A 57671-nucleotide genomic window follows, 5' to 3' on the forward strand; every position below is an offset into this window, starting at 1 on the left:
GTTTCGGCCATCTGGTGGCCATGCATGGCGGCAAAATACTGGCGGAAGGCAGCGCAGCGGACCTGAAGGAAAAAGGACAGGCCGCAACGCTGGAAGCCGCCTTCGTCAACCTGCTGCCGGAATACAGGAGCCAGCCGCACCAGAGCCTCACCGTGCCGCCTTATGAAGGCAATGGCGAGGGTCCGGCCATCGTCGCGCAGGACCTGGTGCAGCGCTTCGGCAGTTTTACCGCCGTTGATCACGTCAGTTTCGAGATCCGGCGCGGCGAAATCTTCGGCTTTCTCGGGTCCAACGGCTGCGGCAAGTCCACCACCATGAAGATGCTGACCGGTCTGCTGCCGCCCAGCGAAGGCAAGGCCTGGCTCTTCGGCGAGGAGATCGATGCGCGCAACCTGAACACCCGCAAGCGCGTTGGCTACATGTCGCAGGCCTTCTCGCTTTATGGCGAGCTGACGGTGCGCCAGAACCTGACGCTGCATGCCCAGCTCTTCCATATGCCCGCAGCGGAAATCCCCGGCCGCGTCGATGAACTTCTGCAGACCTTCCGCCTGACGGATCATGCCGATGCCCTGCCCGGCGCCCTGCCCCTTGGCGTGCGCCAGCGCCTGTCTCTTGCCGTTGCCATTGTTCACCGGCCCGATGTGCTCATTCTCGATGAGCCGACCTCCGGCGTTGATCCGGTTGCCCGGGACGAGTTCTGGAGCCTCTTGATCGATCTGGCCCGCAAGGACCGGGTGACGATCTTCCTCAGCACCCATTTCATGAACGAAGGTGAGCGCTGCGACCGCATTTCCCTGATGCATGCGGGCAAGGTGCTGGCCTGCGGCGCGCCGGACGAGCTGGTGCGCAGCTACGGCGCCGCCACACTGGAAGAGGCCTTCATCAGCGCGCTTGAAGGCGCATCCGCTGCCGCGCAACCGGCAACAGAGGCGCAGGCTCCACTGGCTGCGGCTATCGAGCCACCCGCCAAGCCACAGAAGCGGCGGCAGGGCTTCCTGTCGAAGCGCCGCCTCATGGCCTATTCCCTGCGCGAGGCCAAGGAGCTGCGGCGCGATCCGGTGCGTCTTGCCGTGGCGCTGGCGGGCACCATGCTGCTGATGCTGGTCTTCGGTTACGGCATCACCACCGACGTGGACGATCTCACCTATGCGGTGCTGGACCATGACCGGACCCTTGAAAGCCGGCAATATGCCGAAAGCATGTCCGGCTCGCGCTACTTCAAGGAGCAGGCGCCGCTCACCAGCGAAGCGGATATCCTGACGCGGATGCGCAGCGGCGATATTTCACTCGCCGTCGAAATTCCGCCAGGCTTCGGCAAGGCGCTGCTGCGCGGCGAGACACCGCAGATTGCCGCCACCATCGACGGCTCCATGCCGTTCCGCGCCAATACGATCGCAGGCTATGTCACGGGGCTGCATCAGTCCTACATCGCCGAGCAATACCGCCAGCGCTTCGGCGAGACCCCGGTCTTTGCCGCTGCCAGCATTGAACCGCGCTTCCGCTACAATCAGGACTTCAAGAGCATCAATGCCATCGCCCCTTCCGTGATGGCGCTGCTGCTGGTGTTTATCCCGGCGATCCTGACCGCCGTTTCGGTGGTGCGGGAAAAGGAGCTGGGCTCGATCACCAATCTCTATGTGACGCCGGTGACGCCGCTTGAGTTCCTGATGGGCAAGCAGCTTCCCTATGTGGCCATCGCCATGGTCAATTTCGCACTGATGATGCTGATGGCGACGGTTGTCTTCGGCGTGCCGGTGAAAGGCAGCCTGCTGACGCTGACGGCGGGCGCCCTGCTCTATGTCTGTGCCACCACCGCCATCGGCCTGCTGTTCTCCACCTTCACCTCGACGCAGGTGGCGGCAATCTTCGGCACGGCCATCGGCACGGTTCTGCCCGCTGTGCAGTTCTCCGGCATGCTGCAGCCGGTCTCCTCGCTGACGGGCGCTGGTGCGGTGATCGGTTCGCTCTATCCGACCACCCATTTCATGACCATCAGCGTCGGCACCTTCACCAAGGGGCTGGGTTTTGCGGATCTCTCGGCGAATTTCTGGGCATTGGCCCCGGTCGCACCGCTGGTGCTTGCCGCCTGCGCCCTGCTTCTCCCGCGGCAGGAGCGCTGAGATGGACAGGCTGATCAGTATTTTCCGGCTGGGATTGAAGGAACTGCAGAGCCTGCGGCGCGATCCGGTGCTGCTGATCCTCATTCTCTGGGCCTTCAGCGCCGGGGTCTATATGGCGGCTGACGGCATGCGCTCGGACCTCAACAACGTGGCCCTTGCCGTGGTCGATGAGGACCGCTCGCCCCTGTCCCGGCAGCTCATCGATACCCTGCGGCTGCCCGAATTCCGCAAGCCGGAGCTGATCAGCTTCGCCGAGATCGACCGTGGCCTCGACACGCAGGCCTATTCCTTCGTGCTGGTCATTCCGGAGCGGTTCGAGGCGGATGTGGTGCGCGGCAACGCTCCGAAAATCCTGCTCAACATCGATGCCACAGCCATGATGCAGGCCGGAACGGGCGCCAATCACATCGCCCAGGCCTTCGCCCAGGAAATCTCACGCTATCAGCACGGCCGGGGCATTGCGGCGGCGGCAATGCCGGTTGATCTCATCATCCGCTATGCCTTCAACCCGAACCTCACCAGCTCCTGGTTCTCGGCCATCATGGAGATCATCAACAACATCACCATGCTGACCGTGGTTCTGACCGGGGCCGCGGTGATGCGCGAGCGCGAGCATGGCACGCTGGAGCATCTGCTCTCCATGCCGCTGACGCCCTTCGAGATCATGATGGCCAAGGTCTGGGCCAATGGCCTTGTCATTCTCGTGGTGGCCGGGCTGTCGCTGAAGATCGTCATCGAGCAGCTTCTGGGCGTGCCGGTCGCCGGTTCCGTCGCCCTGTTCCTGAGCGGCACCGCCCTTTATCTCTTCTTTGCCTCGGCTCTGGGAATCCTGCTGGGCACCATCGCCCGGTCGATGCCGCAGTTCGGGCTGCTGTTCATCCTCACCATCCTGCCGATGAACCTCTTGTCCGGCGGCGAAACCCCGATCGAGAGCCAGCCGCTGATGCTGCGCACGCTGATGAGTGCGGTGCCCTCCACCCAGTTCGTCAGCATGGCGCAGGCGGTGCTCTACCGGGGCGCGGATTTCTGGATCGTCTGGCCGAAATTCGTTGCCATGACCCTCGTCGGCCTCCTCCTCTTCACCCTCGCCGCCATCCGCTTCCGCAAATCGATTGCGGCCGCGCATTGAGGGACTGCAGGAACGCAGCCCTCGCTGTGCACGCCCTCTCCATCGTCATCCCGGACGAAAGCGAAGCGGAGATCCGGGACCGGTGAGCCGAGGCCCATCGGCTGTGGTTCAGGGGACAACCAGCTTTCATCCCGGCTCACCGGTCCCGGATCGCGCGGGGCGCGTCCGGGATGACGATGGAGAGGCAGGAAGACGCTTTTCACTAAGATTGAAGAACCGGATGCCTGACGCATCCGGGCCTTCTTTCGTGTTCTCTCGCCCAGCCCCTCAGCGGCTGGAGCGCATCACCTGGACGTCGAGATCGCGGATCTTCTTGCGCAGGGTGTTGCGGTTGACGCCGAGCAGTTCGGCCGCCTTGATCTGGTTGCCCCGCGTGGCGGCAAGGGCGGCGCTGATCAGCGGATATTCCACTTCCCGCAGGATGCGGTGATAGAGGCCCGGAGGCGGCAGGGCATCACCGAAATTGGCGAAATAGGTATTGAGATAGCGCTCGACCGCCTGACCAAGATTGATTTCGCCTGTGGGCTCCTCGATGGCGCTGGTGACGGCGGGCGTGCTCAGCTCCTGCTCTATCAGCCCCTCGCCTATCACGTCCTGCGGATAGAGCGCGGCGAGACGCCGGACGAGGTTTTCCAGCTCGCGCACATTGCCCGGCCAGCGGTAGCGGCGCAGCAGGTTCATCGCGGCCTGATCGATCTGCTTGGCCGGAAGGCCTTCCTTCTCGGCCAGCGCAAAGAAGTGGCGCACGAGATCCGGAATGTCCTCCACGCGCTCGCGCAGCGGCGGGAGGCGGATGGGCACCACGTTGAGGCGGAAGAACAGATCCTCGCGGAACAGGCCCTGATTGATCAGCTGACGCAGATCCTTGTTGGTGGCGGCGACGATGCGCACATCCGTCTTGATGGGCGTGCGCCCGCCGACGGTGGTGTATTCGCCCTGCTGCAGCACGCGCAAAAGCCGGGTCTGCGCTTCCATCGGCATGTCGCCGATTTCGTCCAGGAACAGCGTGCCGCCATCGGCCTGTTCGAACCGGCCGGATGAGCGGGCCTGCGCGCCGGTGAAGGCGCCCTTCTCGTGGCCGAAGAGTTCCGCCTCGATCAGGTCGCGCGGGATGGCGGCCATGTTGATGGCCACGAAAGGCCCATTGCGGCGCTTGCCGTAGTCATGCAGCGCGCGGGCGACCAGTTCCTTGCCGGTGCCGCTTTCGCCATTGATCATGACCGTCAGGTCGGTCTGCATCAGGCGCGCCAGCACCCGGTAGATTTCCTGCATGGCAGGCGAGCGGCCAACCAGCGGAATGGCCTCTCCCATGTCATCCATTTCCGCCGGGCGGCGGGACTTGGGCTCCTCGAGGGCGCGGGCGATGATGCCGGTCAGTTCCTTGAGGTCGAAGGGCTTGGGCAGATATTCGTAAGCGCCCTTTTCCGAGGCGCGGATCGCCGTCATGAAGGTGTTCTGCGCACTCATGACGATGACCGGCAGGTCCGGCCGCAGCTTCTTGATGCGCGGCAGAACGTCGAAGATGTTCTCGTCCGGCATCACCACATCGGTGACCACCAGATCGCCGTCGCCGGAACTGACCCAGCGCCACAAGGTCGCGGCGTTGGACGTCAGGCGGACGGTGTAGCCGGCCCGGGACAGGGCCTGATTGAGCACGGTGCGGATGGCGGCATCGTCGTCTGCAACAAGAATGGTGCCGGTCGGCATGGTCAGGCGGTCCTGTCGCTGGAGGTGGTTTCAGGTTCGGTGAAGGCTGGCATCAGGATGCGGAAAACGGTGCGCCGGGGCGCGCTGTCGCACTCTATGAAGCCGCCGTGGTCGCTGATCATCTTGGCGACCAGCGCCAGGCCAAGGCCCGAGCCGTTGGTCTTGGTGGTGATGAAAGGCTCGAAAATATGCGGCATCAGGTCTTCCGGCACGCCGGGGCCGTTGTCCTTGACGCAGAATTCCAGCGGCAGGCTGACCTTCTCCGAGGTGCCGGGCACTGACAGGCGCACACCGGGACGGAAAGCCGTGGTGATGCGGATCTCGCCATCGGGATCATCGCCGATGGCTTCGCAGGCATTCTTCACCAGATTGAGGAACACCTGAACCAGCTGGTCGCGGTTGGCATAGACCGGCGGCAGCGACGGGTCATATTCCTCGATGATGCGCTTGCCGCGCCCGAAGCCCGTGTCCGCCAGCCGCTTCACGTGGTCCAGCACCACGTGGATATTGACCGGCTCGCGCTCGATCGGCCGTTCATCCGAGAAGACTTCCATCCGGTCGACGAGTTTCACGATCCGGTCGGTCTCATCCATGATGAGACGCGTCAGCGCCCGGTCATCCTCGCTGGCGGATTGTTCCAGCAGCTGGGCAGCGCCCCGGATGCCGGAGAGCGGGTTCTTGATCTCATGCGCCAGCATGGCGGCAAGGCCGGTGACGGTGCGGGCCGCCCCGCGCGAGGTCAGCTGGCGGTCGATCTTCTCCGCCATACCCCTTTCCTGGAACATCAGCACCACCGCGCCGGGCCGCTCCACCACCGGGGCTGCGTGAATGTCCACCACCCGTTCGGCGCCGATGCGCGGCGAGCCGATGTCCACCTTGTACTCGTTGACCGGAGCCCCGCGCTCGCGCACCTGCTCGATCAGGGTCAGGAGCGGGCTGCCGAAGGGCACGAAGTAATCAATCGTGTGCCGCCGCAGGAAGGACACGGATGAGCGCAGGAAGATTTCGGCGGCCATGTTGGCGGCCTCGATCACTCCATCGGGAGCGACCAGAAGTACGGGGTGTGGCAAGGAGTCCAGAATGGTCGGGCCATCGGTGGCGAGGGCCTCGGTGCGTCCTTCCACGGATTTCGCAGACGGTCCTGTCATGCGGCGCTCCGTTGGGGTTGATCGGAAAACCAGGTGCGGACAAGCCGCGTGACGGTGGCGGGGCTGTCGCTGGTCAGGATTTCCTGACGCAGGGCGGCTGGCACATCGGCGGTCTGGTCCAGATACCAGCCCAGATGCTTGCGTGCGATGCGCCGGCCCAGCTCCAGCCCGTAAAGGGCAATCAGGGCGTCGTAATGCTCCAGCGCCAGATCGCCGAGGGCCTCTCCCTCGGGCGCGGGCTGCGGCTCCGTGCCGTTGAGATGCGCGCCGATTTGCCCCGGCAGCCAGGGGCGGCCATAGGCACCACGGCCAACCATCACGCCATCGGCGCCGGACTGCTCCAGCATCGTCTCCGCCGCCTCGATGGACACACAGTCGCCATTGGCAATGACGGGAATGCTGACAGCCTCGGACACAGCGCGGATCGCCTGCCAGTCGGCCTCACCCTTGTAGAACTGGTTGCGCGTGCGGCCATGCACGGTGACGAGCTGTACGCCCGCATCCTGTGCCCGGCGCGCCAGTTCCGGCGCGTTCATGCAGTCCCGGTCCCAGCCAAGGCGCATCTTCAGCGTCACCGGCACGGATACGGCCCCCACCGTCGCGTCTACCAGCGTCAGCGCATGGTCAAGATCACGCATCAGGGCCGAGCCGGAATAGCCGGTGGTCACGCGCTTGGCCGGGCAGCCCATATTGATGTCGATGATCGCAGCGCCCGCAGCTTCCGCAATGCGGGCTGCTTCCGCCATCCAGTGCGGCTCGCGGCCAGCCAGCTGCACCACATGCAGATCCAGCCCCTCGCCTTCCGCCCGGGTGCGGGTTTCGGCATCGCCTTCCACCAGCTGTTCGCAGGCCACCATCTCGGACACGACAAGTCCCGCACCGAAGCGCGCCGCCAGCTTGCGGAAGGGCAGATCCGACACACCGGACATGGGCGCAAGAAAGGCCCGGTTCGCCAGAACGTGCGGACCGATCGTCAGGGAACTCTCAAAACGTGCAGCTGCAGGTGTGCTCATATCGTGTGCATATCTCGATTTGCCTACACATTAGACATTTTTTGCATTGCGGCAAGGGACAAGTTGTAACAGCTTCTGAAAATGAGTTGAGAACAACCCCGGAAAACCCTTAAGAGACAGGCACGAAACGCGGCCTGCCTCAAAACTGTCCATATGCGGCGGCTGGCGGTCCTGATTGCCCCGGCGCATGAGGCGGCGCCACCAGCGGAAACCCTCGATGACGCGCAAGACATCTGCCCTGATCGTCGCTGCCGGACGCGGAACGCGTCTCGCCGATCCACAGGACAGGTGCCCCAAGCAATATCTGACCCTCGACGACCGGCCCATGCTGGCCTGGACCCTGGAGGCCATTCTGCAAAGCCCGCATGTGGCTGATGCGCTTGTCGTGATCCATGCCGATGATGGCGGCCTCTATGAAGCATCGCTGGCGGCAGTGCAACCGGCCATGCGCGAAAGAATTCTGCCGCCCGCCATCGGCGGCGCCACCCGTCAGGCGTCCGTGCATGCCGGGCTTGAGGCGCTCGCCTCACGGCCGGAAGAGCACCTTCCCGCCCATGTGCTGGTGCATGATGCCGCCCGTCCCTTTCTGATGGCCGTCACACTTGAACGCATGACGGCCGCCCTTCAGGCCGGAGAACAGGCCGTGCTGGCCGCCCTGCCCGTGCATGACACGCTGAAGCGCGCCGGGCCGGATGGCTATGCCACCGGAACCGTGGACCGCAGCGGACTATGGGCCGCCCAGACGCCGCAGGGCTTTGCCTTCGAGCCTCTGCTCGGAGCGCACCGCAAGGCCGCCGTTCTGGGTCAGGACCATTTCACCGACGACACATCCCTGGCCGAATGGGCCGGCCTGCGCGTGCAACTGGTGGAAGGGGCGGCCGAAACCTTCAAGGTGACAACCCGCGCGGACCTTGACCGGGCGCGCGCCATGGCCGTGCTTCTGCGCCGGCCTCAAAGCGAATAGGAGCCAGCATGAAGCCCTGGTCTGAACTGCCGGATATCCGCACCGGCAACGGCTATGACGTGCATGCCTTCGAGGACGGCGATGCGGTCATTCTCGGCGGCATTGCCATTCCCTTCCACAAGCGCCTCAAGGGCCACTCCGATGCGGACGTGGCGCTGCATGCGCTCACCGATGCCATTCTGGGTGCCATTGCCGACAAGGACATCGGCGGCCATTTCCCGCCCTCCGACCCGCAGTGGAAGGGCGCGTCCTCGGACCGGTTCCTGCAGCATGCCCTGTCGCTTGTGGCCGCCCGCGGCGGCCGGGTGGCGCATCTGGATGTGACCATCGTCTGCGAAGCGCCGAAGATCGGCCCGGTGCGCGACGATATGCGCCGCAGCATCGCTGCCATCTGCTCCCTGCCGGTCGAACGGGTTTCGGTGAAAGCCACGACCTCGGAAGAACTTGGCTTCACCGGCCGGCGCGAAGGCATCGCCGCTCTTGCCACGGCAACGGTCCGTCTGCCAGATTTGGGGGACTGAACCCTCCGGAGGCTTCGATGACCGATCTGACGCAATTGCGGCCGCAGGCCGAGGCGCTTGTCCTGAAGCTGAAGAGCAAGGGGCTGATGATGACGGCGGCCGAGTCCTGCACCGGCGGCCTTGTCTGTGCGCTGGTGACGGAGATTGCCGGATCTTCCGCCGTGCTGGACCGGGGTTTCGTCACCTATTCCAATGAAGCGAAGATGGACATGCTGGACGTGCCGGCAGAGGTGCTTGCCCGCGTGGGCGCCGTCAGCGAAGAAACGGCCCGGGCCATGGCGGAAGGGGCTCTGTCTCACTCGCGTGCAGATGTGGCCGTCGCCATAACGGGCATCGCCGGCCCCGGCGGGGGCTCAGCGGAAAAGCCGGTGGGCCTCGTCCATTTTGCAGCCGCAGGTAAAGGCAAGCAGACACGGCATCTGGCCTGCCAGTTCGGAGACCAGGGCCGGGACGGGGTCCGCGTGCTCGCTGCAGCGACAGCATTGGATATTCTGTCAAATTTGATAGACTGACAGAAGAGAATATCAAGACGGCTATACTATATCGTGGCACTTGTGCTGAGCCTGCGCATCTGCTGGCTTGGCGCTGACAACGGGGCAGGTTGTTATGCGCGTCTTGATTTTTCTAACGGGAATTCTCGCAACCGTTCTTCCGGCTCAAGCCGAGGAAGTGGTGAAAGCGGGAGATTTCTATCTCATCTCGCGGCAGGTCGATGGCACGTTTCACGGCAGCCATCAGGTGCTTGAAGAGCAGGCGGCTGGCTATGTCGCCGTCGCTTACTGCGGCCGCAGGGTTTGGGTCCGGCCCAAGTCGGTGGCCTGGAGCCTGATCGAAGTTGAGAACAAGCGCGTCGTCGGTCTTGAATACAGCAATGGACGCGGCTGGGTGGAGGTCTGCGCCAAGGCCGAGAAACATGTCTCCATGGCGGATATTGGCAGTGACGAGGACCCGCTGGTGGTCAGCAACGACACACCGGCCGCGATGACACCGCCGGGCAGCAAATTGTCTCGGATCAGCGAAGCTTTTGCCAACAAGTCCGGCGGCAAGCCCAAAGGCACGTACCATCAGCAGTAACACTTATTCCTCGGAAAACAGCGCGTCCGAGCACATCGATCCGCAAGGTTGACGCAGGATTGACTTGATATTGCCTCCTTTGCAGGCAAAACTTCTAGTCGCAAAAAGTGACAGGCAGGTCGGCGCAACCTGCAGGCGACCATAAGCCTGGCTCAACACAGGGAATTGTGCCGTGGCAACCCTCGCTGGTGTTCTTCTGGTGGTTTTTATTGCAGTCAGCGTCCTGCCGGTGACGGCCGTGGCCCAGACTGCAGCACAAACGGCCGGACAGCCGCAGGCCGCAGAATTTCATATCATCTCCAGAGACAATGGCCGCTTCCGCGGCAGCCACGTGGTGCTTCGCCGGGAACAGCAGGGTTTCATGGCCGTGGAGTATTGCGGCTCGCAATTCTGGGTCCGCCCCACCACCGTCGCCTGGACGCAGAAAGAGGCAAACGACGGCTTTGAACTCAATCTGGAGAGCAACGCCAACGGCCGCTGGCAGGCTGTCTGCCGCAACCCGCAACTGCATGTCACGGTTCAGGACCTGAACCTGCCGGCCCATGTGGAGCGGAGCCTGACCGGTGAGGCCCCTCCTCCACGGGAGTTCAGGTTCCAGGAAATACGCCGGGCCTTTACCGGGCGGTGACCGGAAGCCCGGCCTTGCGGCCATAGACCTCATCGGCCCGCGCCTCGAAGGCGGAGGCAAACTTGCGGAAGGCCATGTCGAACATGGCGCCCATCAGGGCTGCAAAAGTCCGGCTCTTGAAATCATAGGAAATGAAGAAACCGACGCTGCAGCCGCCATTTTCAAGCGGCTGGAAGGTCCAGCGGTTCTCCAGATGCTGGAACGGGCCGTCCAGATACTCCACGAGGATCTGGTTCTTCGGCCTGTCCAGCACCACGCGGCTGGTGAAGGTTTCCTTGAACAGCTTGTAGGCGACCGTCATGTCGGCCACCAGAACCTCGCGCGTTTCATCCAGCGGCTTGCGTCCGCGGATCACGAGGCTTTGGCACAGGGGCACAAACTGGGGATACTTCTCCACATCGGCAACAAGGTCGAACATGTCGCTGGCGCTGTGGGCCACGTCCCGGCTCGATTCAAATGACGGCATGTAAGTCTCTTCATGCGCCCGGCAGGAGCGGTGCAGCCGCCGGCGCGGTTCTTTGTGTCAATGGCCGAGCTTTGCAGCGCGTGCGGCCCTCAGGTCAGCAAAATCCTCGCCCGCATGATGGGAGGAGCGGGTCAGGGGGCTGGCCGACACCTTCAGGAAGCCCTTGGCATAGGCGATCTTTTCATAGGCCTTGAACTCTTCCGGCGTCACGAAGGACAGCACCGGATGATGCTTCTTCGAGGGCTGCAGATACTGGCCGATGGTGAGGAAATCCACGTCCGCCGTCCGCAGGTCATCCATCAGCTGAAGCACTTCGTTGCGCTCCTCGCCGAGGCCGACCATGATGCCGGACTTGGTGAACATGGTGGGATCCAGCTCCTTCACCCGCTGCAGCAGGCGGATGGAGTGGAAATAACGGGCGCCGGGGCGCACCTTCAGATACTTCGACGGCACCGTTTCCAGATTGTGATTGAACACATCCGGCTTGGCCTTCACGACGATTTCCAGCGCGCCTTCCTTGCGCAGGAAGTCCGGCGTCAGCACCTCGATGGTGGTCTTCGGCGCCTTGGCGCGGATCGCGGCAATCACATCGGCGAAATGGTTTGCGCCGCCGTCATCCAGATCATCCCGGTCCACCGAGGTGATGACGACATGCTCAAGCCCCATGGTGGCAACCGCCGTGGCGATGCCCTCCGGCTCGTTCTTGTCTACAGGCCCCGGCATGCCGGTGCGCACGTTGCAGAAGGCACAGGCGCGGGTGCAGGTATCACCGAGGATCATGAAGCTGGCGTGCTTCTTCGACCAGCATTCGCCGATGTTCGGGCAGCCGGCTTCCTCGCACACGGTGACGAGCTTGTTCTCGCGCACCACCTGATGGGTCTCGCGGTAGACCGGCGACGTCGGCGCCTTGACGCGAATCCACGCAGGTTTGCGGGCGACCGGATTGTCGGGCCTGTGGGCCTTTTCCGGATGCCGGGGCTTCGCATCGTCTGCGCTCTGCGCGGGAGCCGGACGGTTCAGGGTGTCGAGGATCGTTACCATGGCATCCAAATGTCGTGAGCAGCGCCGAAGGTCAAGTGCCTCTTTGCCGCGGTGTCATGCGTTTTCGGAAGATCGGCTCAGCGCAGCAAAGCGGGCGGCGGTTTGCTGCGAAAGCGGACGGGATTTGCGGGTGGCTTCATCCATCTGCACCACCACGGACACGGCCCGCGCCACACAGGCGCCATTCTGGAACAGGGCCTGCTCCAGCGTGATGGAGCTGCGGCCAACCGCCTTGACCCGCGTGCCGGTCACCACCGTGCCCGGCCATGTGACTTCGGCCAGAAAATCCAGCTCAAGCCGGGCAATGACGAAGGCTGCGCCCTCCTCCTCAAGGCCTTGCTGCGATGCGCCGGCGCCATAAAGCGCCTCGACGCGGCCGGTCTCAAGGAATGTGGAGAAGACGGCATTGTTGACATGGCCCTGACGGTCCGTGTCGCCATAGCGCAGCTTGTCCTCGCTGTGCAGCGGAAAGTCTTCCAGACTTGGCAGATCACCCCGCATGATGCCCCCTTCCCTTCGCCTTCATCCTGTGGCGCCAGTTTCCTGTGGCGCCCCTATCCCGTCGCGCCTGTCAGCGCCCTCTGATCTTGCGCCAGACGAACAGGAACAGAATGGCTCCGACCGTCGCCACAACCAGCTGGTCGATGAAGCCACCGGTCAGGTTGAGCCGCAGCATTTCGGCCAGCTTGCCGCCGACGAGCGCGCCGATCAGACCGACGATGAGTGAACCAAGGAACCCGCCCCGGCTGTCCAGCACCCGATGGGCGATGGCGCCCGCCAGAAGCCCGATGATGATCCAGAAAATCATGCGTTCTGCCTCCCCTGCTTCCGGCGCTGCCGCCGGAAGCGCTGAGTTGCTCCGGGATACCGTCCGCTCAGCCCCGTATTTCAGGCGAGTATGCGGGCGACGAAGACCACCACGACCGCGCCGATGGCCGCTACGGCAATCTCGTTGGCGATGGCATTGCCGAGGTTCAGAGAAAACCCGAAGTAATGCATCAGAAAGCCGCCAACGACGGCACCGGCAAGACCGGTCAGGATGTAGCGGATCAACCCGCCACCGCCAGTGATGAAGCTGGCGATCCACCCGGCGACAAGGCCAATCAGCGCCCAGATGATCACGGTCTGAAGTGTCATGATGCAGTCTCCCTATTGACGTGCTGCCTTATCAACACTGAAGACACCATCGCGGTTCCGCAAGAGGCCTGTCTGGCTGAAATGCCAAGAGGGCCGCACCTCTTGCGAAGGGCGGCCCCTAGGGGACTTGCGTCAGGCGTTCAAAGCCCGCCCGTAGGCGTCCAGAACGCTTTCCTTCATCATTTCCGACAGGGTCGGATGCGGGAAGATCGTGTGCATCAGATCCTCCTCGGTGGTCTCGAGGTTCATCGCCACCACAAAGCCCTGGATCAGCTCGGTCACTTCCGTGCCGACCATGTGGGCACCCAGCAGTTCGCCGGTCTTCTTGTCGAAGATGGTCTTGATGAGGCCGTTGTCCTCACCCAGAGCAATCGCCTTGCCGTTGGCGGCAAAGGAGAAGCGGCCGACGCGGATGTCGCGGCCCTGTTCCTTGGCCTTGGCTTCGGTCAGGCCGACAGAGGCGACCTGCGGGTTGCAATAGGTGCAGCCCGGGATCTTGCCCTTGTCCATGGCATGAACGCCCGGCAGTCCTGCGATCTTCTCGATGCAGATGACGCCTTCGTGCTCGGCCTTGTGGGCGAGCATCGGGGGGCCGGCCACGTCACCGATGGCATAGAGCCCCGGAACGTTGGTCTTGCCGTAGCCGTCGATGACGACGCAGCCGCGGTCGGTCTTCACGCCAAGCGCCTCAAGGCCGAGGTTCTCGATGTTGCCCTGCACGCCGACAGCGGAAATCAGGCGGTCAGCGGTGATCTGGGTCACCTTGCCGTCCTTGGTCTCCACATGGGCGGTGATGGAATTGGCGCCCTTGTCGACCTTGGCAACCTTGGCCTCGGTCAGGATCTTCATGCCGCGCTTTTCCAGCGCCTTGCGGGCGATGGCGGAGATTTCGGCATCTTCCACCGGCATAATCTGCGGCATGACTTCGACGACGGTCACATCCACACCCATGGAGCGGTAGAAGGACGCAAATTCGATGCCGATGGCGCCCGAGCCCATGACGACCAGCGACTTCGGCATGAAGTCCGGCTTCATCGCCTCGAAATAGGTCCAGATCAGCTTGCCATCCGGCTCGATGCCCGGCAGCGCGCGCGGGCGGGCACCGGTGGCGATGATGATGTGCTTGGCCGTGTAGGTGCCTTCGCCCTTCACACCCTTGGGCGCGGGGTGCTGCGGCTCGACGGCGGGCTTGGAAGACTTGCCGACGACGATCTCACCCGGCTTGGTGAGCTTGGCTTCACCCCAGATGACGTCGATCTTGTTCTTCTTCATCAGGAAGCCAACGCCGCCGTTGAGGCGGGCCGAAACGCCGCGCGAGCGGGCAACCACGTCCTTGATGTCAGCCGTCATCTTGCCTTCCAGCTTCAGCCCGTAGGACTTGGCATGGTTGGCGTGATCGAGAATTTCAGCGGAGCGCAGCAGCGCCTTGGTCGGAATGCAGCCCCAGTTGAGGCAGATGCCGCCCAGATGCTCGCGCTCGACAATGGCAGTCTTGAAGCCGAGCTGGGCCGCACGGATCGCGGTCACATAACCGCCGGGGCCCGACCCGATGATGAGGACGTCATAGCTATCGGCCATGGATGTTCCCTCGCCTTTGTTTCGCAAGAATGTCGCGTTCTGTTTTCAAGACAGAAAGGCCCCGGACCTGCCGGGGCCTCGCTGAGGGTCACTCAGACCAGCATGCTCATCGGGTTCTCGATGTAGCCCTTGAAGGCGCCGAGAAGTTCCGCGCCCAGAGCGCCGTCCACGCAGCGGTGGTCGGTGGAGAGCGTTACCGTCATGACGGTGGCCACAGCCAGCGCGCCATTCCTGACGACAGGACGCTGCTCGCCCGCACCGACCGCCAGAATGGTGGCATGCGGCGGGTTGACCACGGCCGAGAAGCTCTTCACGCCCATCATGCCCATGTTGGACACGGCGGTGGTGCCGCCCTGGTACTCTTCCGGCTTCAGCTTGCGGTCCTTGGCGCGCTGGCCCAGATCCTTCATCTCGTTGGAGATGGTGGACAGGGCCTTCTGCTCGGCGCTGCGGATGATCGGGGTGATCAGGCCGCCCGGGATCGACACGGCAACGCCGACATCGGCGTGCTTGTGCTTGACCATGGCATCGTCCGTCCAGGAGACGTTGGCATCCGGCACATCGCGCAGGGCCAGAGCCATGGCCTTGATGACCATGTCATTGACCGAGAGCTTATAGGCCGGCTTGCCGTCCTTGGACTTCGGAGCCGCGTCGTTGAGCTGGGCGCGCAGGGCCAGAAGCGCGTCGAGTTCGCAGTCGAGCGACACATAGAAGTGCGGGATCGTCTGCTTGGACTCGGTGAGACGCTTGGCGATGGTCTTGCGCATGCCGTCGTGCGGCACCAGCTCGTAGGAGCCTTCGGCGAAGAGCTTGAGCACCTGCTCCTTGGAAGGACCGGCGGGTGCTGCAGCGGCAGCGGCCTTCGGAGCCTCAGCGGGAACGGCGGCAGCAGCCGGAGCTGCCTTGCCGGTGCCGGACTTCAGAGCAGCCTCAATGTCGCGCTGGACGATACGGCCATGCGGGCCGGAGCCTGCGATGGCCTTGAGGTCCAGACCGTTCTGCGACGCCAGACGGCGGGCAAGCGGCGAGGCAAAGATGCGCTCGCCCGATGCACTGACCGGAGCCGGACCGGCAGCAGCCGGTGCAGCAGCGGCCTGAGCCGGAGCAGCTTCAGCCTTGGCCGGAGCGGCTTCCGCCTTGGCGGGTGCAGCGGCCGGAGCGGCTGCGGCTGCAGATGCGTCCTCGCCTTCACCGGCGAGCACGGCGATCAGGGTATTGACCTTGACGCCCTGCGTTCCGGCGGCGACCACGATCTTGGCGACCGTGCCCTCGTCCACGGCTTCCACTTCCATGGTCGCCTTGTCGGTTTCGATCTCGGCGATCACGTCGCCGGGAGAAACCTTGTCACCTTCCTTCACCAGCCACTTGGCCAGGTTGCCCTCTTCCATGGTGGGAGAGAGGGCCGGCATTGTGATGTTGATCGGCATTGCGGCCTCCCTCGCCTCAGTCCCTGTAGGTGACAGCCTTCACGGCGTCGATGACTTCCTTGACAGATGGCAGGGCCAGCTTTTCAAGGTTTGCGGCATAGGGCATCGGAACGTCCTTGCCGGTCACGCGCAGGATCGGAGCATCGAGGAAGTCGAAGGCCTTTTCCTGAACCTGATAGCCGATTTCCGAGGAAACCGAGCAGACCGGGAAGGCTTCTTCCACCGTGACGCAGCGGCCCGTCTTGCGGACGGAGGCGAGCACCGTGTCGATGTCGAGCGGACGGATGGTGCGCAGGTTCACGACTTCCGCCGAGATGCCCATGGCTGCCAGTTCGTCGACGGCCTTCATGACATAGGTCATGCCGATGCCCCAGGAGACGATGGTCACGTCCGTACCGGCGCGCTCGATCTTGGCCTTGCCGATCGGCAGGACGAAATCATCGACCTTCGGAACCTCGAAGGACTGGCCGTATAGGATCTCGTTTTCGAGGAAGATGACCGGGTTCGGGTCGCGGATGGCCGCCTTCAGCAGGCCCTTGGCATCGGCAGCCGACCAGGGCTGGATGACCTTGAGGCCCGGGATGTGGGCATACCAGGAGGCATAGTCCTGGCTGTGCTGGGCACCCACGCGCGCCGCAGCGCCGTTCGGGCCGCGGAAGACGATCGGTGCACCCATCTGGCCGCCGGACATGTAGAGCGTCTTGGCGGCGGAGTTGATGATGTGGTCAATCGCCTGCATGGCGAAGTTGAACGTCATGAACTCGACGATGGGCTTCAGGCCCGTCATGGCAGCGCCGGTGGCAAGACCGGCAAAGCCGTGCTCGGTGATCGGCGTGTCGATAACGCGCTTGGCACCGAATTCGTCCAGCAGCCCTTGCGTGATCTTGTAGGCGCCCTGGTACTCGGCAACTTCCTCACCCATGATGAAGACGTCGCCATCACGGCGCATTTCCTCGGCCATGGCATCGCGCAGCGCTTCGCGCACGGTCATGGACACCATCTCGGTGCCGGCCGGAGCATCGCTGTCGGCAGAGCCGGACGTGACCGGCTGGGCCGGAACCGGGGCAGCGGCAGCCGGAGCTGCGGCGGCAGGTGCGGGAGCGGCCGGAGCAGGTGCAGCTGCCGGGGCCGAAGCACTGGCCTCAGCCGCGGAAGCATCCTCACCTTCGGCGAGAAGAACGGCGATCTTGGTGTTGACCTTGACGTTCTCGGAGCCTTCGGCCACCAGGATCTTGCCCAGCGTGCCCTCGTCCACGGCTTCCACTTCCATGGTCGCCTTGTCGGTTTCAATTTCGGCGATCACGTCGCCAGCCTTGACGCTGTCGCCCTCGGCCTTGAGCCACTTGGACAGCTTGCCCTCTTCCATGGTCGGCGAGAGAGCCGGCATCAGAATATCGATCGGCATGTATTCCCCCCGGCCTTAAAGCAGAATGTCGGTGTAGAGCTCGGACACATCCGGCTCCGGATCGTTCTGCGCAAACTCCGCCGATTCGGCGACGATGGCGCGCACGTCCTTGTCGAGTTCCTTCAGATCGTCCTCGGTGGCCCAGCCGTTTTCAAGCACGCGGGCGCGCACCTGTTCGATCGGGTCATGCTCGGTGCGCATCTTCTGGACTTCGTCCTTGGAGCGGTACTTCGCCGGGTCGGACATGGAGTGGCCGCGGTAGCGGTAGGTCACCATTTCCAGGATGTAGGGGCCATTGCCTTCACGGCACCAGGCAAGCGCCCGGTCGGAAGCAGCCTTCACGGCGCGCACGTCCATGCCGTCAACCTGCTCGCCCGGAATGCCGAAGGAGGCACCGCGCTGGGACAGGTCGGTGGTGGCCGAAGCGCGCTCGACGCTCGTGCCCATGCCGTATTTGTTGTTCTCGATCACATACACGACCGGCAGCTTCCAGAGCTGGGCCATGTTGAAGCTCTCGTAGACCTGGCCCTGGTTGGACGCACCGTCACCGAAGAAGGCCATGGCAACGTTGCCGTTGCCGCGGTACTTGTTGGCAAAGCCAAGGCCGGTGCCGAGCGCAACCTGCGCACCGACGATGCCGTGACCGCCATAGAAGTGCTTCTCCTTGGAGAACATGTGCATCGAGCCGCCCTTGCCCTTCGACAGGCCGCCACGGCGGCCGGTCAGCTCGGCCATGACGCCCTTCGGATCAAGGTCCATGGCCAGCATGTGGCCGTGGTCGCGGTAACCGGTGATCATCTGGTCACCATCCACCTTGGCCATCTGCATGCCGACGACGACAGCTTCCTGACCGATGTAAAGGTGGCAGAAACCGCCGATGAGGCCCATGCCATAAAGCTGGCCGGCCTTTTCTTCGAAGCGGCGGATCAGGAGCATTTCACGGTAGGCGTGAAGCTCTTCGTCCTTCGTGAATTTTGCGATGGCGGCGGCAGCATTGCCCGCACCACCCTGACCGGACGCGCCCTTCGCGCGTGCGCCGGCGGAAGATTGTTTTGTAGCGGCCATGTCCCTCGTCTCTGCGTGGCGTTTCCCCTAGACAGCAAGCGGAAGGTAACCGCTTGCTGTTGTCAATCCAAGAGGTTGAGTGCAGCGCGGTAATACTGACCAACCAACTGAAATGATTTGATTTTTATCACTTAACCTGATTTCGGTTATTTTGGCGATATAAACTGTTTTTCAGTTATCTCGCCGCAACGGAGCGGCCGCGCATGATGATCAGCTCATCCGCCTGCACGACGTTGAGGATGACGCGGGCGCGCTCATCCACCATATCCGGATCAAGGCTTTCCGGGCGCAGCAGCGCCACGCGCGTGGCCAGATGCTCGCGCACCGACTTGATCTCTGCCAGTTCCGCCTCAAGCTGGGCCACCTGACGGTCCAGACGCTCGCGCCCGGCCATGCCGAATTCGCCATTCACCGCATGAAAGGCAAAATAACCAAGCACAGCAGCTGATGCGACCGGGATAACGAGACTGCCGAGAAAGGATTTTTTGCGCTGACGGGTGGTTGCGGGCACTTGTCGACCTACTGGACACGTGGGGTCTGAAACTCCTCGCAGTGTGCCGGGACTCGCTTAACAGAGTCTTGCGCAATTGTGGCGGCTGTCCGGAAATCTGTTGCTGCGGCGGGGTTTGCACAACAGCCTTGAAGGAGCGCAGAAGGCGTGATGGGAGAAGGCCTGCGCCCTGCCCCCGCTCTGCGCTGCTCAATTCTGTTCGGCCCCGCCCCGATCCTCCCGGCTCAAGCCGCCGCCTTGCCGCCTCCGGCCAGCTTTGCCAGCTTGGACATGATGACGGCGGTTCCCTTCAGCCGGTCTTCCGCGCGCTCCCAGTCGCGTGAAAGAACCACCTTCTGATCCGGGCGGATCTTGGCCAGAACGCCCTGCTCCGCGATGTAGCCGACGAGCCCTGCCGGATTGGCAAACTCGCTGTTGCGGAAGGAAATGACGATTCCCTTCGGCCCCGAATCCACCTTCTCCACATTGGCCTTGCGGCACAGGCCCTTGATGAAGACGATCTTCAGCAGGTGCTGCACTTCTTCCGGCAGCGGACCGAAGCGGTCGATCATCTCCGCGCCAAAGGCATCGATCTCCTGCGCTTCCGTCAGATCGGCGAGGCGCCGGTAAAGCGACAGGCGCAGGTTGAGATCGGGCACATAATCTTCCGGGATGAGCACAGGCGTGCCCACATTGATCTGCGGCGACCACTGGTCTTCACCAAGCTCGTTCCCGCCATCCTTCAGCTGGGCCACCGCTTCTTCCAGCATCTGCTGGTAGAGCTCATAGCCCACTTCCTTGATGTGGCCGGACTGCTCTTCGCCCAGAAGATTGCCCGCGCCGCGAATGTCGAGGTCGTGGCTGGCCAGCTGGAAGCCGGCGCCGAGGTTTTCCAGCGATTGCAGCACCTTGAGGCGCCGCTCCGCCGTTGCCGTCAGCTTGCCGGCGGCAGGCACGGTGAAGAGCGCATAGGCGCGGGTCTTGGAGCGGCCGACGCGGCCCCGGATCTGGTAGAGCTGGGCAAGGCCGAACATGTCGGCCCGGTGCACGATCAGCGTGTTGGCGGTGGGGATGTCGAGGCCCGATTCCACGATGGTGGTGGACAGAAGCACGTCATATTTGCCCTCGTAGAAGGCATTCATCACGTCTTCCAGCTGCCCCGCCGCCATCTGGCCATGGGCGATGGCCACCTTCACCTCCGGCACGCTTTCGGCGAGAAACTCCGCCCGCTCGGCAAGATCGGACACGCGCGGGCAGACATAGAAACTCTGGCCGCCGCGGTAATGCTCGCGCAGCAGCGCCTCGCGCACCACAAGCGGATCCAGCGGCGAGATGAAGGTGCGCACGGCAAGGCGGTCGACCGGCGGCGTTGCGATCAGCGACAACTCGCGCAAGCCCGTCAGCGCCTGCTGCAGGGTGCGCGGAATGGGCGTGGCCGAAAGCGTCAGCACATGCACGTCCGACTTCAGCTCCTTCAGCCGCTCCTTGTGCTTCACGCCGAAATGCTGCTCCTCGTCGATGATGAGAAGGCCGAGATCGCGGAACTTCACGCCCGTGCCGAGCAGCGCATGGGTGCCGACGACGATATCGACCGAGCCATCCTCCAGGCCCTTCTTCGTGGCCGAAAGCTCCTTCGGGCTGACGAGGCGCGAGGCATGGGCGACGTTGACCGGCAACCCGTGGAAGCGCGTCGAGAAGGTGCGGAAGTGCTGGCGGGCAAGCAGCGTCGTCGGCACCACGACCGCCACCTGACGGCCGGACATGGCGGCAACAAAGGCGGCGCGCAGGGCCACTTCCGTCTTGCCGAAGCCCACGTCGCCGCAGACCAGCCGGTCCATCGGGCGGCCCGAAGACAGATCCTCGAACACCGCATCGATGGCGGTCAGCTGGTCTTCCGTCTCGTCATAGGGGAAGCGGGTGGCGAACTCGTCATAGACGCCTTCCGGCGTCTCGATCACAGGCGCGGTCTTGAGCGCACGGGCAGCGGCGGTCTTGATCAGGCCATCGGCAATCTCAAGGATGCGCTTCTTCATGCGCGCCTTGCGCGCCTGCCAGGCCCCGCCGCCCAGCTTGTCGAGCTGCACATCGGTCTCTTCCGAGCCGTAGCGCGTCAGAAGCTCGATGTTCTCGACCGGCAGATACAGCTTGTCGCCGCCGTGATATTGCAGTTCCAGGCAGTCATGCGGCGCCCCAAGCGCCTCGATGGTCTTCAGGCCGATGAAGCGGCCGATACCGTGGTCCACGTGGACGACGAGATCGCCTTCCGACAGGCTTGTGGCCTCTGTGAGGACATTGGCGCCCTTGGCCTTGCGCCGCCCCTTGCGCACCAGCCTGTCACCGAGAATGTCCTGCTCGGAGATGAAGACGAGCCGGTCCACCTCGAAGCCCGTCTCCAGGCCGAGAAGGCTGAGAGCCACCGTGCGCGGCGGCAGCGCCTGCATGTTGGCAAAGGTATCTGCGGGCGCGGCCAGTTCCAGCCCGTGGTCGAACAGGATTTGCCCCAGACGGTCCCGCGAGCCTTCGCTCCAGCAGGACAGGATGACCTTGCGCTCTTCGGCCACCAGCGCCCGCACGTGGCGCACCAGCGCGTCGAAGATGTTGACGTCGCCTGCAGCACGCTCTGCGGCGAAGTTGCGGCCCTGACGCCCGGCGAAATCCACCACCTGACGGCCGGAACCCGGCGGCGGCGTGAATACATCCATCTGGCAGCTGGCGGCATCGGCAAGACGAGACGTCCATTCCTCCGGCGCCAGATAGAGCCCGCCGGTTTCCACCGGCATATAGGGCACGGACCCGGCCAGATGGCCGTTGTCGAGCGCGTCCTTGCGGGCGGCGTAGTGCTCGGCCACCTGATCCAGCCGCTCGCGCAGGGCATCTGCTGCGCGGGAATCAAGGACGAGCGGCACCCCCTCCACATAGTCGAACAGGGTTTCCAGCGTTTCATGGAACAGCGGCAGCCAGTGCTCCATACCGGCATAGCGGCGCCCCTCGCTGACCGACTGGTAGAGAATGTCCTCGCGCCGCGCAGCGCCGAAGCGGCCGATGTAGTTGCGGCGGAAACGGGAGATCGCCTCTTCCGTCAGCACCACCTCGCTCATCGGCACCAGATCCAGCTTCTTCACCGGCGCCGTAGTGCGCTGGCTCTCCGGATCGAAGGCGCGCACGGTCTCCAGCGTGTCACCGAAGAAGTCGAGGCGGACGGGAGCCTCCGCGCCGGGCGCAAAGAGATCGAGAATGCCGCCGCGCACCGCATATTCGCCGGTCTCACGCACGGTCGGCGTGCGGGAAAAGCCGTTGAGTTCCAGCCAGGCGGCGATGGAGGTGAGATCCGCGCGCGTGCCTGCGCTTAAGGAGAAGGTCTGGCCCGCCACCCAGCTGCGCTCCGGCAGCCGCTGCACGGCGGCGTTGACCGTGGTGACCAGCACCTTGCGGCCAGCGCCTTGCAAGCCCCGCGCCAGCTCACCCAGCACCAGCAGCCGCCGGGCGCTGATGGCCGGGTTCGGGGACACACGGTCATAGGGCAGACAGTCCCAGGCGGGCAGCGACAGGGCTTCCACATCGGGCGCAAAGAAGCTCAGCGCCTCGATCAGCCCCTGCGCCCGCGTGGCATCGCGGGCGACGAAGACGGCGCAAAGCCCCTGCTTCGGCCCCTCGTCCAGAATGCGTGCAAGCGCCAGCGCCTCGGCCCCATCCGGCACGCTGGCCAGCGTGATGTTGCCCTTGTCGCGGAGAAGGCTCTCGAACACGGTTCTTATCCCTGAAATGCTGTGCGGCGCGCAAAGGCGCGTTTGCGGACTGACGATCCGTCCGGATCAGGCGGTGCGGCTGGACGTGATGTTGTGGAAGGCGAGCATGCGCCGGTAAAGCGGGCGGTCCCATTCTGCCGGAACGGGCTTGCTGCCGGTGATCCAGGCGAAGAGATCCTGATCGTTGACGTTGATCAGTTCTTCCATCTCGTCCAGTTCGGCTGCCGTCAGCTTGTCGAGTTCGGACTGGGCAAAGCCGCCGAACAGAAGGTCCATCTCCTTCATGCCCCGGTGCCAGGTGCGGAACAGGATGCGCTTCTTGCGGTGGGTCAGGGCATCATCCTGTGCTGCCGCCGTTTCTGCATGGGTGCCGCTCATCATGTCTCTCCGCATTGCCGGGCTCATGCCGTCCTGACGCCTGCAGCCGGAGCGCGGGGTTTCCGCGTCCGGCGCAAACGGGACAGCTCATCGTCCGTGCTATATAGCGCCGCAAACCGGCTCTGTCAGGTCAAGGTTTTGGGGTGCATGTCCTGAAGGTTCAAGAGGTTTCATTGCCCTTGCCGCCAGACCATGCCAAAACGCGGCATCGGTGTTGCGGATTCCTGTGCCATGCGTCCTTCTCTTCTCGATCCCCTGTTTGCTCCGGTTTCGGTGCTGCCCGGCATCGGCCCGAAGATCGCCAAGCTGCTGGACGGGCTGACCGGCAGCACGCCGGGGCGCGAGGCCAGCGTTCTCGATCTGCTGTTCCACCTGCCGCACGGCGTGATCGACCGCCGCCGCCGGCCGGGCATTGCCCATTCCGAGAATGGCGAGATCGCCACGCTGGACGTGGTGGTGGAGCGGCACCTGCCCTCGCCGCGCCAGGGCAAGGCGCCCTATCGCATCATCGCCAGCGACCAGACCGGCGAGATCGCCCTTGTCTTCTTCCATGCTCACCGCGACTGGCTGGAAAAGACCCTGCCCGTGGGCGGGCGGCGGATCATCTCCGGCAAGGTGGAATGGTTCAACGAGCGACCGCAGATGGTGCATCCGGACTATGTGCTGACGCCCGAAGAGGCCGACACCATGCCGGATGTGGAGCCGGTCTATCCGATGACCGCAGGCCTTGCCTCGCGCACCCTGCTGAAGGCCATTGCCGCCGGGCTTGGCCGTCTGCCGGTGATGCCGGACTGGCTCGACCCGGAATTTGCCGCCCGCAAGGGCTGGCCGGATTTCGATGAGGCACTGGCGCGGATGCACCGGCCGGAAAAGGCGGGCGATCTTGGCCCCGAATCCCCGTTCCGCGCCCGCCTTGCCTATGACGAATATCTCGCCAACCAGCTGGCACTGGCTCTGGTGCGCGCCACCATGCGCAAGCTGGATGGCGCCCCGCGCATCGCAAATGGCGCGCTGAAGGCAAAGATCCTCGCTGCCCTGCCCTTCACGCTCACCGAAGGCCAGACGCAGGCGGTTGCCGAGATCGAGGCGGATCTGGCCAGCCCCCACCGCATGCTGCGGCTGGTGCAGGGTGACGTGGGGGCGGGCAAGACCATAGTTGCCCTGCTGGCCATGGCGGCCGTCATCGAATCCGGCGCGCAGGCAGCCATGATGGCGCCAACCGAAATCCTCGCCCGCCAGCATTTCGCCTCCATGGCCCCGCTGTGCGAAGCCTCCGGCATCCGCATTGCCTTGCTGACCGGCCGTGACAGCGCCAAAACGCGGCGCGAGACGCAGGCCGGATTGCTGGACGGCAGCATCGATCTGGTCGTCGGCACCCACGCGCTGTTTCAGGGCTCGGTCGAGTTCCAGAACCTTGGCATTGCCGTGGTGGACGAACAGCACCGCTTCGGCGTGCATCAGCGCCTGGCGCTTTCCTCCAAGGGCAAGGGCGTCGATGTGCTGGTGATGACGGCAACGCCGATCCCGCGCACGCTGGTTCTGACCTATTTCGGCGACATGGACGTCTCCCGCCTCATTGGCAAGCCCGCCGGCCGCAAGCCCATCACCACCGTCTCCGTATCGCTGGAACGCATGGGCGAGATGGTGGCGCGCATCAAGGCGGCGGTGGCCGAGGGGCAGAAGGTCTATTGGGTCTGCCCGCTGGTGGAGGAATCCGAGAAGGTCGACCTTGCTGCCGTCGAGGACCGGCACCGGCACCTGTCGCAGGAACTGAAGATGCCCGTCGCGCTCGTCCATGGCCGCATGAGCGCGGAAGAGAAGGACGTGGCCATGACCGCCTTCAAGGAAGGCCAGGCCCGCGTTCTCGTCGCCACCACCGTGATCGAGGTGGGCGTTGATGTTCCCGATGCGACGATCATGGTGATCGAACATGCCGAGCGCTTCGGCCTTGCCCAGCTGCATCAGCTGCGTGGCCGTGTCGGGCGCGGCGACAGGCCGTCCTCCTGCGTGCTGCTCTACAAGGGGCCGCTGGGCGAAACCTCCGCCGCCCGCCTTGCGGTGATGCGCGAGACGAATGACGGCTTCCTCATCGCCGAGGAAGACCTGCGCCTGCGCGGCGAAGGCGAAATCCTCGGCACCCGCCAGTCCGGCGCTCCCGGCTTCCGCCTTGCGGGCGAAGAGGCGCGGCCAGACCTCATGGAAACCGCTCGCGACGATGCCCGCCTGATCCTTGAAACCGATCCGGAGCTGAAAGGCCCGCGCGGTCAGGCCCTGCGCACCCTGCTCTATCTCTTCTCCCGCGACGAAGCGATCCGCCTGCTGCGGGCCGGGTGAGTTTCACGGGCGGAAGCTCCGGCTCCTCCTCATTTTAACGGCTTTCACACTTGTAAAGCTGCTCCATATGTGAAGAGTAAAAGTGACTGGAGCCTGTACCGTCATGAGAGAGCTTGAGAGCATAAGGGTCGTCGTTTTTAGAGAGGGTGAGCTTTTCATCGCTCAAGGCCTTGAACTCGACATTTGCGCGCAAGGAAGATCATCCGAAGAAGCAAAACTACGCTTTGATGCAGCTTTGGCAGCCGAGATCCATGAGGCGGAATCACGGCAGATCAGCCTGTTTGAAATGATTGATCCGGCACCCGCTTTCTTTGAGGCCATCTACGAAAATGGTGCGCTGGAGCGTGACGCCAAGCCCATTCCAAGGGCAGCATGAGCAAAACGACTCTTGGCGACTACATGGCGTGGATCGAGAGCACCGGCGGCCGATGCCGGACTGGCGTTGGCCAGGACGATGCCATTGGCATGGTACCGGTCACCAAGATCATCGCAGTCAGCGGACGTCATGTGATCTTTCCCGGCGCAGATCCGGACGAAGTCCTCTCACCTTCAACGATCGAGAACTTCGACAGGCGCCTGATGGTGATCTCGCCATTCAGAGGCATTCAACGGTCCTGAACAGCACCCGGCAAAGCCTCTGCGATTTTCGGATGCTCCGGTGAAATCAGGCCGGCGGAGATGATCAGCTTTGCAGCCTCTTCGACCGTCATGGACAGTTCGATCACATCCTTGCGCGGCAGATAGAGCAGATAGCCGGAGGTCGGGTTGGGCGTGGTCGGCAGGAATACGGCCATATGCCCGCCGCCATCCTCCGTCTCCGGCAGCTTCTGCGCCACCTCGCCCTTGGCGGAGGTCGCGACAAAGACGATGGCATAGGTGCCCTTCCGGGGGTACTCGATCAGGGCGGCCTTCTTGAAACTGGCTCCCTTTTCATCAAGTACAGTCTCAAAAATCTGCTTCAAGCCCTTGTAAAGACTACGAACAAGCGGCATCGTTGCGACGATGCGCTCGCCAAAGTTTATGAGTGTCCGGCCAAGGAAGTTGGCCGCCAGAAAGCCCGTGAGAGACAAGGCCGAAAAGGCCACGATCAGACCGAAGCCCGGCACGGCAAAGGGCAGATAGTTATCCGGATTATAGGCCGGCGGAAGCGCGGGCTTGACCAGGGCATCGACCCACTGGATGAAAGACCATGTCAGCCAGAGGGTGATGCCCACCGGTCCTGCAATGACGAGTCCTGCCAGAAACGAGTTGCGCAGTCTTGCGCCAAAGCTTGTTCGCGTCCGGTGCGGCACGTCATGCGCCGCTGTTTCCTGGCTGGATGGCTCTTCCATAGATATCCTCTTGCTTCACTTGCCGGGAATTCGGCCTTCCCTATTTGGCTTGAGGGGCGTAAACCGGATTGCAGAGTTCCGGATTTCAGCTCCAGGCCCGCCCATCATGCGGTGCATCATAGGGCAAAAACGGACACCGGAGAGATGATTTGCGGCGTGCAGCATACCGGATAGCAGGAATTTTATGTGTGATCCTCGGAGTGATCGGCGCCATCCTGCCGGTCATGCCGGGCACCATCTTCTTCATTCTCGCCGCCGCCATGTTCGCCAAGTCCTCCCCGGAACTCGAGGCGCGCATTCTGGCCCATCCATCCATCGGGCCGCAGGTCATTGCCTGGCGCGAGCACGGCGTCATCCCGCCGCGCGCCAAGCTCTATGCCACGGGCGGCATGGCTTTCGGATATGGCATGTTCTGGCTCGGCGCCCATCCCGGCTGGCCGCTGGCCCTCGGCGTTCTGGCCTTCATGGTGGCCTGCGCCGCCTATGTTCTGTCGCGGCCCTCCTATCCGCGCAGCTGAAGCTATCTAAATTTATGCTTCAATTTTTCTGCACACCCAATTGATTTATAAAATCAATCATCCTTGATTAGCCGCTTGCCCAGCTCCACCACATCGTCGGGGACATAGCCTAGCTGCCGGTAGAGGCCGGTTACCTCTTCATTGCCGGTCCGCACCAGAAGATTGATCTTCGGACAGCCGCGTGCCAGCAGCAGCGCTTCGCCATGCTGCATCAGAAGCCGGGCATAGCCCTTGCCGCGATGGGCCGGATGAATGCTGAGATAGTTCACCGAGCCCCGGTGCCCGTCATAGCCGAACATGGCGCTGCCGATGATGGCATTGCCCAGACGCAGCACGATGAAGCCCCAGGGACTGTCCGCGACCTTGCGGTCGATGTCCTTGTCCGGATCGTTCCAGGCCCTTGTCAGGCCGCACTCTCCCCAGAGGGTGACCACACGATGGCGGTCACCCTCGGTGAAGGTATCGATGACAGGCTTGGGGCTCGTGATCATTCCACCGTCACCGACTTGGCAAGGTTGCGCGGCTGGTCCACATCCGTGCCCATGAACACCGCCACATGATAGGCGATCATCTGCGTCGGAATGGCGTAGATGATCGGCGCAACGATGCCGGACAGTTCGGGCATCACCACCTGGTCATTGGCCGCAAGGCCGGAGGCCGCAGCGCCCTTTTCATCGGTGATGAGCAGGATCTTGCCGCCGCGTGCCGCCACTTCCTGCATGTTCGAAACGGTCTTCTCATAGATCGCATCATGCGGGGCAATGACGATCACCGGCATGTTTTCGTCAATCAGCGCGATCGGGCCATGCTTCAGCTCACCGGCGGCATAGCCTTCGGCGTGGATGTAGGACAGCTCCTTGAGCTTCAGCGCCCCTTCCAGTGCCAGCGGGAAGCTGGTGCTGCGGCCGAGATACAGCACATCCGATGCCCGGGACAGGGCCGGAGCCAGCTTCTCGATGCGCGGCTCAAGGCCGAGTGCCTGCACGGCGAGACCCGGCGCTTCGGCAAGAGCGCCGACCAGTTCGGCCTCTTCTGCTTCGGTTATGAAGCCGCGCTGACGGCCTGCGGTGACCGCGAGCGCCGCCAGAACCGCCAGCTGGCAGGTGAAGGCCTTGGTGGAAGCAACACCGATCTCCGGGCCTGCGACGGTCGGGAACACCACATCGGCCTCACGGGCGATGGTGGATTCCGGCACGTTGACAATGGCGCCGATGGTCAGGCCTTCCTGCTTGCAATAGCGCAGCGAGGCAAGCGTATCCGCCGTTTCGCCGGACTGGGAGATGAACAGCGCCATCTCGCCCTTCGACACGGGCAACTCGCGGTAGCGGAATTCGGAAGCAACGTCGATTTCCACCGGCAGGCGGGCGTATTTCTCGAACCAGTACTTGCCGATGAGGCCGGCATAATAGGCCGTGCCGCAGGCGGACATGACGACGCGGGTCAGCTTGCTGAAGTCCACCGACGTGCCTTCCGGCAGGCGCACCTTGCGGGCGCTCAAGTCCAGATAGCGCGACAGGGTGTGGCCGATGACTTCCGGCTGCTCGTGGATTTCCTTGGCCATGAAGTGACGGTAGTTGCCCTTGTCGATCATGGCAGCGCCGACGGCCGACTTGCTTTCCGGGCGCGTGACGGGCGTATTCTGGCGGTCGAAAATGGCGAGGCTGTCACGGCTGAGCACGACCCAGTCGCCTTCTTCCAGATAGGTGATCCGGTCCGTGAAAGGTGCCAGAGCGATGGCGTCGGACCCCAGGAACATCTCGCCTTCCCCGTGGCCAACGGCCAGCGGCGAGCCGCGTCTTGCACCGATCAGCAGGTTCTCTTCGCCCTCGAACAGGAAGGCGAGCGCGAAGGCGCCGCGCAGGCGCGGCAGCACGGCGGCCACGGCCTCCTTCGGGGCAAGCCCTTCATCCATCGCGGCATTGACCAGCAGCGCCACCACTTCCGTGTCCGTATCGGTCACCGGCTGATAATCCTTGGCCACCGCCTCGGCGCGCAGTTCCTGATAGTTCTCGATAATGCCGTTATGCACGACGGCGACGCCTCCGCTCTGGTGCGGGTGGGCGTTGGAAACGGTCGGCGCGCCATGGGTGGCCCAGCGGGTGTGGCCGATGCCGATGACGCCCGGCAGCGGTGTCTTTTCCAATACGGCTTCCAGATTGCGCAGCTTGCCTTCCGCGCGGCGGCGGGTGACGATGCCGTTCTCCAGCGTGGCAATGCCGGCCGAGTCATAGCCCCGGTACTCAAGGCGCTTCAGCGCATCCACGAGGCGCGGTGCAACGCCGCTCAGGCTGACGATACCAATGATGCCGCACATGAAAATGAATCCCTTTGAAACGATCTGACCCGCCTCTGTTAGACGAGACGGGTCAGTTTGTTGAAATCAAACCCTGTTTCAGACGATGACAGGCAGCAATCCGTCAGCTCTTCTTTGCGGCCTTGGCGGCAGCAAAGCGGACGCGCAGCACTTTGGCCCGGCCTTCCTTCACGCTCTGGCGGGCACGGCCGATGACAAGTGCATCATCGGGAACAGCTTCCGTCACCGTGCTGCCAGCCGCCACATAGGCGCCCGAACCGATCTTTACCGGCGCAACGAGCGTCGAGTTGGAGCCGATGAAGCTGCCCGCGCCAATCTCCGTCAGGTGCTTGCCGAAACCGTCATAGTTGCAGGTGATGGTACCCGCGCCGATGTTGGTCTTTGCCCCCACCACGGCATCGCCGATGTAGCTGAGGTGATTGACCTTGGCGCCTTCGCCGATCTTGCCGTTCTTCACCTCGACGAAGTTGCCGATATGGGTATCGCGGGCCAGTTCCGCACCGGGGCGCAGACGGGCATAGGGGCCGACCGTGGCATCCGCTCCGACCGTCGCCCCTTCCAGATGACTGAAGGCCCGGATGCGGGTTCCGGAGGCAACATGCACGCCAGGCCCGAAAACCACATTGGGCTCCACCAGAACATCCGGCTCCAGCACCGTGTCATGGGAGAAGAACACGGTGGCGGGAGCCTGCAGCGTGACGCCGCGCTCCAGCGCGGCGCGGCGCATTCTGTTCTGGAAAATCTCTTCACATTCAGCAAGTTGAGAACGGTTGTTAATGCCGCGCGCATCATCTTCGCTGGTGGTGGCTGCAACCACTTTCAGCCCGCGTGCATTGGCAATCTCCACGGCGTCCGTCAGATAGTACTCGCCCTTGGCATTGCTATTGCCAACCGCTGACAGCAACTCCTCTGCAATAGCGCCCTGAAAGCCCATGATGCCAGAGTTACAGAAATTTATCTTTCTTTCGTCGTTGCTTGCGTCCTTTTCCTCACGTATCGCGAGAAGCTGATCGCCTTGCATCAACAGGCGGCCATAGCCGAAGGGATTGGCTGCTTCGAAGCCCAGAACCGCCACATCCGCTCCTGCCGCCAGAGCGGCCCGCACGCGGGCAATGGTGTCCCCGGTCACCAGTGGCGTATCGCCAAACAGCACCAGCACGTCATCGGCCGCCGGCGTCAGGGCGCTTCGGGCGGCGAGTGCCGCATGGGCCGTTCCGAGCCGTTCGGTCTGCTCGTGGCAGCTCGCGCCGGGCGACAGCTTTGCGACAAGGGATTCCAGCGCCGGCATGTCCGGCCCGACGACCACGGCGACGCGATTGCCTTCGCCGCTCACGGCCTTCAGCACATGGCCGATCATCGGCAGATTGCCGATCTCGTGCATCACCTTCGGCAAGCTGGACTGCATGCGTGTTCCAAGGCCTGCGGCCAGGATGATGGAAAGGAGACTGCGGTTGGACATGGGATCTTTCTGCCGGTCTTGCTGATGGGCACAGGCCGCCCGCGCACCGCCGCAGGCCTTCTGTATCCCTGTTCAGCCTTTTCCTGCCCTTTTACCAAAGATGCAAGCCGCCGATCCACAGTTCCCTGCAGAAGACTTCCCCGGGACCGCTGTAATTCCCTGTTCGTTAACCATGTTTGGAGACAAGATATCCCATGGATAGCAACAGATTCGCCGTAGCGGGATAGCCTAGGTGGAGAGCCGCAAGAAGGATGCCGGTGTCAAGGCGTCCGGGCCAGATATGGCCCGGGCACGGCTCGACATTGCCGCCTGGGCTCTCTTTGCGCTTCTGTTTGGCACCGTCGGCTTTTCGGCCTACTGGTTTGCTCCGGCACGCCCCTCCGGCGGGCAAGCTTACGCAGGCATCATGCTGCCCCCTCCCGGCGAGGTTTCCGGGCCAACCGGCAGCATTGGCCGCACGGAAGCCGTCGTGATGGATGGGGAAACCGTCTCCATCGGCATTCTCCCCTCTCCCCTTGGAACGGGCGGTGCGGAATCCATGCGGCTGCTCGAGGCACGGCTGGAAACGCTGCAGCGGGAGGTGGTCTCTTTGCGCCGCCGTGTCCTCCAGATGACGGAGCTCAGCGACGGCTATTCGAACAGGCTCGCCTCGCTCGAAACCGGCACCGGCGGCGGCCTCATCACCGGCTCGGTAGAGAACAGCATCCCCGCGCCCGCGCAGCCAAGGCTTGCCGACATTGCCGCCGGCACGTCGCAGCGGAGCGAGCCGCTGCACGATGCGGGGGATCTGCCGAAGCTTGATCCCAAGGATGCGGAGCGCCCACAGGCTGCCGTCAGCCTGCCCAGACCCGATCCGCGCAAGACGGTACAGGCCACTGTCGAGACACGGCCAGCCCCGGAAACCCTGGCGGAAACAAGCTCCTCTGCGGCCAAGCCTCTTGCCGCCTCGGACATCAGCGCCATCATGTCACCGGCAGGAGCCGTGCCCGAGTCGCCTGGCAGTTCCTACGAGGGGCGGACCGCGGCGCTTTCTTCAACGCCGGAACCGGTGCGGCCGGTACGGATCGTCGGGTTGCCGGTATCCGGCACGCCCGCCCCTGAAACGACCGCCGCCATTCCTCCCGAGCCCGCGCCGGAAGATACACAGACCCAGCGTGAGGACCTCGACGCAGCCCTGATGATCCGCCCGGTTGACCCGGCCGGACGCACCATTGGCAGCGCGGACCGTATTGGCCGCAGCGACTTTGCCATTGAAATCGGCCGTTATGCCTCACGCTCCGCGGCGAGCGACGGCTGGGAGAATTTCGCATCAGCCCATACGGACAAGATGAGCGGGTTGCGCGCCCTGACCCAGCCGGCTGGAGAGGGTTCTGAGTCCGTGCGGCTTCTGGCCGGGCCTTTCGCCAATGCGGCTGCGGCCTCCGTCGCCTGCCTGCGTCTTGAAGTGGACCAGAAAGCCTGTTCGCCCACGCTCTTCTCGGGCGAGCCGCTTCTGGAGAGTTTCCGGTAGGCAGAGATCCGTTTCCAGTGATCTGGAGAGGATCAGCCGATCACCTGAAACTGCGGGAATGTCTCGAGCAGCCAATAGGAAAAGACAGCCATCTGGCCGGTCAGGAACATGATCCCGGTGAGAACCAGGACCACGCCCATCCCCTTCTCCACCTTGCCCATGTGGCGGCGGGCCTTCTGCATGAAGCGCAGGAACGGACCGGCAAAGAGCGCCGCGATCAGGAACGGGATACCGAGGCCCATGGCATAGGCGCTGAGGAGAATGGCGCCGCGTGCCACGGTTTCCTCTGAGCCCGCGACGAACAGAATGGCCGCCAGAACCGGCCCCACGCAAGGGGTCCAGCCGAAGCCGAAGGCGAGGCCGATCACATAGGCTCCGGCGAGGCCAGCCGGTTTGCGGTCCAGATGCACCCGCGCTTCCCGGTAGAGCAGCGGAATGCGGAAGAGCCCGAGGAAATGCAGCCCCATGACGATGGTCAGCACACCGGCGACATAGCCGAGGACCTGAATATGCTGCGTCACCATCTGCCCCAGGAAGGAAGCACTGGCGCCAAGCAGCACGAAAACGGTCGAGAACCCCGCCACGAAGGCAAGCGCGGCAAAGAACACGCGCCGAACCGCTTCGTCTGTCCGGTCATCGGCGGACAGCTCTTCCAGGCTGGTTCCGGCAATAAAACCAAGATAGGGCGGCACAAGCGGCAGCACGCAAGGGGAAACGAAGGACAGAACTCCGGCGAAAACAGCGCCTGCCAGTGTTACTTCCTGAATCATTCCCGCCACCTTTGTCAGCGAATCTGCCGTGCCCGCCCGGGGCCCGCGCAATGCATGGACAGGTCTTACCGCATTGCAGGGGATGAAATGAAGATGGCAGAACCGCGCATCCCGTGAGGAATGGGACTTACGCCGATCACCTTACCGCGAGGCGCGCCGCCTCCACAGAGACGGGGCGCGGCCGCTTCAGCCCATCAGGCTGGATGAGGAAAGAGCAACGTACCTCAGCTGTCCTGGCGTCCGCCGTCGACGACTTCAAAGCTGGGCCGGATCACGACACCAACATCACCGCCATCGCGCAGTCCCTGGCGCCATTGGTCCAGCACCAGCCGCAAAGCGAGCGTCTGACGGTTGTGCGGCAGCTGGGAAATCACGCCAGCCAGAAACTCATCGAGCAGGTCGCGGTTGATCGCGCCTTGATGGATCAATGCGTTCACGAGGGTGAGAGTCGCTGCGATGTTCGCTTTGACGAAGTCGAACTCAGGTGAGGTCATCGAGTGCGAAGCAGAGTTTTCCGGCATCGAGCGAGCCAATCTGCCAGAGATTGTTCTGGCGTTAGGACAAAAAATACCAAGGGGCGAACGGCAACCCAAACGGGATGCCTCAGCCCCTGCGACCCACCGCACCTACTGTGATCAGATTTTATGAGTAAGCCAGTACACATTCCAGTCAATTTTTAAGCGACCGGTTCCTTTTTGTGATCTTTCGCCGAAACAGTCCAATTTATCTGCACTACTGACGATGTGTAATTTACCAGATTCACAGTCTTTCGGCTGAACTGCGTCCGGCAGACGCATGGGAAGCATGATCTGCTTCATGCAAAAACAGCGTTTCCGAATGCCGTGCGGGACAATCCCCAACAAGGCAACATGGAATGAATGATCAAAAATCAGGAAAAGGGAAAGTGGTGAGCGAGCAGGGACTCGAACCCTGGACCAACTGATTAAAAGTCAGTTGCTCTACCAACTGAGCTACTCGCTCCCGCTAGGGAAACAGATGCGCCGGAGCGCCCGTCTGCTGGCGGTGTGTTTATGCCGGAAGGCGGCTGGGCGCAACCCGGAAAAAAACACTTTCTGAGACTATCCACGAAGCTGTCAACATCCGGTGAAGACAGTCCGGCAGGCCTGACACATCCCGCGTCAGGCCGGCTCCAGCACCAGCGTCACACCGCAGAGGCTTTCAGCGGGAATGATGGACCGTGCGGCGACACTTGCCCCCGTCACCCGAAGGGCCGCAATGCAGGGCAGTCCGCCCGGCAGCGCATCGGCCGCCGCATCGCCGAAGAGATGGCGGTAGGCGACAGGCGACAGGATCGAGATCTTGCCACGGGCCGTCTGGCACTCGATGCCAAGGCTGGTGGCCCTGAGTTCCCGCACACCCGTGAAACCTTCGAGGAAGATGTGATGGTCTGCCGGATCCCGGGCCACCAGAATCACTTCGGCCAATGCTGTTGCGCCATTGGCATGGCGCTGGAACTCCGGCTTCCAGAAGTTTTCCGGATAGAGATTGTGGCAGGTGAAGAAACCGGTCTCCGGCGCATCCGCATCGCGGGTGAAGGTCAGCTCAAACCCGACCTTGCGCACCGTGCCATCAGGTGCAGTGGCTTCCCGGCCAAAGGAGAAGGGATCGAACACGGGAAGTCCGGCCGCAGCAAAGGCCGCACGGTCGTCCGCCGCACTGATGCTGTCCAGCACCAGCATGGAGGCCCCTTCCCGCTTTTCCAGGAAGTCCTGATTGAAACGGCCAAACGAGAAGGCCGTTCCCGTGGCCGGAACAATGGCGGCACCGGCCGGAACCGTCAGAAGTTCAAGGAAAGCTCCGTCCAGCTGCACCAGACGGTTTTCCGTGCCCCAGGGATGGCGGGCGCGTGGCGTCAGCGTGAAGCCGAGCGCCTCGAAGGCCTCTGCTGCACGGTCGAGATCCCGGACCGCGATCACCACGTGATCCAGTCCGCGTGTCTTTGCCGCCGCTGCCATGCCCCTCACTCCCTGCCCTGCCCAGCTCTGCTGTATGCGTATGGCCGTCAGACCAGACGGCTGCGCTTGATGGCCGCCTCGACGAAGGAGGCGAACAGCGGGTGCGGCTCGAACGGCCGGGACTTGAGTTCCGGATGGTACTGCACGCCGATGAACCACGGGTGGCCGGTGATTTCCACCGTCTCCGGCAGCACGCCGTCCGGCGAGGTGCCGGCGAAGACGAGGCCGCAGCTTTCCAGTTGCTCACGGTAGCCGATGTTCACCTCGTAGCGGTGCCGGTGACGCTCGGAAATGAGGGTGCTGCCGTAGACTTCGGCAATACGCGAGCCCGGCTTCAGCGCCGCCTGATAGGCACCAAGGCGCATGGTGCCGCCAAGGTCATCGCCCGCGTTGCGCAGTTCCTTTTCGTTGCCGCGCGTCCATTCGGTCATCAGGCCGACCACGGGCTCTTCGGCGGGGCCGAATTCGGTCGAGCTGGCCTTGGTGATGCCTGCAAGGTTGCGGGCCGCTTCCAGCACCGCCATCTGCATGCCGAAGCAGATGCCGAAGTAAGGCACGTTGCGGGTGCGGGCGAACTGGGCAGCGGCAATCTTGCCTTCCGCCCCGCGCTCGCCGAAGCCGCCGGGCACCAGGATACCGGCCACGCCCTCAAGATAGGGCGCCGGATCTTCCTTTTCGAAGGTCTCGGATTCGATCCACTGCAGCTTCACCTTGACGTTGTTGGCGATGCCGCCATGGACAAGCGCCTCGATCAGCGACTTGTAGGCGTCCTTCAGCACGGTGTACTTGCCGACGATGGCGATGGTCACCTCGCCTTCCGGATTGGCGATGCGGCGGGAAATCTCTTCCCAGCGGTCGAGCTTGGGTGCCGGTGCGCCGGTGATGCCGAAAGCCTTGAGGACTTCTTCGTCGAGGCCTTCCTTGTGATAGGCGATCGGCACGTCATAGATCGAGGCCACGTCATAGGCCGGAATGACGGCGCTTTCCCGCACATTGCAGAACTGGGACAGCTTGCGCCGCTCGTTCTCCGGAATGTGGCGGTCGCAGCGGATCATCAGGATATCCGGCTGGATGCCGATGGAGCGCAGCTCCTTGACCGAGTGCTGGGTCGGCTTGGTCTTCATCTCGCCGGCGCTGGCGATATAGGGCATCAGCGTCAGGTGGATGTAAATCGCCTGTCCGCGCGGCAGGTCATTGCCCAGCTGGCGAATCGCCTCGAAGAACGGCAGGCCTTCGATGTCGCCCACCGTGCCGCCGATCTCGACCAGCACGAAGTCCACATCGTCATTGCCGTCCAGCACGAAGGCCTTGATGGCATCCGTGACATGCGGAATCACCTGCACGGTACCGCCCAGATAATCGCCGCGGCGTTCCTTGGCGATGATGTCCTGATAGATGCGGCCGGTGGTGATGTTGTCCTGCTTGGTCGCCGGGCGCCCGGTGAAGCGCTCATAATGGCCAAGATCAAGATCGGCTTCGGCGCCGTCGTCGGTGACGAAGACTTCGCCGTGCTGATACGGGCTCATGGTGCCCGGATCGACGTTGAGATAGGGGTCGAGCTTGCGAAGCCGGACCTTGTAACCGCGGGACTGAAGCAGGGCGCCAAGCGCAGCCGATGCCAGACCCTTCCCGAGCGAGGAAACCACGCCGCCAGTGATGAAAACGTATCGCGCCATGGAGCAACACCATACTGTGGTCCCTGCCGGATCGGCCAGCGGGGTCCAGTGGTTAAACACAACAAAAATGCCCTGCAGCAGATGTGCGCAGGGCACTTGAGAGATTTTTCCGGTCTATCCGCCGGATAGGGCCCTGCGGCGGTGCTGACTGCCCCGCCGCAACCTGCAAGCCTGCGGCGCTTACTGCGCTGCCGGAACCTGGGGGCCGGAAGGCTGAGCCGGAGCCGTTGCGGGCGCCTGGGGCTGGGACTGCTGCCTCAACACATCCAGAACACCGGTCCCCGTCGAGGGCGCGGAACCATCGGCCGGCTGTGCGGCACCCGGAACAACCGTGCTGCCGTCCAGAATGGAGCCGGGACCACTGTCCATGCGGGCGATGATGCTGAGGCCCAGTGACGTGGCAAAGAACATGACGGCGAGAATCGCCGTGGCGCGGGTCAGCACATTGGCTGTGCCGCGGCTCGACATGAAGCCGCCGCCTCCGCCGCCGATGCCAAGAGCGCCGCCTTCGGAGCGCTGCAGGAGGACGACAAGCACCAGGGCCAGCACGACCATCAGGTGAATGACGATAACTACCGTTTCCATTTTGGACCGATCATCCGTTTCAGTTTGGCGGCCTTCTACACCAGCCTTGCCGGAGTTTCCACCCTTGAAGGCCGGGAGATTGGCATCCTTTGTGACAAAAGGCGTCTCACACGCCGCAATCCACCGGAACCTGCCCTGTGAAGGTGGTCCTCTGCGGCGCAGCACTCTGCAACAATTATATAAGCATCAAGGGCCGGACGACCAGCGCCCGGCCCGGGCGGCATCAGGCATAGGCCGAAATGATGCCGAGGAAATCAGCGGCCTTGAGGCTGGCGCCGCCCACGAGGGCGCCGTTGACATGCGGCACGGCCATCAGCTCTGCCGCGTTAGACGGCTTCACCGAACCGCCGTAAAGCAGGCGCATGGCAGCGCCTTCCGCGCCGAAGCGGGCTTCCAGTGCGCTGCGGATGGCGGCGTGCACTTCGGCGACGTCGGCTGCAGTCGGCGTCAGGCCGGTGCCGATGGCCCAGACCGGCTCATAGGCAATCACCGTATTGGCCGCCGTTGCGCCATCAGGGACCGAGCCGGCGAGCTGCGTGCCGACCACATCCAGCGTCTTGCCGCCCTTGCGCTCGGCTTCGGTTTCGCCAACGCAGATGATGGCCGTGAGTCCGGCGCGCCAGGCTGCTTCCGATTTGGCCTTCACCACGGCATCGCTCTCGCCGTGATCGGTGCGGCGCTCGGAATGGCCCGCGAGCACGGCGCTTGCACCTGCATCCTTGAGCATTTCGGCCGAAATGTCGCCCGTATGGGCACCCGAAGCCTTGGCATGGCAGTCCTGCCCGCCGAGCGCCACCTTCGAAGCAGCGGCAGCCTTGGCGAGAACCGCAATCAGTGTTGCGGGCGGGCAGATCATCACGTCCACCTTGGCCGCGAGTGCTGCCTCAAGCCCCTGCCCCAGCGCCTCGAACTCGGCAGAAGCTGCGGCAAGGCCGTTCATCTTCCAGTTTCCGGCGACAAGCGGGCGGATTGCGGTGGCGTGGCTCATGGCGGTCTCCTGAAGGGCTGTCCGGCGCACGGGCTGGCGGGACAGCTGCATGGTTCCTGGTGGCCACTTCGCTACCCAGCGGCGGCCCAAAGTGCAAGTGTCATCGCATCTTTCCCGCCCTTCCTGCGCATTTCTGCCTGTCTGCGCACATCTGCCAGTTTCCGGCTATTGTCCGCCGCCCCTTGAGCCGCTATTCAGAACCACCGCTCCGGGACCTTTCGCTCCGGACATGAGCTTATGGAATTACGGGAGACATCATGCTCGACGCGCTGCGCAAGGGCGCCGGCACCTGGGTTGCCAAGATCTTCATCGCCCTGCTCATCCTGAGCTTTGCCGTCTGGGGTATCGCCGACATTTTCCGCAACTTCGGCAGCAATGTCGTGGCCAAGGTGGGTGATACGGAAATTTCCGTGGCCGACTTCGATCTCGCCTACCGGCGCGAACTGAATGCCGTGAGCCGCCAGATCGGCCGCCCGCTGTCCACCACGGAAGGCGCCATGTTCGGCATTCCGCAGCAGGTGCTGGCCCGGATGATTGCCGAAGCTGCCATGAATGACATGGCCGCGGACATGAACCTCGGCATTTCCGATGACGGCCTGCGCCGGATGATCCAGGAAAACCCGGCGTTCCAGCGCCCGGGCGGCGGCTATGACCGCAACAGCCTGGTGCAGCTGCTGCGCGCCAACGGCATTTCCGAAGATGACTTCGTGCGCGAGCAGCGCCTCCTGTCCGGCCGCCAGCAGATCGCAGGCGCCCTGACGGACAATCTGAAGACGCCGGAAGCGATGCTGAGCGCCTTCAACATCTTCGAAAATGAAACCCGTACCGTGCGCTATATCGCCGTGCCGCCCTCGGCAGCCGGTGAAATCGCAGCCCCGTCGGACGCGGACATTGAGAGCTTCTACGAGACGCGCAAGGAAGATTTCCGCGCTCCGGAATACCGCAGCCTGTCCGTCCTGCAGCTGCTGCCGCAGACTCTGGCCAAGCCGGATGAGGTGACGGACGCAGAAGCAAAACAGGCTTATGACCGCTCCGGCAACCGCTACCGGACGGATGAGCTGCGCCGCGTGCGCCAGATGCCCTTCCCCGATTCGGCCGCAGCCGAAGCTGCAGCCGCCGAGCTTGCCTCCGGGGCCAAGACCTTTGCCCAGCTGATGGAAGAACGCGGCCTCAAGGACAGCGACGTCGACCTTGGCCTGATGGCGAAGGACAAGTTCCTGGATCCGGCCATTGCGGAAGCTGCCTTTGCGCTGCCTGAGGGCGGTGTCAGCGGCGCCGTGCAGGGCCGGTTCACCACCGTCATTCTGGAAGTCGCCGAGATCCAGCCGGAAGCCGTGCGTCCCTTCGACGAGGTCAAGGCGGAGCTGAAGCAGGAAATCGCCCTGCAGAAGGCCGAGCAGGACGTGCAGGACCTGCATGACGAGATCGAGGACGCCCGCGCAGGCGGTGCCGCCCTTGCCGAAGTCGCAGGACGCTTCTCGCTGACCACCACCGAAATCCCGGCCGTGGACAGCAATGGCCGCGACGAGGCCGGTCAGCCGGTCACGCTGCCTGAGGCTGACGGCCTGCTGCGCGAGGCCTTCGAGAGCGACGTTGGTATCGAAAACAACCCGCTGCCGCTGGGCCAGCGCGGCTTTGTCTGGTTCGACGTGACCAAGGTCACGCCGCCCCGCGACCGCGAGTTGTCCGAAGTGCGTGATGCCGTTGTCCAGGCCTGGACGGCGAAGGAGCGTGACCAGAAGCTTCTGGATCTTTCGGCGAGCATGGCGGCCCAAGTGCGCGGCGGCGAAACGCTGGAAGCCGTGGCTGAAGCCGCGGGCCTTGCGGTGCAGACCTCTGACAGCTTCAAGCGCAACGGCCAGCCGGCCGGCCTGCCGCAGGAAGCCGTCGAGGAAGCCTTCAGCGGCCCCTCCGGCACCGTTCTGGACACCATGGGCGCGGACAGCGGCCGTCTGGTGATGGTGGTCGACAGCGTCTCTGCCCCCGCCTTCTTCCGCGAGGAAGAGAGCATCCAGCAGATCGACACCCAGATCAGCGAACAGCTCTCCGCCTCGCTCCTCAATCTTGTGATCAACAAGGTCGAGGCGGACAAGGGCGTCCAGATCAACCAGCAGGCGCTGCAGATGGTGATCGGCACCTCTGCGCAGAACTGACGGCATGAAAGAACACTGTCCCGGCCGCGTCTGCCGGGACAGTCACAAGCCGGACTGCGGCAAGCCTTTAACGCAGGCCGCGTGAAAAACGGGAAGAGGGACAGGCATGAGCGGGCTCAAACCCTTTATCGCCAAGGTGGCTGAAGGTGCGTCTCTGGATTTCGAGGAAGCGCGCGCGGCCTTTGACGTGATCCTGTCCGGCGCGGCAACGCCTTCCCAGCTCGGCGGCTTCCTGATGGCGCTGCGCATGCGCGGCGAGAGCGTCGATGAAGTGACCGGCGCCGTCGCCTCCATGCGCGCCCGCATGCTGCCCGTCGAAGTTCAGGGCGATGCCATCGATATCGTCGGCACCGGTGGTGACGCCACCGGCTCCTACAACATCTCCACCTGCACCGCGCTGGTTGTCGCAGGCTGCGGCGTGCCCGTTGCCAAGCATGGCAACCGCTCGCTCTCGTCCAAGTCCGGCTCTTCCGAAGCTCTGGCGCAGCTCGGCGTCAACATCGACATCGGCCCGGACAAGATTGCCGCCTGCGTGGATAAAGCCGGGATCGGCTTCATGTTTGCCCCGCTCCATCATGCGGCGATGAAGCATGTCGGCCCGACCCGCATGGAACTGGGCACCCGCACCATCTTCAACCTGCTTGGCCCCCTGTCTAGCCCCGCCCGCGTCAAGCGCCAGATGACCGGCGTCTTCGATGGCCGCTGGGTTGAGCCGATTGCACAGGTGCTGAAGAACCTTGGCTCGGAAGCCGTCTGGATCGTCCACGGCAGCGACGGCATGGACGAGATCACCACCACCGGCCCGACCAAGGTGGCCGAACTGAAGAACGGCGCCATCCGCAGCTTCGAGATCACTCCGGAAGACGCAGGCCTGCCCCGCGCCCGTTTCGAAGATCTCAAGGGCGGCACGCCGGAAGAGAACGCTGCCGCCCTGCGCGCCGTGCTCTCCGGCGCAAAGAACGCCTACCGGGACGTGGTGCTGTTCAACGCCGCCGCCTCGCTGATCGTTGCGGGCAAGGCGGCAGACCTCAAGGACGGGGTGGCGCAGGCCGCCCGCTCCATCGACACGGGCGATGCCCTCGACCGGCTGGAACGGCTGGTGGCAGTTTCGAACGGATAAGCCATGGCAGACATTCTCACCCGCATCGAGGCCTACAAGCGCGAGGAAATCGCTGCTGCCAAGGCCGAACGCACGCTCGCCAGCCTGCTGGAAGCGGCAAAATCCGTCGAGGCACCGCGCGGTTTCGAGCGGGCCATCCGCGCCAAGCATGCCGCCGGGGACTATGCCCTCATTGCCGAGATCAAGAAGGCAAGCCCGTCCAAGGGGCTGATCCGCGCCGATTTCGACCCGCCAGCCCTCGCCCGCGCCTATGAGGCAGGCGGTGCGGCCTGCCTGTCCGTGCTCACCGATACACCGTCGTTTCAGGGCAAGCCGGAGTTTCTGACCGCCGCACGTGGCGCCGTCAGCCTGCCGGCCCTGCGCAAGGATTTTCTCTACGACACCTATCAGGTGGCCGAGGCCCGCGCCTGGGGGGCGGATTGCATTCTGATCATCCTCGCTGCCGTTGATGATGCACTGGCGAAGGATTTGGAGGATGCCGCCTTCGGCCTTGGCATGGATGTTCTGCTGGAGGTGCATGACGAGGCGGAGCTGGAGCGGGCGCTGAAACTCGCCTCGCCGCTGCTCGGCATCAACAACCGCAATCTCAAGACCTTTGACGTGTCGCTGACGACGAGCGAGCGGCTGGCGCCGATGATCCCGGCGGAACGCATCATCGTTGGCGAATCGGGTCTCTTCACCCCGGCGGATCTGGCCCGCATGGAGGCCTGCAACATCTCCACCTTCCTCATCGGCGAAAGCCTGATGCGGCAGGCCGATGTGGAAAGCGCCACCCGCGCCCTGCTGACCCGCAGCGGAGCCTGAGCCATGGCAGGCGGCGGCCCCGAGCGGGATCAGGACCACCTGACGCATCTTGATGCCTCTGGCAGCGCCTCAATGGTGGATGTAGGAGACAAGGCCGTCACCCGCCGCAGCGCCACCGTCACCGGCGAGGTGAAGATGCATGCGGACACGCTGGCGCTGATCCTCTCCGGCAACGCGAAAAAGGGTGATGTCATCGCCACCGCCCGCATTGCCGGCATCATGGCCGCCAAGCGCACCCATGAGCTGATCCCGCTCTGCCATCCGCTGCTTCTGTCAAAGATCAGCGTCGATATCGAGCCCGATCATGCCCTGCCCGGCCTGAAAGTCAGCGCCACCGCCATCGTCACCGGCCAGACCGGCGTGGAGATGGAAGCGATGACCGCCTGTTCGGTCGCCTGCCTCACCATCTATGACATGGCCAAGGCCGTGGACCGGGGCATGGAAATCGGCCGCATCCACCTTGCCGAAAAGCTCGGCGGCCGCTCCGGCCATTATGTTGCCGGACCGGAAAACGCACCAAAGGAGCCCTGACATGGCGTTGATGCCGGTTGACGATGCGCTGCGGCAGCTTCTCACCGGCGTTGCGCCGCTGGGCCAGGAGACCGTTCCGCTGGCGCGGGCCAATGGCCGCATTCTGGCGGCGGATCTTGCCGCCACCCGCACTCAGCCACCCTTCCCCGCCTCCTCCATGGATGGCTATGCCCTGCGCGCCGCCGATTGCGCCGCAGCGGGCGCCGTGCTCAGCGTCATAGGCGAGGCTCCTGCGGGCCATGCCTTTGCGGGCCGGGTGGGCGCGGGTGAAGCCGTCCGCATCTTCACCGGCGCACCGGTTCCCGATGGCACGGATGCCATCCTCATTCAGGAAAACGCCACCCGCGAGGGAGACCGCCTCACCGCGCTGGAGCCGGTTCGTCCCGGCCAGTTCGTCCGGCCCGCCGGGCTCGACTTTGCGCAAGGCGATGTGCTGCTGAAGGCAGGGCTCAGGCTCGACTACCGCAGCCTTGCGCTGGCCGCTGCCATGAACCACGCCGCCCTGCCCGTCTGGCGCCAGCCGAAGGTCGCCATCATCGCCACGGGCGACGAACTGGTGCTGCCGGGCGGCACGCCGGGGCCGGACCAGATCATCGCCTCCAACCACTGCGGCATTGCAGCGCTCGTCGAAGATTGCGGCGGCCTCCCGTTGGACCTCGGGTTGGCCAGCGATGATCCTGCCGATATCGCCGCCCGCGTGCGCGAGGGGCTGACGGCAGAGGCCGATGTTCTCGTCACCCTCGGCGGGGCATCGGTCGGCGATCATGACCTTGTGCAGGCGGTGCTGGGCGGGGAAGGCATGAAGCTGGATTTCTGGCGCATCGCCATGCGCCCCGGCAAGCCGCTGATGGCGGGCAACCTTGGCCGCACCAAGGTTCTGGGCCTGCCCGGCAACCCGGTCTCCAGCCTCGTCTGCGCCCTCCTGTTCCTGCGCCCGCTGATGGCGGTGATGACGGGCACAAGCCTCGAGGCCGCCATGAAGGGCAAGCGCACCACCGCCACCCTCACCGGTCCGGTTCCGGCCAACGACCAGCGCCAGGACTATCTGCGCGCCAGCCTCACCACCCACCCGGACGGCACCCGCAGCGTCACCCCCTTCACCCGGCAGGACAGCTCCATGCTCTCGCTGCTCGCCGCCTCCGGCGCCCTCATCCTCCGCCCCCCGCACGCCGCTGCGCTGGATGCCGGGGCGGAGGTGGATGTGCTGGTGGTGTGAGGATTATCCAAGCGTGAAGGCGGTGGGCAAACGGAAGCACTGCGGGTCAGCATAGACGGCGTCGCCCCGGCCTTCGAGCCGGGGCCTACTCGCTTGAAGAGAGATGCGATAGTCCGCCGCGGTGAAGCACGGATGGCCTCATGCGCCCGCCGCTGCTTCCATACTCCCTATCGCGTCTCTGCAAGCGAGTAGGCCCCGGGTCTGCGCTCCGCTCCGCCCGGGGCGACGCTGCGGTGATGGGCAAGGTAGTGCGTCCCTCTACAGACGGGACCGTCAATCGTTCTGCCGCCTCTCACCTTGTCATCCCCGCGCAGGCGGAGATCCGGTACCGGTGAGCCACGGTCTATCCTGCTTCCGCATCGAACCGGCAATCACCCCGGCTCTCCGGTCCCGGCTCAAGGCCGGGATGACGATGGAGAGGATCAAAGGCCTGGAAAGGACTACGGACGGAGCTGGTGACCTGCGCCAAACGGTTCCCCAACACAAAAAAGCGGCACGGTTGCCCGTGCCGCAGTTGGATGTGTCCCGGGAGGGAGATCAGAAGAAGCCGAGCTTGTTGGGGTTGTAGCTGACGAGGATGTTCTTCGTCTGCTGGTAGTGATCGAGCATCATCTTGTGGGTCTCGCGGCCGATGCCGGACTGCTTGTAGCCGCCGAAGGCCGCGTGGGCGGGATAGGCGTGGTAGTTGTTGACCCAGACGCGGCCTGCCTCGATGGCGCGGCCGAAGCGGTAGGCGCGGGTGCCGTCGCGGGTCCACACACCGGCGCCAAGGCCGTACATGGTGTCGTTGGCGATATGAAGCGCCTCTTCCTCGGTCTTGAAGGTGGTGACGGAGACAACGGGACCGAAGATTTCCTCCTGGAACACGCGCATCTTGTTGTGGCCCTTGAGGATGGTCGGCTGGATGTAGAAGCCGTTGGCCAGATCCCCGCCGAGGCGGGCGGCATCGCCGCCGGTCAGCACTTCCGCGCCTTCCTCCACGCCGATCTGCAGGTAGGACATGATCTTGTCATGCTGCTGCTGGCTGGCCTGCGCGCCCACCATGGTGGCGGGGTCGCGCGGGTCGCCCTGCTTGATGGCCTTCACACGCGCAATGCAGCGGGCGATGAATTCCTCGTAGATGTCTTCCTGGATCAGCGCCCGCGACGGGCAGGTGCAGACCTCGCCCTGGTTGAAGGCAAAGAGCACGAAGCCTTCGACCGCCTTGTCGAGATAGGCATCATCCTGCGCCATCACATCGGAGAAGAAGATGTTGGGGCTCTTGCCGCCCAGTTCCAGCGTCACCGGAATGAGGTTGACGGTTGCCGCTTCCATGATCTTGCGGCCCGTGGCGGTGGAGCCGGTGAAGGCGATCTTGGCGATGCGGCCGGACGAGGCCAGCGCATGGCCGGCTTCAGCGCCGGTGCCGTTGACGATGTTGAGCACACCCGCCGGCAGCAGGTCGCCAATGAGTTCGGCCAGCACCAGAATGGCCGCCGGGGTCTGTTCGGCCGGCTTCATGACGATGCAGTTGCCCGCAGCCAGGGCCGGAGCCAGTTTCCACGCAGCCATCAGAATGGAGAAGTTCCACGGGATGATCTGGCCGACGACCCCCAGCGGCTCATGGAAGTGATAGGCGACCGTGTCATGGTCGATCTCGCTCATGGTGCCTTCCTGCCCGCGCAGCACACCGGCGAAATAGCGGAAGTGATCGACGGAGAGCGGAATGTCGGCGGCGGTCGTCTCGCGGATCGGCTTGCCGTTGTCCCAGGTTTCGGCAGCGGCCAGCACGTCGAGATTGGCCTCCATCACGTCGGCGATCTTCAGAAGGATGTTGGCGCGGTGGGCGGCAGAGGTCTTGCCCCAGGCCTCGCGCGCCGCATGGGCGGCATCCAGCGCGGCGTTGATGTCGGCGGCATCGGAACGGGCCACCTCGCAGATCCTGGCGCCAGTGATCGGGGTGATGTTGTCCATGTAGCGGCCGCTGACCGGCGGCACGAACTTGCCGCCGATGAAATTGTCATAGCGCTCGCGGAACGGTGAAACGGTGCGGAAATCCGCCTGTGCCTGAATGTTCATGCTTGTCTCCTCCAACGGGCCGCCTCCTCGCGGCCATGGGAAGAGCTTGACGCACGGCGGACGGTCTGAGGAGCCATGGCCGGGAACGCCTGCCCGTGCCCTGTCGCAGTTCTGCGACAGATGATGGCGGGTTTGTGGGGTAGTGTCAGATGGAAGCACAGTCGCGCCCCATATCCGGCGTCACCACGGGCGACGCTGCGGTGAGGGGCAAATCCATGCCCGCCTGACAGGCCCCGGCCTATCCTAGGTATTTGGGACCGGGGCTGAGCGTGGCAAATGCCTGAGCGCACTCGCCCCCCTCACTCCTTCGCCAGTTTCCGGTGAAGCGTCGCGCGGGAGAGGCCGAGGGCGCGGGAGGCGGCGGAGACGTTGCCCGAGGCCCGGGCCAGCGCCCGGTGCAAGACGGCGCGCTCCGCATCCTCCAGCCGCTCATGCACCGGCAGGCCGAGAAGATCGGCGAGCGGACGCGGGTTTGCAGCAGGATCGGCGGTGAGGCCCAGCAGAGCCCGCGCCCCGCGTGTGGCGCCGATGACGAGATCATCCTCATCCACCGCCACAAGCGCGGCAAGGCCATGCGTGCCGCCGCCCGGAACCAGCACCACACGGGCCTTCGGGAAAGCAGCATGGAAGAGGTCGGCTTCCACTTTGTGCGCCGTGTTCTGCACCGTCTGGCTGATGAGGCTGAGCACGGCGGCGGACACATCCTGCTCGGCCGTGGACACATCGATCACCGCCGCCAGCTGGCCGCCGGCATCATGCACGGGGGCGGAGGTGCAGGTGAGGCCAATGTTGCGGGCGAGGAAATGCTGGTCGCGGTGGATCGTCACCGCCCTGCCCTCGGCAAGGCAGGTGCCGATGCCATTGGTGCCGGCTTCCGCCTCGGACCATACGGCACCGGTCCACAGGCCGGAAGCTGCGAAATCGCGGTCCTCGGACGGGTTGCCGCGCCGTTCCACCGCGATGCCTTCCGCGTCGGCCAGCACCACACAGGCGCCAAGGCCGCCGATGGTCTGGAACAGCCAGTCGAGATGGGGCGCGGCGGTGGCCACGAGCCCGCCCATGCGCTCGCGCACGAGGGCAAGTTCCTGCGCCGTCAGGCGCGGCTCCACCCGGCGTTTCACCGGATCAAGGCCATGAAGATGGGCCGAGCGGGCCCAGGATGCGGCAATGGGCGAGCGCGCCGCCTGCCCGCTGGCAAGCGCCGCCTCGATGCGGCTCTGATGCTGAGACGTCACCGTGGGCATGTCTGGTTCCTCCCGCAAGGCCCTCTCCTGCGCACGCTCCTTGACCGGAAGAACAAGGCTCGCGCAGATGGTCCCGAGGCGGCTGGCAAAGACGCGCGGATAACCTGTTTCACAAGGCGCGGCTCTCTCCCATCCGCTTGCCTCAAGGCTCCGCACGCACAATGTGCCGCCGGGAAAGACTAGCAGCTTGTGCACCCGCACGCCATCCGGAGCTTAACGGGCACGAATCAAGAAGCCGGGCGCACCCACACGGCGCAGTCATGGAAGGCGGCGCCGCCATAGGGGGCGATGGGCTCGGCGCCGATCAGCGTGTTGATGCCATTGCCGTTTTCAAAGGCCGTGTTGGGCCAGATGCCTTCCGACACCACCGTGCCGGGGGCCAGCCCCTCCACATGACGCAGATGCAGCCGCACCTCGCCGCGCCGGTTACCCAGGATGACGCGGGCGCCATCCTCCAGCCCCGCAGCAGCGGCTTCATCGGGACGCATCCAGACCTCCGGCCGGCCGCCTTCCTTCTTGGTGGAGCCAGGCGTTTCGGTGAAGCTGGAGTTGAGGAAGGAGCGGGCCGGCGCCGTCACCAGCCGGAACGGATGCTCCGCGTCGGCATTTTCCACCGCGTTCCAGTAATCCGGCAGGCGCGGCATGGCGGCGTGGGCACCAAAGGGCTTGCCGTCTTCCGGCCGGTTGGGCGCAGCGGTGAAGCCCCAGTCCACCTTGAAGTGATACTTGCCGTCCGCATGGCCGAAGCCATCGAGATAATGGGCGGTGCGGAAGTCCGGCTGCAGATCCTTCCAGCGCCCGGCCTCCAGTTCGGCCAGCGTGCCATAGCCGGAATTGACGAGCATCCAGTCCACGTGCTCGCGGGCGCTCATGTGGAAGCCAGGATGATCCTTTGCATCAAGACGCTTCGCCAGTTCGTTGATAACGAATATGTTCTCCCGCGCCTCACCCGGCGCTTCCGTCAGCTTCGGGCCAAACAGCATGTACTGGTGGCCGCCGCCCCGGTAGATGTCGTCATGCTCCAGAAACTGGGTCGCGGGCAGCACGATGTCGGCATAGCGCGCCGTGTCCGTCATGAACTGCTCATGCACGACGGTGAAAAGGTCCTCGCGGGCAAAGCCCTGTTTCACCAGTGTCTGTTCCGGCGCGACGGAGACCGGATTGGTGTTCTGGATCAGCAGCGCCGTCACCGGCGGGCCGCCGGCCAGCGCCTCACGGTCCCCCGTCAGCACGCGGCCGATGAGGCTCTGGTCGAGGAACCTCGTGCCGGTGCGCAGGGAACTGCCCTCGACCATCGACTTGTCGAGCCTGTAGATCGCCCCGTTGTTGTGGAAGGCCCCGCCCCCTTCATACTGCCAGGAGCCGGCAACAGCTGCAATGCTGGCCGCCGCATGCATGGAGACGGCGCCGTTGCGGCTGCGGGTAAAGCCATAGCCAAGGCGGATGAAGGTGCGCTTCACCTCGCCGATCATCCGGGCCAGCTGCGTGATCTCTTCAGCCGGAACGCCGGTGATCCCTTCCGCCCATTCCGGCGTGCGGGTGGCAAGATGCGCCTCCAGCTCATCCGGGCAGTCGGTGTAGCGGGCAAGATACTCCCGGTCAGCCAGACCGTCACGGAACAGCACATGCATGATGGCACAGGCCAGCGCCGCATCGCTGCCGGGCTTCAGCACGATGCCGATATCCGCCTGTTTCATGGTCTCGGTGCGGTAGACGTCAACCACGATGATCTTCGCACCACGCGTCTTGCGGGCGGTGATGGCGTGGGTCATGACGTTCACTTGCGTCGCGACCGCATTGGTGCCCCAGATGATGATCTGGTCGGCCTTCATCATCTCGCGCGGATCCGGCCCGGCCAGAAGCCCGGTTCCGGCCACATAGCCGGTCCAGGCCGGATTGGTGCAGATCGAGGAAAACTGCTGCGAATAGCCCTTGGCATGGCGCAGGCGATGAATGCTGTCGCGCTGCACCAGCCCCATGGTGCCGGCGTAGTAATAGGGCCAGACCGTCTCCGGCCCGTGCTTCGCCTCCGCCTCCAGGAATCGCGCGGCAACAAGGTCCAGTGCCTCGTCCCAGGAGACGGGCTCGAACCGCCCTTCCCCCTTCGCCCCAACGCGGGCCATTGGCGTCAGCAGCCGGTCCGGGTGGTATAGCCGCTCCGCATAGCGCGCAACCTTGGCGCAGATGACGCCCGCCGTGTAGGGATTGTCCGCCGCCCCGCGCAGGCGGCCGATGCGGCCCTCTGCCGTCACCTCCACATCCAGCGCGCAGGTGGAGGGGCAGTCATGCGGACAGGCGGAATGGGCGGTGATGGTGACAGGCTTGTTCATCTTCGGTCTTTTCGGGGTCCCGGTGGCGCCGCCCCAGAGCAGAATGCCGCCTAAGGCAGGGTGAGGCCGCCTGCGGGGCGCAGGCAGCGCGGGAGCTGTGTCTTCTTCTTTCGCCAGCTTTCGGGACACCGGCGCATGAAGTCAAGCCGGGCCCGCAGGCAATTGCACGCAAGGTACCGTTCTGCCGGGAAAAGGCGCAGCGGCGGTGTGTTGTCTTGAGTGCATGCGACAGGAACATCCCGCTAACCTCACCTTAAGACTTGTGGAACACAGTGAGAACAGCTAAGGTACGTTCATGATTTGTACCAGACCCTCCAACGGGGACCTCACATGCTGACGCGCAAGCAACACGAACTGCTGATGTTCATTCATGAGCGCCTGAAGGAATCCGGGGTTCCGCCGTCCTTTGACGAAATGAAGGACGCACTGGACCTCCGGTCCAAGTCCGGCATTCACCGTCTGATCACGGCGCTGGAGGAGCGCGGCTTCATCCGCCGCCTGCCCAACAGGGCGCGCGCCATGGAAGTGGTCCGCCTGCCGGATTCGGTCACGCCGGGCCTGTCTTCGCCGCGCGGCAAGGGCTTTGCGCCGTCGGTGATCGAGGGATCGCTCGGCAAGGCATCTGCCCCGGCCGCCGCTCCGTCCGCCCCGGCTGCGGAAACCGCCCCTCACTTCACCTCCATCCCGGTCATGGGCCGCATCGCTGCCGGTGTTCCGATCGAGGCGATCCAGACCCACAGCCATTCCATCTCCGTGCCACCCGAGCTGATCAGCCGCGGGGAGCACTATGCGTTGGAAGTGCGCGGTGATTCGATGATCGAAGCTGGTATTCTGGATGGCGACACGGTGCTGATCCGCAAGACCGACACGGCCGAGAGCGGCGACATCATCGTGGCACTGGTGGACGACGAGGAAGCAACGCTCAAGCGCCTGCGCAAGAAGGGCGCTTCCGTTGCGCTGGAAGCTGCCAACCCGGCCTATGAAACCCGCATCTTCGGCCCCGGCCGCGTGCGCATCCAGGGCAAGCTTGTGGCCCTGTTCCGGCAGTATTGAGCCGCTGCCGCCCGTTCGACACGCTTGAAGAATGCCGGAGACACTGTTTCCGGCATTTCTGTTTATGGCAGCACGCGGCACGCACCCGGCAGACTTGCGTCACCGGCAACTGGGCGGGCCCGTGCGGTGGCTGCACGCATGCAAGAGCAATTCCGGCAAAGGCGGCACCGGGTTTGCGTCCGGAATCGCGTGAAAACAGGCAGCCAGAGCACGGCTGGCCGCTCCGTTTTCATCGAAAGGGCTCCAGGCATGTTGCGCCAACCACTCAAAGCCTTGATACGGGCGGTGCAGAAGCGCTCGGACCAAGTTCCCGCCGGGCACAGGAATAGCTGACCTGCCCTCCCCTTGCCCCCTGCGTCAAAACGCATCTTGCTCCGGACGCGTCTGCGCCGCAGTTAGCGGGTAAGGAATTATCCTGATTTGCCGCAAGCCGGCCAGCACAAGGAGGCCCTCATGACCATCGAGACATCCGGCCAGTGGCCAGCCCAGTCGCCCGCCCATGTCGGCGTGCGCGGCCGTTGCCCGCGCTGCGGTCAGGGGCATCTGTTCAAGGGCTTTCTCACCCTTGCCCCGTCCTGTGAAGTCTGCGGCCTTGACTACAGCTTCGCCGACCCGGCGGATGGCCCGGCCTTCTTCGTCATCTGCTTTGCCTGCGTTCCGAGCGTTGCCTTCGCCATGTGGCTGGAAATTGCCTACACGGCGCCCTATTGGGTCCACCTCTTCACAACGCTGCCGCTGCTCCTCCTCACCTGCATTCCGCCCCTCCGCCCCCTCAAGGGCTGGCTGGTAGCAAGCCAGTATATCTACAAGGCCGAGGAAGGCAGGCTGGTGACGGATACCCCGGCCGAAGACAAGACGGCGGGAGGAGCAAGGCCCGGTCCCGAAACCTGAAAAGGCCGCCTCATGCCAGGAGTTTCGATGCTCACACCTCACGCCTTGAAAAGGCTCTTGCGCCGCAAGGATTTGTCCAACTCCCAATGAGTCAGGCGGATTGAGAGCCGGCAGCAAGCTCCGGAGCAGACCGGACTGCTTCAGCCCGCCCTTTCACCATGAAGGGCACCGCTGTGAGGATCATCAGGCTGAACCACCAGCCCTGCCATGCCCCATGACTCACAACCGCGACACTGTAGGTGACGGCCAGAGTGACGGTTGCCGCCGCGAGGCTCGCGCCCAGAAGGTGGCCCGCGCGGCGGAACAACAGGGCAAGCGCTGCAGCGAACAAAGCCGCCCCGGCCAGCCCCAGTTCGAACCAGATTTGCAACGGCGCGTTATGGCTGTGCCCGAAACCAAGCAGGTATTTTCTCTCAGGTGAATATCCGGCAGCTTCGGGCAATTCGTCTGCCACTTTCGAGGCTTCCATCCCATATCCCAGCCAGACATGCCCGGGCAGCAAATTGGCATATTCCGTCCAGATGAGCCCGCGTATGGTCAGCGAGGTGTAGCCGACCTTTTCGTGGACGGCCTGAGGGATCATGTCATTCACATGGCCGACAATGAGCGGCATCAAGACAAAGGTCACAAGAGCGCCACCGGTCACGACCCTGTAGATAGCCCGCGGCCAGACGAAGGCCGGAACGGTCAACAGCAGGATGACAAGCACGCCGAGCTGCGCCGACGAGCTGTCGGATTGAAAGCATGACACAGCTGCAAACACCAGCAGTCCGGCCAGGGGCAAGCGGCGGCGCTGTTTCAAGACCACGAGAGCTGCAAACGGCAGGAACATGGCGATAGCGACGGCCGCGCGGTTCAGAACGTAGTTGTCAGGATCGGCGCGAAGTTCTGCATTCAGCACGCCGCCGGTCAGGAAATGAACAAAAATCAGAACAGCCGTCAGCGGCAGAGAGATGGCAAGCGCGGCTCCGATCCGTCCTGCAAGACGGTCAAGCACCGGAACCGGCAAGGCACAGACACATAGCCACAAAAGGCCTGAGACAAGGACCGAGAAGAGGAAACCCCATGCCGAACTCAGCCCCCTCGCCTGTACCGGGACAGGCGCCCAGGTAACGGAGATCAGCATGAAGGCTGTACAGGCGAGGCCCGCCAGGAGCAAGGGAGACCGGATCTTCGAGCCCAGGCCCTCAAACATTGCCTGCCCGCGGTAACACCACGCCAGCCCCGCAAGAAAGACAGCGGCCAGCCCCAGAAACAACGGCGGAGACACCCGGGCGACCGTCAGGACAGGCGGAAGCGCTGCAAATACCGATACGAAGAGGAATTCGAGCGCCTGCACCGGCTTGCCGCGGTTTCGCCCGGCCAGTTTTTGAGCAACCTCAGTCAAAACGGCAATTCCCTTTAAAAAAGTCTCTTCACTCAGGTCTTTCGATGCAGGCGCATCATGCGTTGAAATTGCCCAACCGCACCACAGCAGCCGCCACCCGGAGCTTGCGGTTCAACGCATTCGGGGCATCGCGGTCTGAACGGGGCTTCCGGCCTCGACTTCACCCAGCGCGGCGATCAGCATCGCCTTGCACTGATCTTCCCCACCGGCAGCCGCACTGTTGCCGAGGCGCTCCAGATGCCACGTCAAACGCTCGAGCGGAATGATGCCGGCGGAGGCGACAAAGAAGCCCTCTGCATCGTGAGGGGTGGTCATCTCGTTGGCGTCAAACAGCTCTTCATAAAGCTTTTCCCCCGGACGCAGACCGGTAAACTTGATGGCTACGTCCTCATCCGGCCGCAGTCCCGCCAGGGAAATCATCGTTCTTGCCAGTGTCAGGATCTTCACGGGCTCGCCCATGTCGAGGACAAAGATGCGCCCGCGTGTTTCTTCGCGTCCGATTTCGGCCGAAGCGGCCTGCAGCACCAGTTCGGTCGCCTCCCGGATCGTCATGAAATAACGCGTCATTTCCGGGTGCGTCACCGTGATCGGACCGCCGGCGGCAATCTGCCGCTTGAAAAGCGGCACGACCGAGCCGTTGGATCCCAGCACGTTGCCGAACCGCACGGTGATGAACCGGGTGTCGACGCCGCTGATGTCCAGTGCCTGGCAATAGGCTTCCGCGATCCGCTTGGTCCTGCCCATCATGCTGGTGGGCCGCACGGCCTTGTCGGTCGAAATCTGCACCATCGCACGGGCACCACAGGCAACGGCCGCATCAGCCACATTGCGGGTCCCCAAGACGTTGGTCAGCACACCTTCACAAATATTGTTCTCCACCAGCGGCACATGCTTGAGGGCCGCGGCGTGGAAGACAACGGCAGGCCTGCAGGCCTGCATCACCTCATGCACACGCCGCCTGTCGCGCACGTTGCCGATGACGGCCTGCCGGGGCAGGTCCGGATTGAGGCGGGAGACTTCGAGATCGATTTCATAAAGAGCGTATTCGCTTGAATCGAACAGGATGATCGAAGCCGGGTTGCAGGCCACCACCTGCCGGACAATCTCCGAGCCAATGCTGCCGCCGGCACCGGTGACAAGCACCGTCTGACCACCGATCAGGGACCTGATCGCCTCCAGTTGCAGTTGCACCGGAGGCCGGCCAAGCAGATCTTCCAGCGTGATACTGGCCAGATCCGGCTCAGTGCCCGTGAGCGGCCTGTTTACAACGCGGCGCAGGGGCAGCTTGAGCCGCGCGGCACTGGCGGCAAGAGACTGCATGCCCGCCTCACCGGCGCGGGGCGTTGCCAGAAGCAGCGCCGAAACCGGGACACCGCCCATTGCAAGACGGCCAACGATCCGCTCCAGCTCATCAGCCGAGCCGATAACCGGCACCCCCCGCACGGCCCTGCCGCTGCGCTTGCCTGCACCAAGCTCGACAATGCCTTCCACTTTGTAGAGTCGGGAGGACTCGAGCTTGTAATTGCGGATGACGTTGTCAGCGTCGCCGACATGTCCCACGATCAGCACATGTTCGCGGTTCTGTATGTCCCGTTTCCGGAACCCGACCCCGCCAAGATGCCCGTCTTTATAAGCGCGGTACATGATGCGGGGCGCGCCCAGCAACACGATCAGCACGAACCACAGGATGAGCGGCGTTGCGCGCGGAAAGCCGGCCAGCCGGTCGACGAGGAAATGAAGAATCAGAAACGCGAAGATCGCGGCCGTGCTGCTCAGCACGATGCTCCGCAGATCGCTCAGCGAGGCAAAGCGCCAGATTCCTCTCCCCAGACCGAAAAGAGCAAACATCACGCCGGCGATGGCCGCGAATGAAAGAACCCACCACGCGAGGCGGCTCATGGGCGGCAGGGACTGAAGATCGTACCGGGCCAGCAGCGCAATCGTCATGGCAAGGCCGGCCATGATCACGTCATGCAGGCGCGCGAGCAGTTGCTTCGTTGATGCCCGCGTTAACAGCACGCCCGGCCACTCCTGACACTTGAAGCCATATGGTTCTCTCCTGACCAGGCTTCATTAAACTGCTTCGCTTTTGCCCTGACCAGTGTCGCGGCGTCAAGGCCAAGACAGGTGGAGGCGCAAAACACCCCGGACAGACATTTGGCGAATGCACAATTTATAGGCGCGTTATCCTCTGCCTGCTCCAGCACCGCAGTCCCGCAAGCGTATCTGGTTAGATATCCCGGCGGATATTCAAAACATGATTAATTCGAGACAGATTACGCACAATCAATATCTTGCGCGGACGGGTGTCACTCTCAGATAAAAACTTCAACTTCACTTCTTCTCATGATTGAAGCGAAAGATGTGCCACCCACTTTCGAATGATTAATATTTTGTTAAAATTCAAGCCGTAGCCGCGCTTGTTCAGTGAGCGAACCGGCGGCTTCCAGACTTGCACCTCATTCAAATGCGTTTGCGGGGGCCAAATGCGTATCAACCGACTTTTCACCAAAGCCGGAGCGCCGGCATATTGCGATATTCGTTTCCGCCAGCACCAGAGCGAAGTTCGCACACAAGGCGGCAAGGTTCTGTCGCGGCAGGCGGTATCGGAAGTGCCGGAGCGCTTTTCCCAGGTTGCCGCGGATGTGCTGTGCCAGAAGTATTTCCGCAAGACGGGCGTTGCCGCCCGTCTGAAGAAAGTGCCGGAGGACGGTGTCCCGGTCTGGCTGCAACGGTCGGTTCCCGACGGGGAAGCGCTCAAGTCTCTTCCCGAAGAGGCGCGCTTCGGGCCGGAAACCTCGGCACGGCAGGTCTTTGACAGGCTTGCCGGGACCTGGACCTACTGGGGCTGGAAAACCGGCACCTTCGACAGCGAAGACGATGCCCGCGCCTTCTTCGACGAGATGCGCGTCATGATGGCGCTTCAGGCCGCCGCTCCGAACTCGCCGCAATGGTTCAACACCGGCCTCTTCTGGGCCTATGGCATCGAAGGCGCCGCACAGGGCCACTGGCACGGCGATCCCGTCTCCGGCGAAGTCGTCCCCTCCCGCACGGCCTATGAGCATCCTCAGGTGCACGGCAGCGTCATCCTCTCGGTGGAGGATGATCTGGTCAATGAGAACGGCATCATGGACCTGTGGGTCCGGGAGGCACGGCTCTTCAAATATGGCTCCGGAACCGGCTCCAATTTTTCACGCCTGCGCGGCGCCGGAGAGCCGCTGGACCATGGCGGCCGCTCTGCCGGGCTCCTCTCCTTTCTCAAGGTCGGAGATGTGGCTGCCGGATCGCTGAGACTTGGCAGCACGACCCGTGCCGCGGCCAAGATGGTCGTCGTGGATGCCGACCATCCGGATATCGAAGCCTTCATCGACTGGAAGGTCGCCGAGGAAGAAAAGGTCGCCGCGCTCGTCTCCGGCTCCCAGCTGGCCAGACAGTGCCTCAACCGGATCATTGCGCTGGTCAGGGCCATCAGCGGCCATCACACCACGGGCGAGCGGTTCAAGACGGAGCTCGACGCAGCCATTCAGGAGGCGCGCGCCGCCCAGATCCCCGACAGTTTCATCGACCGGATCCTGCGCAGCGCCTCGCAGGGCCACGAGCTGCCCGAGCTGAAAACCTACGACATCAACTGGGATTCGGAAGCCTACCGCACCGTCTCCGGCCAGAATGCGAACAACTCGGTCCGGCTTCCGGACAGTTTCCTGCAGGCCCTGGAGACAGGCGGCGAGTGGCACCTGTCTGCGCGCCGGACCACGGCGGCACAGGCCGGACCGGGCCGCAGCATCAGGGCCGAAGCGCTCTGGCAGCGGATTGCCCGCGCGGCCTGGACTTCGGCCGATCCCGGACTGCAGTTCGATACCACCATCAACGGCTGGCACACATGCCCGGCTTCGGGCCGCATCAATGGCTCGAACTCCTGTTCCGAATTCATGTTCGTGGACGACACGGCCTGTGTGCTCGCTTCCCTCAACCTCATGGCATTCGTGCAGGAGGATGGTGAGATCTGTCTTGAGCGGTTCCGCCATGCGGTGCGGCTGTGGACGGTCAGCCTCGATATCTCCACCGCCATGGCGCAATATCCTTCGCGTGCCGTGGCGCATAACACGCTGCGGCACCGGCCGCTGGGCCTCGGCTTTGCCAATCTGGGCGGGCTCATCATGTCGCTTGGACTGCCCTATGACAGTTCCGCCGCGCGCAGCCTTGCAGCCGCACTCACCGCCGTTCTGACGGGCACCGCCTATGAGACATCGGCGGAACTTGCCAGAGATCTGGGGCCTTTCCCTGCCTTGGCCGAAAACCGGCAGTCCATGGAGCGGGTGCTGCAAAACCATGCGGCCTGCGCCAAAGGCCAGAGCGATCCGGCGCAATATGATGGATTGTGCCGGC

Annotated in this window: 49 protein-coding genes, 1 tRNA gene and 1 pseudogene (2 of these 51 running past the window's edge); 19 read left to right on the plus strand and 32 right to left on the minus strand. The window is 63.8% G+C overall.

Going from position 1 to position 57671, the window contains the following annotated elements; translation table 11 throughout:
• On the plus strand, positions 1–2120 hold the 3' portion of the coding sequence (rbbA, locus tag ACVNHC_RS04495) for a ribosome-associated ATPase/putative transporter RbbA (protein ID WP_457166552.1). The gene continues 646 nt to the left of window position 1, outside the view; 2120 of the gene's 2766 nt are visible here — the last part of the coding sequence; its start codon lies beyond the left edge, outside the window; its stop codon occupies positions 2118–2120.
• A 1-nt stretch (position 2121) separates the two neighbouring features.
• Positions 2122–3249: an ABC transporter permease gene (locus ACVNHC_RS04500; RefSeq protein WP_457166553.1), complete on the plus strand. Its 1128-nt coding sequence runs from the start codon at positions 2122–2124 to the stop codon at positions 3247–3249.
• Between the two features lie 267 nt (positions 3250–3516).
• On the opposite strand, the gene ntrC is transcribed toward ACVNHC_RS04500, so the two are convergent.
• The 3 genes from ntrC to dusB are packed head-to-tail and all read right to left on the minus strand — an operon-like array spanning position 3517 to position 7117.
• Positions 3517–4956, minus strand: a complete 1440-nt coding sequence (ntrC, locus tag ACVNHC_RS04505; RefSeq protein ID WP_019966316.1) for a nitrogen regulation protein NR(I) — start codon at positions 4954–4956, stop codon at positions 3517–3519.
• A gap of 2 nt (positions 4957–4958) precedes the next feature.
• The gene (locus tag ACVNHC_RS04510) at positions 4959–6104 is read right to left on the minus strand and encodes a two-component system sensor histidine kinase NtrB (RefSeq protein ID WP_457166554.1); all 1146 of its coding nucleotides are present in this window, start codon (positions 6102–6104) and stop codon (positions 4959–4961) included.
• Positions 6101–7117, minus strand: coding sequence for a tRNA dihydrouridine synthase DusB (dusB, locus tag ACVNHC_RS04515; RefSeq protein ID WP_457166555.1), 1017 nt, complete (start codon positions 7115–7117; stop codon positions 6101–6103). The genes ACVNHC_RS04510 and dusB overlap by 4 nt, the downstream gene beginning before the upstream one ends.
• Positions 7118–7334: 217 nt before the next feature.
• On the opposite strand from dusB, the pseudogene ACVNHC_RS04520 reads away from it, so the two are divergent.
• The 4 genes and pseudogenes from ACVNHC_RS04520 to ACVNHC_RS04535 all read left to right on the plus strand — a co-directional run bounded on the left by ACVNHC_RS04520 (position 7335) and on the right by ACVNHC_RS04535 (position 10304).
• Positions 7335–8602: pseudogene (locus tag ACVNHC_RS04520) on the plus strand (bifunctional 2-C-methyl-D-erythritol 4-phosphate cytidylyltransferase/2-C-methyl-D-erythritol 2,4-cyclodiphosphate synthase).
• 17 nt (positions 8603–8619) lie between these two features.
• Positions 8620–9114: a CinA family protein gene (locus ACVNHC_RS04525; RefSeq protein WP_457166556.1), complete on the plus strand. Its 495-nt coding sequence runs from the start codon at positions 8620–8622 to the stop codon at positions 9112–9114.
• Between the two features lie 94 nt (positions 9115–9208).
• The gene (locus tag ACVNHC_RS04530; protein ID WP_050471540.1) at positions 9209–9676 is read left to right on the plus strand and encodes a hypothetical protein; all 468 of its coding nucleotides are present in this window, start codon (positions 9209–9211) and stop codon (positions 9674–9676) included.
• 172 nt (positions 9677–9848) lie between these two features.
• The gene (locus tag ACVNHC_RS04535) at positions 9849–10304 is read left to right on the plus strand and encodes a hypothetical protein (protein WP_050471541.1); all 456 of its coding nucleotides are present in this window, start codon (positions 9849–9851) and stop codon (positions 10302–10304) included.
• Here the strand turns inward: ACVNHC_RS04535 and ACVNHC_RS04540 are convergent.
• From ACVNHC_RS04540 to ACVNHC_RS04595, 12 genes are all read right to left on the minus strand, one after another.
• Positions 10291–10770 carry a type II toxin-antitoxin system RatA family toxin gene (locus tag ACVNHC_RS04540; RefSeq protein ID WP_050471542.1) on the minus strand — a complete coding sequence of 160 codons (480 nt, stop codon included), beginning with the start codon at positions 10768–10770 and terminating at the stop codon, positions 10291–10293. The genes ACVNHC_RS04535 and ACVNHC_RS04540 overlap by 14 nt on opposite strands.
• A 57-nt stretch (positions 10771–10827) precedes the next feature.
• Entirely contained in the window at positions 10828–11811 is a 984-nt protein-coding gene (gene lipA / locus ACVNHC_RS04545) for a lipoyl synthase (RefSeq protein WP_050471855.1), read from the minus strand.
• Positions 11812–11865: 54 nt separating this feature from the next.
• Positions 11866–12312 (minus strand): acyl-CoA thioesterase, encoded by a 447-nt coding sequence (locus ACVNHC_RS04550; RefSeq protein ID WP_457166557.1) that lies wholly within the window; start codon positions 12310–12312, stop codon positions 11866–11868.
• 70 nt (positions 12313–12382) lie between these two features.
• On the minus strand, positions 12383–12619 hold the full coding sequence (locus ACVNHC_RS04555; RefSeq protein WP_050471544.1) for a GlsB/YeaQ/YmgE family stress response membrane protein: 237 nt from the start codon (positions 12617–12619) through the stop codon (positions 12383–12385).
• 80 nt (positions 12620–12699) lie between these two features.
• The gene (locus tag ACVNHC_RS04560) at positions 12700–12948 is read right to left on the minus strand and encodes a GlsB/YeaQ/YmgE family stress response membrane protein (protein ID WP_019966306.1); all 249 of its coding nucleotides are present in this window, start codon (positions 12946–12948) and stop codon (positions 12700–12702) included.
• A gap of 132 nt (positions 12949–13080) precedes the next feature.
• Positions 13081–14526, minus strand: a complete 1446-nt coding sequence (gene lpdA, locus ACVNHC_RS04565; protein WP_457166558.1) for a dihydrolipoyl dehydrogenase — start codon at positions 14524–14526, stop codon at positions 13081–13083.
• Between the two features lie 92 nt (positions 14527–14618).
• Positions 14619–15953 carry a pyruvate dehydrogenase complex dihydrolipoamide acetyltransferase gene (locus tag ACVNHC_RS04570; RefSeq protein WP_457166559.1) on the minus strand — a complete coding sequence of 445 codons (1335 nt, stop codon included), beginning with the start codon at positions 15951–15953 and terminating at the stop codon, positions 14619–14621.
• Between the two features lie 16 nt (positions 15954–15969).
• Positions 15970–17358 carry a pyruvate dehydrogenase complex E1 component subunit beta gene (locus ACVNHC_RS04575; protein ID WP_374628241.1) on the minus strand — a complete coding sequence of 463 codons (1389 nt, stop codon included), beginning with the start codon at positions 17356–17358 and terminating at the stop codon, positions 15970–15972.
• Positions 17359–17373: 15 nt separating this feature from the next.
• Positions 17374–18423 carry a pyruvate dehydrogenase (acetyl-transferring) E1 component subunit alpha gene (gene pdhA / locus ACVNHC_RS04580; protein WP_050471548.1) on the minus strand — a complete coding sequence of 350 codons (1050 nt, stop codon included), beginning with the start codon at positions 18421–18423 and terminating at the stop codon, positions 17374–17376.
• A 175-nt stretch (positions 18424–18598) separates the two neighbouring features.
• Entirely contained in the window at positions 18599–18862 is a 264-nt protein-coding gene (locus ACVNHC_RS04585; protein ID WP_082205821.1) for an FtsB family cell division protein, read from the minus strand.
• 296 nt (positions 18863–19158) lie between these two features.
• A complete protein-coding gene (gene mfd, locus ACVNHC_RS04590) occupies positions 19159–22659 on the minus strand; it encodes a transcription-repair coupling factor (protein WP_457166560.1) in 3501 nt (1166 codons plus the stop codon).
• 66 nt (positions 22660–22725) lie between these two features.
• Positions 22726–23040 carry an FAD assembly factor SdhE gene (locus tag ACVNHC_RS04595; RefSeq protein ID WP_094461714.1) on the minus strand — a complete coding sequence of 105 codons (315 nt, stop codon included), beginning with the start codon at positions 23038–23040 and terminating at the stop codon, positions 22726–22728.
• 228 nt (positions 23041–23268) lie between these two features.
• On the opposite strand from ACVNHC_RS04595, the gene recG reads away from it, so the two are divergent.
• The 3 genes from recG to ACVNHC_RS04610 all read left to right on the plus strand — a co-directional run bounded on the left by recG (position 23269) and on the right by ACVNHC_RS04610 (position 25989).
• Complete coding sequence (gene recG / locus ACVNHC_RS04600; RefSeq protein ID WP_457166561.1) at positions 23269–25371, plus strand: ATP-dependent DNA helicase RecG; 2103 nt, start codon at positions 23269–23271, stop codon at positions 25369–25371.
• A 103-nt stretch (positions 25372–25474) separates the two neighbouring features.
• Positions 25475–25747: a hypothetical protein gene (locus ACVNHC_RS04605; RefSeq protein ID WP_123194260.1), complete on the plus strand. Its 273-nt coding sequence runs from the start codon at positions 25475–25477 to the stop codon at positions 25745–25747.
• Complete coding sequence (locus tag ACVNHC_RS04610; protein ID WP_164477553.1) at positions 25744–25989, plus strand: hypothetical protein; 246 nt, start codon at positions 25744–25746, stop codon at positions 25987–25989. The genes ACVNHC_RS04605 and ACVNHC_RS04610 overlap by 4 nt, the downstream gene beginning before the upstream one ends.
• Here the strand turns inward: ACVNHC_RS04610 and ACVNHC_RS04615 are convergent.
• The gene (locus ACVNHC_RS04615) at positions 25977–26702 is read right to left on the minus strand and encodes a DUF502 domain-containing protein (RefSeq protein ID WP_123194258.1); all 726 of its coding nucleotides are present in this window, start codon (positions 26700–26702) and stop codon (positions 25977–25979) included. The two genes, ACVNHC_RS04610 and ACVNHC_RS04615, sit on opposite strands and share 13 nt — an antisense overlap.
• Positions 26703–26851: 149 nt before the next feature.
• On the opposite strand from ACVNHC_RS04615, the gene ACVNHC_RS04620 reads away from it, so the two are divergent.
• Positions 26852–27220, plus strand: coding sequence for a YbaN family protein (locus tag ACVNHC_RS04620; RefSeq protein WP_082205793.1), 369 nt, complete (start codon positions 26852–26854; stop codon positions 27218–27220).
• Positions 27221–27273: 53 nt separating this feature from the next.
• Here ACVNHC_RS04620 and ACVNHC_RS04625 read toward each other — a convergent pair whose 3' ends face one another.
• From ACVNHC_RS04625 to glmU, 3 genes are all read right to left on the minus strand, one after another.
• Positions 27274–27711 (minus strand): GNAT family acetyltransferase, encoded by a 438-nt coding sequence (locus tag ACVNHC_RS04625; protein ID WP_122520057.1) that lies wholly within the window; start codon positions 27709–27711, stop codon positions 27274–27276.
• Positions 27708–29534, minus strand: coding sequence for a glutamine--fructose-6-phosphate transaminase (isomerizing) (gene glmS, locus ACVNHC_RS04630; protein WP_457166562.1), 1827 nt, complete (start codon positions 29532–29534; stop codon positions 27708–27710). Before glmS ends, ACVNHC_RS04625 begins: the two co-directional genes overlap by 4 nt.
• A 103-nt stretch (positions 29535–29637) precedes the next feature.
• Positions 29638–30993, minus strand: a complete 1356-nt coding sequence (gene glmU, locus ACVNHC_RS04635; protein WP_457166563.1) for a bifunctional UDP-N-acetylglucosamine diphosphorylase/glucosamine-1-phosphate N-acetyltransferase GlmU — start codon at positions 30991–30993, stop codon at positions 29638–29640.
• 232 nt (positions 30994–31225) lie between these two features.
• Between glmU and ACVNHC_RS04640 the strand changes: the two genes are divergently transcribed.
• Entirely contained in the window at positions 31226–32503 is a 1278-nt protein-coding gene (locus ACVNHC_RS04640) for a hypothetical protein (protein WP_457166564.1), read from the plus strand.
• A 32-nt stretch (positions 32504–32535) separates the two neighbouring features.
• Here ACVNHC_RS04640 and ACVNHC_RS04645 read toward each other — a convergent pair whose 3' ends face one another.
• The 8 genes from ACVNHC_RS04645 to tpiA form a co-directional block, all read right to left on the minus strand.
• Positions 32536–33273, minus strand: coding sequence for a cytochrome c biogenesis CcdA family protein (locus ACVNHC_RS04645; RefSeq protein WP_058899742.1), 738 nt, complete (start codon positions 33271–33273; stop codon positions 32536–32538).
• Between the two features lie 224 nt (positions 33274–33497).
• Positions 33498–33794: a hypothetical protein gene (locus tag ACVNHC_RS04650; RefSeq protein WP_050471558.1), complete on the minus strand. Its 297-nt coding sequence runs from the start codon at positions 33792–33794 to the stop codon at positions 33498–33500.
• A gap of 114 nt (positions 33795–33908) precedes the next feature.
• Entirely contained in the window at positions 33909–34091 is a 183-nt protein-coding gene (locus tag ACVNHC_RS04655; RefSeq protein ID WP_157757174.1) for a hypothetical protein, read from the minus strand.
• A gap of 87 nt (positions 34092–34178) precedes the next feature.
• Positions 34179–34254: transfer RNA gene (locus ACVNHC_RS04660), tRNA-Lys, on the minus strand.
• 158 nt (positions 34255–34412) lie between these two features.
• Positions 34413–35249, minus strand: a complete 837-nt coding sequence (locus ACVNHC_RS04665; RefSeq protein ID WP_058899741.1) for a VOC family protein — start codon at positions 35247–35249, stop codon at positions 34413–34415.
• 47 nt (positions 35250–35296) lie between these two features.
• Complete coding sequence (locus ACVNHC_RS04670) at positions 35297–36925, minus strand: CTP synthase (protein ID WP_050471560.1); 1629 nt, start codon at positions 36923–36925, stop codon at positions 35297–35299.
• Between the two features lie 180 nt (positions 36926–37105).
• Entirely contained in the window at positions 37106–37510 is a 405-nt protein-coding gene (gene secG, locus ACVNHC_RS04675; protein ID WP_055456668.1) for a preprotein translocase subunit SecG, read from the minus strand.
• A 223-nt stretch (positions 37511–37733) separates the two neighbouring features.
• Complete coding sequence (tpiA, locus tag ACVNHC_RS04680) at positions 37734–38498, minus strand: triose-phosphate isomerase (protein WP_457166565.1); 765 nt, start codon at positions 38496–38498, stop codon at positions 37734–37736.
• Between the two features lie 257 nt (positions 38499–38755).
• Here tpiA and ACVNHC_RS04685 point away from each other — a divergent pair, with 257 nt between their 5' ends.
• From ACVNHC_RS04685 to ACVNHC_RS04705, 5 genes are all read left to right on the plus strand, one after another.
• On the plus strand, positions 38756–40651 hold the full coding sequence (locus ACVNHC_RS04685) for a SurA N-terminal domain-containing protein (protein ID WP_457166566.1): 1896 nt from the start codon (positions 38756–38758) through the stop codon (positions 40649–40651).
• 106 nt (positions 40652–40757) lie between these two features.
• A complete protein-coding gene (gene trpD / locus ACVNHC_RS04690) occupies positions 40758–41771 on the plus strand; it encodes an anthranilate phosphoribosyltransferase (RefSeq protein ID WP_457166567.1) in 1014 nt (337 codons plus the stop codon).
• A 3-nt stretch (positions 41772–41774) separates the two neighbouring features.
• Positions 41775–42575 (plus strand): indole-3-glycerol phosphate synthase TrpC, encoded by an 801-nt coding sequence (gene trpC / locus ACVNHC_RS04695; protein ID WP_457166568.1) that lies wholly within the window; start codon positions 41775–41777, stop codon positions 42573–42575.
• A 3-nt stretch (positions 42576–42578) separates the two neighbouring features.
• The gene (gene moaC, locus ACVNHC_RS04700; protein ID WP_457166569.1) at positions 42579–43106 is read left to right on the plus strand and encodes a cyclic pyranopterin monophosphate synthase MoaC; all 528 of its coding nucleotides are present in this window, start codon (positions 42579–42581) and stop codon (positions 43104–43106) included.
• Position 43107: 1 nt separating this feature from the next.
• Positions 43108–44322 (plus strand): molybdopterin molybdotransferase MoeA, encoded by a 1215-nt coding sequence (locus tag ACVNHC_RS04705; protein WP_457166570.1) that lies wholly within the window; start codon positions 43108–43110, stop codon positions 44320–44322.
• A 537-nt stretch (positions 44323–44859) separates the two neighbouring features.
• On the opposite strand, the gene adh is transcribed toward ACVNHC_RS04705, so the two are convergent.
• The 3 genes from adh to ACVNHC_RS04720 form a co-directional block, all read right to left on the minus strand.
• Positions 44860–46380 (minus strand): aldehyde dehydrogenase, encoded by a 1521-nt coding sequence (gene adh, locus ACVNHC_RS04710; RefSeq protein WP_050471567.1) that lies wholly within the window; start codon positions 46378–46380, stop codon positions 44860–44862.
• Positions 46381–46679: 299 nt separating this feature from the next.
• The gene (locus ACVNHC_RS04715) at positions 46680–47624 is read right to left on the minus strand and encodes a helix-turn-helix domain-containing protein (RefSeq protein WP_050471568.1); all 945 of its coding nucleotides are present in this window, start codon (positions 47622–47624) and stop codon (positions 46680–46682) included.
• A 227-nt stretch (positions 47625–47851) separates the two neighbouring features.
• Positions 47852–49954, minus strand: a complete 2103-nt coding sequence (locus ACVNHC_RS04720) for a molybdopterin oxidoreductase family protein (RefSeq protein ID WP_457166571.1) — start codon at positions 49952–49954, stop codon at positions 47852–47854.
• A gap of 330 nt (positions 49955–50284) precedes the next feature.
• On the opposite strand from ACVNHC_RS04720, the gene lexA reads away from it, so the two are divergent.
• Positions 50285–51007: a transcriptional repressor LexA gene (lexA, locus tag ACVNHC_RS04725; protein ID WP_457166572.1), complete on the plus strand. Its 723-nt coding sequence runs from the start codon at positions 50285–50287 to the stop codon at positions 51005–51007.
• A gap of 453 nt (positions 51008–51460) precedes the next feature.
• The gene (locus ACVNHC_RS04730) at positions 51461–51898 is read left to right on the plus strand and encodes a DUF983 domain-containing protein (RefSeq protein ID WP_055456798.1); all 438 of its coding nucleotides are present in this window, start codon (positions 51461–51463) and stop codon (positions 51896–51898) included.
• Positions 51899–51989: 91 nt separating this feature from the next.
• Here ACVNHC_RS04730 and ACVNHC_RS04735 read toward each other — a convergent pair whose 3' ends face one another.
• Positions 51990–53285 (minus strand): O-antigen ligase family protein, encoded by a 1296-nt coding sequence (locus ACVNHC_RS04735; RefSeq protein ID WP_457166573.1) that lies wholly within the window; start codon positions 53283–53285, stop codon positions 51990–51992.
• Positions 53286–53396: 111 nt separating this feature from the next.
• Positions 53397–55304, minus strand: a complete 1908-nt coding sequence (locus tag ACVNHC_RS04740) for a polysaccharide biosynthesis protein (protein WP_208999586.1) — start codon at positions 55302–55304, stop codon at positions 53397–53399.
• Between the two features lie 467 nt (positions 55305–55771).
• Here ACVNHC_RS04740 and ACVNHC_RS04745 point away from each other — a divergent pair, with 467 nt between their 5' ends.
• Positions 55772–57671: the 5' portion of an adenosylcobalamin-dependent ribonucleoside-diphosphate reductase gene (locus ACVNHC_RS04745; protein WP_457166574.1), read on the plus strand. The gene runs 1043 nt beyond the window's last position; the window shows 1900 of its 2943 coding nt (coding positions 1–1900); the start codon lies at positions 55772–55774; its stop codon lies off the right edge, out of view.

It is taken from the genome of Pannonibacter sp. Q-1, from assembly GCF_054073275.1.

Excerpts from the sequence above, each read along its gene's own strand:
- ACVNHC_RS04500 (WP_457166553.1), top strand. The coding sequence starts at position 2,122 with ATGGACAGGCTGATCAGTATTTTCCGGCTGGGATTGAAGGAACTGCAG.
- ntrC (WP_019966316.1), bottom strand. The coding sequence starts at position 4,956 with ATGCCGACCGGCACCATTCTTGTTGCAGACGACGATGCCGCCATCCGC.
- ACVNHC_RS04510 (WP_457166554.1), bottom strand. The coding sequence starts at position 6,104 with ATGACAGGACCGTCTGCGAAATCCGTGGAAGGACGCACCGAGGCCCTC.
- dusB (WP_457166555.1), bottom strand. The coding sequence starts at position 7,117 with ATGAGCACACCTGCAGCTGCACGTTTTGAGAGTTCCCTGACGATCGGT.
- ACVNHC_RS04525 (WP_457166556.1), top strand. The coding sequence starts at position 8,620 with ATGACCGATCTGACGCAATTGCGGCCGCAGGCCGAGGCGCTTGTCCTG.
- ACVNHC_RS04530 (WP_050471540.1), top strand. The coding sequence starts at position 9,209 with ATGCGCGTCTTGATTTTTCTAACGGGAATTCTCGCAACCGTTCTTCCG.
- ACVNHC_RS04540 (WP_050471542.1), bottom strand. The coding sequence starts at position 10,770 with ATGCCGTCATTTGAATCGAGCCGGGACGTGGCCCACAGCGCCAGCGAC.
- lipA (WP_050471855.1), bottom strand. The coding sequence starts at position 11,811 with ATGGTAACGATCCTCGACACCCTGAACCGTCCGGCTCCCGCGCAGAGC.
- ACVNHC_RS04550 (WP_457166557.1), bottom strand. The coding sequence starts at position 12,312 with ATGCGGGGTGATCTGCCAAGTCTGGAAGACTTTCCGCTGCACAGCGAG.
- ACVNHC_RS04555 (WP_050471544.1), bottom strand. The coding sequence starts at position 12,619 with ATGATTTTCTGGATCATCATCGGGCTTCTGGCGGGCGCCATCGCCCAT.
- ACVNHC_RS04560 (WP_019966306.1), bottom strand. The coding sequence starts at position 12,948 with ATGACACTTCAGACCGTGATCATCTGGGCGCTGATTGGCCTTGTCGCC.
- lpdA (WP_457166558.1), bottom strand. The coding sequence starts at position 14,526 with ATGGCCGATAGCTATGACGTCCTCATCATCGGGTCGGGCCCCGGCGGT.
- ACVNHC_RS04570 (WP_457166559.1), bottom strand. The coding sequence starts at position 15,953 with ATGCCGATCAACATCACAATGCCGGCCCTCTCTCCCACCATGGAAGAG.
- ACVNHC_RS04575 (WP_374628241.1), bottom strand. The coding sequence starts at position 17,358 with ATGCCGATCGATATTCTGATGCCGGCTCTCTCGCCGACCATGGAAGAG.
- pdhA (WP_050471548.1), bottom strand. The coding sequence starts at position 18,423 with ATGGCCGCTACAAAACAATCTTCCGCCGGCGCACGCGCGAAGGGCGCG.
- ACVNHC_RS04595 (WP_094461714.1), bottom strand. The coding sequence starts at position 23,040 with ATGATGAGCGGCACCCATGCAGAAACGGCGGCAGCACAGGATGATGCC.
- recG (WP_457166561.1), top strand. The coding sequence starts at position 23,269 with ATGCGTCCTTCTCTTCTCGATCCCCTGTTTGCTCCGGTTTCGGTGCTG.
- ACVNHC_RS04605 (WP_123194260.1), top strand. The coding sequence starts at position 25,475 with ATGAGAGAGCTTGAGAGCATAAGGGTCGTCGTTTTTAGAGAGGGTGAG.
- ACVNHC_RS04610 (WP_164477553.1), top strand. The coding sequence starts at position 25,744 with ATGAGCAAAACGACTCTTGGCGACTACATGGCGTGGATCGAGAGCACC.
- ACVNHC_RS04615 (WP_123194258.1), bottom strand. The coding sequence starts at position 26,702 with ATGGAAGAGCCATCCAGCCAGGAAACAGCGGCGCATGACGTGCCGCAC.
- ACVNHC_RS04625 (WP_122520057.1), bottom strand. The coding sequence starts at position 27,711 with ATGATCACGAGCCCCAAGCCTGTCATCGATACCTTCACCGAGGGTGAC.
- glmS (WP_457166562.1), bottom strand. The coding sequence starts at position 29,534 with ATGTGCGGCATCATTGGTATCGTCAGCCTGAGCGGCGTTGCACCGCGC.
- glmU (WP_457166563.1), bottom strand. The coding sequence starts at position 30,993 with ATGTCCAACCGCAGTCTCCTTTCCATCATCCTGGCCGCAGGCCTTGGA.
- ACVNHC_RS04645 (WP_058899742.1), bottom strand. The coding sequence starts at position 33,273 with ATGATTCAGGAAGTAACACTGGCAGGCGCTGTTTTCGCCGGAGTTCTG.
- ACVNHC_RS04650 (WP_050471558.1), bottom strand. The coding sequence starts at position 33,794 with ATGCCGGAAAACTCTGCTTCGCACTCGATGACCTCACCTGAGTTCGAC.
- ACVNHC_RS04655 (WP_157757174.1), bottom strand. The coding sequence starts at position 34,091 with ATGAAGCAGATCATGCTTCCCATGCGTCTGCCGGACGCAGTTCAGCCG.
- ACVNHC_RS04665 (WP_058899741.1), bottom strand. The coding sequence starts at position 35,249 with ATGGCAGCGGCGGCAAAGACACGCGGACTGGATCACGTGGTGATCGCG.
- ACVNHC_RS04670 (WP_050471560.1), bottom strand. The coding sequence starts at position 36,925 with ATGGCGCGATACGTTTTCATCACTGGCGGCGTGGTTTCCTCGCTCGGG.
- secG (WP_055456668.1), bottom strand. The coding sequence starts at position 37,510 with ATGGAAACGGTAGTTATCGTCATTCACCTGATGGTCGTGCTGGCCCTG.
- tpiA (WP_457166565.1), bottom strand. The coding sequence starts at position 38,498 with ATGAGCCACGCCACCGCAATCCGCCCGCTTGTCGCCGGAAACTGGAAG.
- ACVNHC_RS04685 (WP_457166566.1), top strand. The coding sequence starts at position 38,756 with ATGCTCGACGCGCTGCGCAAGGGCGCCGGCACCTGGGTTGCCAAGATC.
- trpD (WP_457166567.1), top strand. The coding sequence starts at position 40,758 with ATGAGCGGGCTCAAACCCTTTATCGCCAAGGTGGCTGAAGGTGCGTCT.
- trpC (WP_457166568.1), top strand. The coding sequence starts at position 41,775 with ATGGCAGACATTCTCACCCGCATCGAGGCCTACAAGCGCGAGGAAATC.
- moaC (WP_457166569.1), top strand. The coding sequence starts at position 42,579 with ATGGCAGGCGGCGGCCCCGAGCGGGATCAGGACCACCTGACGCATCTT.
- ACVNHC_RS04705 (WP_457166570.1), top strand. The coding sequence starts at position 43,108 with ATGGCGTTGATGCCGGTTGACGATGCGCTGCGGCAGCTTCTCACCGGC.
- adh (WP_050471567.1), bottom strand. The coding sequence starts at position 46,380 with ATGAACATTCAGGCACAGGCGGATTTCCGCACCGTTTCACCGTTCCGC.
- ACVNHC_RS04715 (WP_050471568.1), bottom strand. The coding sequence starts at position 47,624 with ATGCCCACGGTGACGTCTCAGCATCAGAGCCGCATCGAGGCGGCGCTT.
- ACVNHC_RS04720 (WP_457166571.1), bottom strand. The coding sequence starts at position 49,954 with ATGAACAAGCCTGTCACCATCACCGCCCATTCCGCCTGTCCGCATGAC.
- lexA (WP_457166572.1), top strand. The coding sequence starts at position 50,285 with ATGCTGACGCGCAAGCAACACGAACTGCTGATGTTCATTCATGAGCGC.
- ACVNHC_RS04730 (WP_055456798.1), top strand. The coding sequence starts at position 51,461 with ATGACCATCGAGACATCCGGCCAGTGGCCAGCCCAGTCGCCCGCCCAT.